This window comes from Mesorhizobium sp. M0659 (genome assembly GCF_040320605.1).
Taxonomy (GTDB): Bacteria; Pseudomonadota; Alphaproteobacteria; order Rhizobiales; family Rhizobiaceae; genus Mesorhizobium.
Genome location: NZ_JAMYPY010000010.1, coordinates 1 through 56,413, shown reverse-complemented (window position 1 = coordinate 56,413; position 56,413 = coordinate 1). Strand labels below are relative to the sequence as shown.

General features: G+C 64.0%; 51 protein-coding genes and 1 riboswitch (1 of these 52 cut by a window edge). Of the genes, 25 read left to right on the top strand and 26 right to left on the bottom strand.

Going from position 1 to position 56,413, the window contains the following annotated elements:
- Together NKI31_RS17575 and serA are read left to right on the top strand one after the other, a co-directional pair.
- Window positions 1-1,031: the 3' portion of a phosphoserine transaminase gene (locus NKI31_RS17575; RefSeq protein ID WP_352652202.1), read on the top strand. It extends 145 nt beyond the left edge of the window; only the last 1,031 of its 1,176 coding nucleotides appear in the window; the start codon falls outside the window, past its left edge; its stop codon occupies window positions 1,029-1,031.
- Between the two features lie 57 nt (window positions 1,032-1,088).
- Window positions 1,089-2,690 (top strand): phosphoglycerate dehydrogenase, encoded by a 1,602-nt coding sequence (gene serA / locus NKI31_RS17570; RefSeq protein ID WP_352652201.1) that lies wholly within the window; start codon window positions 1,089-1,091, stop codon window positions 2,688-2,690.
- Window positions 2,691-2,753: 63 nt separating this feature from the next.
- Here serA and NKI31_RS17565 read toward each other — a convergent pair whose 3' ends face one another.
- Window positions 2,754-3,218: a DUF2231 domain-containing protein gene (locus NKI31_RS17565; protein ID WP_352652271.1), complete on the bottom strand. Its 465-nt coding sequence runs from the start codon at window positions 3,216-3,218 to the stop codon at window positions 2,754-2,756.
- A gap of 105 nt (window positions 3,219-3,323) precedes the next feature.
- Window positions 3,324-4,229 (bottom strand): DMT family transporter, encoded by a 906-nt coding sequence (locus tag NKI31_RS17560; protein ID WP_352652200.1) that lies wholly within the window; start codon window positions 4,227-4,229, stop codon window positions 3,324-3,326.
- A 209-nt stretch (window positions 4,230-4,438) separates the two neighbouring features.
- Here NKI31_RS17560 and NKI31_RS17555 point away from each other — a divergent pair, with 209 nt between their 5' ends.
- A complete protein-coding gene (locus NKI31_RS17555) occupies window positions 4,439-5,737 on the top strand; it encodes an adenylosuccinate synthase (protein ID WP_352652199.1) in 1,299 nt (432 codons plus the stop codon).
- Between the two features lie 76 nt (window positions 5,738-5,813).
- Window positions 5,814-7,469 carry a hypothetical protein gene (locus NKI31_RS17550; RefSeq protein WP_352652198.1) on the top strand — a complete coding sequence of 552 codons (1,656 nt, stop codon included), beginning with the start codon at window positions 5,814-5,816 and terminating at the stop codon, window positions 7,467-7,469.
- Window positions 7,470-7,495: 26 nt separating this feature from the next.
- On the opposite strand, the gene NKI31_RS17545 is transcribed toward NKI31_RS17550, so the two are convergent.
- Genes NKI31_RS17545 through NKI31_RS17530 form a run of 4 tightly spaced genes read right to left on the bottom strand, consistent with a single transcriptional unit; the run spans window position 7,496 to window position 10,574 of the window.
- On the bottom strand, window positions 7,496-7,795 hold the full coding sequence (locus tag NKI31_RS17545; RefSeq protein ID WP_023673676.1) for a CcdB family protein: 300 nt from the start codon (window positions 7,793-7,795) through the stop codon (window positions 7,496-7,498).
- Entirely contained in the window at window positions 7,795-8,037 is a 243-nt protein-coding gene (locus tag NKI31_RS17540; protein ID WP_031215587.1) for a type II toxin-antitoxin system CcdA family antitoxin, read from the bottom strand. Before NKI31_RS17540 ends, NKI31_RS17545 begins: the two co-directional genes overlap by 1 nt.
- Before the next feature lie 55 nt (window positions 8,038-8,092).
- On the bottom strand, window positions 8,093-9,913 hold the full coding sequence (locus NKI31_RS17535) for an ABC-F family ATP-binding cassette domain-containing protein (protein ID WP_352652197.1): 1,821 nt from the start codon (window positions 9,911-9,913) through the stop codon (window positions 8,093-8,095).
- A 1-nt stretch (window position 9,914) separates the two neighbouring features.
- Complete coding sequence (locus tag NKI31_RS17530) at window positions 9,915-10,574, bottom strand: thiamine diphosphokinase (protein WP_352652196.1); 660 nt, start codon at window positions 10,572-10,574, stop codon at window positions 9,915-9,917.
- Between the two features lie 161 nt (window positions 10,575-10,735).
- Window positions 10,736-10,850, top strand: a riboswitch (TPP riboswitch).
- Between the two features lie 43 nt (window positions 10,851-10,893).
- Here NKI31_RS17530 and thiB point away from each other — a divergent pair.
- From thiB to NKI31_RS17510, 4 genes are all read left to right on the top strand, one after another.
- Window positions 10,894-11,901 carry a thiamine ABC transporter substrate binding subunit gene (thiB, locus tag NKI31_RS17525; protein WP_352652195.1) on the top strand — a complete coding sequence of 336 codons (1,008 nt, stop codon included), beginning with the start codon at window positions 10,894-10,896 and terminating at the stop codon, window positions 11,899-11,901.
- A 249-nt stretch (window positions 11,902-12,150) separates the two neighbouring features.
- Window positions 12,151-13,758: a thiamine/thiamine pyrophosphate ABC transporter permease gene (gene thiP / locus NKI31_RS17520; protein ID WP_352652194.1), complete on the top strand. Its 1,608-nt coding sequence runs from the start codon at window positions 12,151-12,153 to the stop codon at window positions 13,756-13,758.
- A complete protein-coding gene (gene thiQ / locus NKI31_RS17515) occupies window positions 13,755-14,519 on the top strand; it encodes a thiamine ABC transporter ATP-binding protein (protein ID WP_352652193.1) in 765 nt (254 codons plus the stop codon). The genes thiP and thiQ overlap by 4 nt, the downstream gene beginning before the upstream one ends.
- A 330-nt stretch (window positions 14,520-14,849) precedes the next feature.
- Window positions 14,850-16,256 (top strand): M48 family metalloprotease, encoded by a 1,407-nt coding sequence (locus NKI31_RS17510; protein ID WP_352652270.1) that lies wholly within the window; start codon window positions 14,850-14,852, stop codon window positions 16,254-16,256.
- A 96-nt stretch (window positions 16,257-16,352) separates the two neighbouring features.
- On the opposite strand, the gene NKI31_RS17505 is transcribed toward NKI31_RS17510, so the two are convergent.
- Window positions 16,353-17,210 (bottom strand): RNA polymerase factor sigma-32, encoded by an 858-nt coding sequence (locus NKI31_RS17505; RefSeq protein ID WP_023731851.1) that lies wholly within the window; start codon window positions 17,208-17,210, stop codon window positions 16,353-16,355.
- 397 nt (window positions 17,211-17,607) lie between these two features.
- Here NKI31_RS17505 and NKI31_RS17500 point away from each other — a divergent pair, with 397 nt between their 5' ends.
- From NKI31_RS17500 to NKI31_RS17490, 3 genes are all read left to right on the top strand, one after another.
- Window positions 17,608-18,381: an amino acid ABC transporter substrate-binding protein gene (locus NKI31_RS17500; protein WP_023702802.1), complete on the top strand. Its 774-nt coding sequence runs from the start codon at window positions 17,608-17,610 to the stop codon at window positions 18,379-18,381.
- Window positions 18,382-18,518: 137 nt separating this feature from the next.
- Window positions 18,519-19,199 carry an amino acid ABC transporter permease gene (locus NKI31_RS17495; RefSeq protein WP_352652191.1) on the top strand — a complete coding sequence of 227 codons (681 nt, stop codon included), beginning with the start codon at window positions 18,519-18,521 and terminating at the stop codon, window positions 19,197-19,199.
- Window positions 19,196-19,963: an amino acid ABC transporter ATP-binding protein gene (locus NKI31_RS17490; RefSeq protein WP_023820301.1), complete on the top strand. Its 768-nt coding sequence runs from the start codon at window positions 19,196-19,198 to the stop codon at window positions 19,961-19,963. The genes NKI31_RS17495 and NKI31_RS17490 overlap by 4 nt, the downstream gene beginning before the upstream one ends.
- Window positions 19,964-20,159: 196 nt before the next feature.
- On the opposite strand, the gene NKI31_RS17485 is transcribed toward NKI31_RS17490, so the two are convergent.
- From NKI31_RS17485 to NKI31_RS17460, 6 genes are all read right to left on the bottom strand, one after another.
- Window positions 20,160-20,741 (bottom strand): CarD family transcriptional regulator, encoded by a 582-nt coding sequence (locus tag NKI31_RS17485; protein WP_023673664.1) that lies wholly within the window; start codon window positions 20,739-20,741, stop codon window positions 20,160-20,162.
- A 426-nt stretch (window positions 20,742-21,167) separates the two neighbouring features.
- Window positions 21,168-21,506 carry a ferredoxin FdxA gene (gene fdxA / locus NKI31_RS17480; protein ID WP_013529180.1) on the bottom strand — a complete coding sequence of 113 codons (339 nt, stop codon included), beginning with the start codon at window positions 21,504-21,506 and terminating at the stop codon, window positions 21,168-21,170.
- Between the two features lie 253 nt (window positions 21,507-21,759).
- Complete coding sequence (locus tag NKI31_RS17475) at window positions 21,760-22,146, bottom strand: RNA-binding S4 domain-containing protein (RefSeq protein WP_023693611.1); 387 nt, start codon at window positions 22,144-22,146, stop codon at window positions 21,760-21,762.
- 17 nt (window positions 22,147-22,163) lie between these two features.
- Entirely contained in the window at window positions 22,164-25,727 is a 3,564-nt protein-coding gene (locus tag NKI31_RS17470) for a helicase-related protein (RefSeq protein ID WP_352652269.1), read from the bottom strand.
- 694 nt (window positions 25,728-26,421) lie between these two features.
- Window positions 26,422-27,147, bottom strand: coding sequence for an acetoacetyl-CoA reductase (gene phbB / locus NKI31_RS17465; RefSeq protein ID WP_023707257.1), 726 nt, complete (start codon window positions 27,145-27,147; stop codon window positions 26,422-26,424).
- Window positions 27,148-27,276: 129 nt separating this feature from the next.
- On the bottom strand, window positions 27,277-28,461 hold the full coding sequence (locus tag NKI31_RS17460; protein WP_352652190.1) for an acetyl-CoA C-acetyltransferase: 1,185 nt from the start codon (window positions 28,459-28,461) through the stop codon (window positions 27,277-27,279).
- A gap of 302 nt (window positions 28,462-28,763) precedes the next feature.
- Here NKI31_RS17460 and phaR point away from each other — a divergent pair, with 302 nt between their 5' ends.
- On the top strand, window positions 28,764-29,378 hold the full coding sequence (gene phaR / locus NKI31_RS17455) for a polyhydroxyalkanoate synthesis repressor PhaR (protein ID WP_023685813.1): 615 nt from the start codon (window positions 28,764-28,766) through the stop codon (window positions 29,376-29,378).
- Window positions 29,379-29,423: 45 nt separating this feature from the next.
- Here phaR and NKI31_RS17450 read toward each other — a convergent pair whose 3' ends face one another.
- Both NKI31_RS17450 and NKI31_RS17445 read right to left on the bottom strand, forming a co-directional pair.
- Window positions 29,424-29,918, bottom strand: a complete 495-nt coding sequence (locus tag NKI31_RS17450; protein WP_023731810.1) for a GNAT family N-acetyltransferase — start codon at window positions 29,916-29,918, stop codon at window positions 29,424-29,426.
- Between the two features lie 11 nt (window positions 29,919-29,929).
- Window positions 29,930-30,349 carry a rhodanese-like domain-containing protein gene (locus tag NKI31_RS17445; protein WP_023742754.1) on the bottom strand — a complete coding sequence of 140 codons (420 nt, stop codon included), beginning with the start codon at window positions 30,347-30,349 and terminating at the stop codon, window positions 29,930-29,932.
- An 89-nt stretch (window positions 30,350-30,438) separates the two neighbouring features.
- On the opposite strand from NKI31_RS17445, the gene ftrA reads away from it, so the two are divergent.
- Complete coding sequence (gene ftrA / locus NKI31_RS17440; protein WP_502899148.1) at window positions 30,439-31,431, top strand: transcriptional regulator FtrA; 993 nt, start codon at window positions 30,439-30,441, stop codon at window positions 31,429-31,431.
- Here ftrA and NKI31_RS17435 read toward each other — a convergent pair.
- Window positions 31,428-32,567 (bottom strand): citrate/2-methylcitrate synthase, encoded by a 1,140-nt coding sequence (locus NKI31_RS17435; protein WP_352652189.1) that lies wholly within the window; start codon window positions 32,565-32,567, stop codon window positions 31,428-31,430. The genes ftrA and NKI31_RS17435 overlap by 4 nt on opposite strands.
- 93 nt (window positions 32,568-32,660) lie before the next feature.
- On the opposite strand from NKI31_RS17435, the gene NKI31_RS17430 reads away from it, so the two are divergent.
- The 9 genes from NKI31_RS17430 (at window position 32,661) to NKI31_RS17390 (ending at window position 43,592) form a co-directional block, all read left to right on the top strand.
- Window positions 32,661-33,749 carry a citrate synthase/methylcitrate synthase gene (locus NKI31_RS17430; RefSeq protein WP_352652188.1) on the top strand — a complete coding sequence of 363 codons (1,089 nt, stop codon included), beginning with the start codon at window positions 32,661-32,663 and terminating at the stop codon, window positions 33,747-33,749.
- Window positions 33,750-34,121: 372 nt separating this feature from the next.
- Window positions 34,122-35,252 (top strand): patatin-like phospholipase family protein, encoded by a 1,131-nt coding sequence (locus NKI31_RS17425; RefSeq protein WP_352652187.1) that lies wholly within the window; start codon window positions 34,122-34,124, stop codon window positions 35,250-35,252.
- A 519-nt stretch (window positions 35,253-35,771) separates the two neighbouring features.
- The gene (locus NKI31_RS17420) at window positions 35,772-36,950 is read left to right on the top strand and encodes an efflux RND transporter periplasmic adaptor subunit (protein ID WP_352652186.1); all 1,179 of its coding nucleotides are present in this window, start codon (window positions 35,772-35,774) and stop codon (window positions 36,948-36,950) included.
- 81 nt (window positions 36,951-37,031) lie between these two features.
- Window positions 37,032-40,202, top strand: a complete 3,171-nt coding sequence (locus tag NKI31_RS17415; RefSeq protein ID WP_352652185.1) for an efflux RND transporter permease subunit — start codon at window positions 37,032-37,034, stop codon at window positions 40,200-40,202.
- 97 nt (window positions 40,203-40,299) lie between these two features.
- On the top strand, window positions 40,300-40,458 hold the full coding sequence (locus NKI31_RS17410; RefSeq protein WP_023685825.1) for a DUF3309 family protein: 159 nt from the start codon (window positions 40,300-40,302) through the stop codon (window positions 40,456-40,458).
- Between the two features lie 350 nt (window positions 40,459-40,808).
- On the top strand, window positions 40,809-41,225 hold the full coding sequence (locus NKI31_RS17405; protein WP_023731819.1) for a DOPA 4,5-dioxygenase family protein: 417 nt from the start codon (window positions 40,809-40,811) through the stop codon (window positions 41,223-41,225).
- A 530-nt stretch (window positions 41,226-41,755) separates the two neighbouring features.
- Entirely contained in the window at window positions 41,756-42,364 is a 609-nt protein-coding gene (locus tag NKI31_RS17400) for a hypothetical protein (RefSeq protein WP_023693627.1), read from the top strand.
- The gene (locus tag NKI31_RS17395; protein WP_023693628.1) at window positions 42,361-42,753 is read left to right on the top strand and encodes a phage holin family protein; all 393 of its coding nucleotides are present in this window, start codon (window positions 42,361-42,363) and stop codon (window positions 42,751-42,753) included. The genes NKI31_RS17400 and NKI31_RS17395 overlap by 4 nt, the downstream gene beginning before the upstream one ends.
- Complete coding sequence (locus NKI31_RS17390) at window positions 42,750-43,592, top strand: hypothetical protein (RefSeq protein ID WP_352652184.1); 843 nt, start codon at window positions 42,750-42,752, stop codon at window positions 43,590-43,592. The genes NKI31_RS17395 and NKI31_RS17390 overlap by 4 nt, the downstream gene beginning before the upstream one ends.
- 276 nt (window positions 43,593-43,868) lie before the next feature.
- On the opposite strand, the gene NKI31_RS17385 is transcribed toward NKI31_RS17390, so the two are convergent.
- From NKI31_RS17385 to NKI31_RS17365, 5 genes are all read right to left on the bottom strand, one after another.
- Window positions 43,869-44,114: a MoaD/ThiS family protein gene (locus NKI31_RS17385; protein ID WP_023684042.1), complete on the bottom strand. Its 246-nt coding sequence runs from the start codon at window positions 44,112-44,114 to the stop codon at window positions 43,869-43,871.
- A 24-nt stretch (window positions 44,115-44,138) separates the two neighbouring features.
- The gene (locus NKI31_RS17380; protein WP_352652181.1) at window positions 44,139-46,403 is read right to left on the bottom strand and encodes a xanthine dehydrogenase family protein molybdopterin-binding subunit; all 2,265 of its coding nucleotides are present in this window, start codon (window positions 46,401-46,403) and stop codon (window positions 44,139-44,141) included.
- Entirely contained in the window at window positions 46,400-46,882 is a 483-nt protein-coding gene (locus tag NKI31_RS17375; protein WP_023684040.1) for a (2Fe-2S)-binding protein, read from the bottom strand. Before NKI31_RS17375 ends, NKI31_RS17380 begins: the two co-directional genes overlap by 4 nt.
- A complete protein-coding gene (locus NKI31_RS17370; RefSeq protein ID WP_352652180.1) occupies window positions 46,882-47,742 on the bottom strand; it encodes an FAD binding domain-containing protein in 861 nt (286 codons plus the stop codon). The genes NKI31_RS17375 and NKI31_RS17370 overlap by 1 nt, the downstream gene beginning before the upstream one ends.
- A 178-nt stretch (window positions 47,743-47,920) precedes the next feature.
- Window positions 47,921-48,877 carry an SDR family oxidoreductase gene (locus NKI31_RS17365; RefSeq protein WP_352652179.1) on the bottom strand — a complete coding sequence of 319 codons (957 nt, stop codon included), beginning with the start codon at window positions 48,875-48,877 and terminating at the stop codon, window positions 47,921-47,923.
- Window positions 48,878-48,972: 95 nt separating this feature from the next.
- Here NKI31_RS17365 and NKI31_RS17360 point away from each other — a divergent pair, with 95 nt between their 5' ends.
- Window positions 48,973-49,881 (top strand): LysR family transcriptional regulator, encoded by a 909-nt coding sequence (locus NKI31_RS17360; protein WP_352652177.1) that lies wholly within the window; start codon window positions 48,973-48,975, stop codon window positions 49,879-49,881.
- On the opposite strand, the gene NKI31_RS17355 is transcribed toward NKI31_RS17360, so the two are convergent.
- From NKI31_RS17355 to NKI31_RS17345, 3 genes are all read right to left on the bottom strand, one after another.
- Complete coding sequence (locus NKI31_RS17355; protein WP_352652176.1) at window positions 49,845-51,020, bottom strand: MFS transporter; 1,176 nt, start codon at window positions 51,018-51,020, stop codon at window positions 49,845-49,847. The two genes, NKI31_RS17360 and NKI31_RS17355, sit on opposite strands and share 37 nt — an antisense overlap.
- Window positions 51,021-51,344: 324 nt before the next feature.
- On the bottom strand, window positions 51,345-51,653 hold the full coding sequence (locus NKI31_RS17350) for a DUF1244 domain-containing protein (RefSeq protein ID WP_352652175.1): 309 nt from the start codon (window positions 51,651-51,653) through the stop codon (window positions 51,345-51,347).
- 12 nt (window positions 51,654-51,665) lie between these two features.
- Window positions 51,666-52,463, bottom strand: a complete 798-nt coding sequence (locus NKI31_RS17345; RefSeq protein ID WP_352652174.1) for an N-formylglutamate amidohydrolase — start codon at window positions 52,461-52,463, stop codon at window positions 51,666-51,668.
- Between the two features lie 246 nt (window positions 52,464-52,709).
- Between NKI31_RS17345 and NKI31_RS17340 the strand changes: the two genes are divergently transcribed.
- Window positions 52,710-53,198, top strand: a complete 489-nt coding sequence (locus NKI31_RS17340) for a DUF1036 domain-containing protein (RefSeq protein WP_023673118.1) — start codon at window positions 52,710-52,712, stop codon at window positions 53,196-53,198.
- Window positions 53,195-54,640: a pyruvate kinase gene (gene pyk, locus NKI31_RS17335; protein WP_023673117.1), complete on the top strand. Its 1,446-nt coding sequence runs from the start codon at window positions 53,195-53,197 to the stop codon at window positions 54,638-54,640. The genes NKI31_RS17340 and pyk overlap by 4 nt, the downstream gene beginning before the upstream one ends.
- 8 nt (window positions 54,641-54,648) lie before the next feature.
- On the opposite strand, the gene NKI31_RS17330 is transcribed toward pyk, so the two are convergent.
- Together NKI31_RS17330 and NKI31_RS17325 are read right to left on the bottom strand one after the other, a co-directional pair.
- The gene (locus NKI31_RS17330) at window positions 54,649-55,113 is read right to left on the bottom strand and encodes a hypothetical protein (protein WP_023752877.1); all 465 of its coding nucleotides are present in this window, start codon (window positions 55,111-55,113) and stop codon (window positions 54,649-54,651) included.
- Between the two features lie 7 nt (window positions 55,114-55,120).
- On the bottom strand, window positions 55,121-56,188 hold the full coding sequence (locus NKI31_RS17325) for an alpha/beta fold hydrolase (RefSeq protein ID WP_352652173.1): 1,068 nt from the start codon (window positions 56,186-56,188) through the stop codon (window positions 55,121-55,123).
- Between the last annotated feature and the right edge of the window lie 225 nt (window positions 56,189-56,413).

The window sequence follows — 56,413 nt, the reverse complement described above, 5'->3', positions numbered from 1 at the left end:
AGCTCGAACAGGCGATCGAGCTGACGCGCGAGATTCTCCAGGTTCCGGCCGATTACCGCATCGGCATCGTGCCGGCGTCGGACACGGGTGCTGTCGAGATGGCGCTGTGGTCGCTGCTCGGTGAACGCGGTGTCGACATGGTGGCATGGGAAAGCTTTGGCTCCGGCTGGGTCACCGACGTGGTCAAGCAGCTGAAGCTCGCCGATATCAGAAAGGTCGAGGCAGGCTATGGCGAACTGCCGGATCTCACCAAGATCGATTTCGACCGCGATGTGGTCTTCACCTGGAACGGCACGACCTCAGGCGTGCGCGTGCCGAATGGCGATTTCATTCCAGCCGACCGCAAAGGCCTGACCATCTGCGACGCGACCTCGGCCGCATTCGCGCAGAGGCTCGATTTCCAGAAGCTCGATGTCGTCACCTTCTCCTGGCAGAAAGTGCTGGGCGGCGAGGGCGCACACGGCATGCTGATCCTGTCGCCGCGCGCCGTCGAGCGACTGGAAACCTACAAGCCGGCGTGGCCGCTGCCGAAAATCTTCCGCCTGACCTCGGGCGGCAAGCTGATTGAAGGCATCTTCAAAGGCGAGACCATCAACACACCGTCGATGCTGTGCGTCGAGGACTATCTCGATGCGCTTCAATGGGCAAAGTCGATCGGCGGTCTCGATGCGTTGATTGCCAGAGCCGATGCCAATGCCGCCATGCTCGATGGCTTTGTCGACAAGTCGTCCTGGCTCGGCCATCTCGCGGTCGATGCGGCGACACGGTCCAACACGTCCGTATGTCTGTCCTTCACCGACGCCGATGTCGCGGCGCTCGACGGCGACGGGCAGGCGGCCTTCGCCAAGGCGATCGTCTCTGTGCTCGACAAGGAAGGCGTCGCCTACGACATCGGCTCTTATCGTGACGCACCTTCCGGTCTGCGCATCTGGTGCGGCGCCACCGTCGAGACCTCCGATCTCGAAGCGCTGCTGCCCTGGCTCGACTGGGCCTTCGCCACGCAGAAGGCGTCGCTGAAGGCCGCAGCCTGAGATTTCGTGGCGGCCTGCGGTCGCCATTTCCCGACAATCCAATTCAAGGAGGCCGCCATGGCGCCCCGCGTTCTCGTCTCTGACAAACTCTCCACCACCGCCGTCCAGATATTCAAGGACCGCGGCATCGAGGTCGACTATTTGCCCGATCTCGGCAAGGACAAGGAAAAGCTGCTCGAAGTCATCGACCAGTATGATGGTCTTGCCATCCGCTCGGCGACCAAGGTCACGGAAAAACTGATCAACGCCGCGACAAGACTCAAGGTCGTCGGCCGCGCCGGCATCGGTGTCGACAATGTCGACATCCCCGCGGCGAGCCGCAAGGGCATCATCGTGATGAACACGCCTTTCGGCAATTCGATCACCACGGCCGAACATGCGGTGGCGATGATCTTTGCACTCGCCCGGCAGATCCCGGAGGCCAATGCCTCGACCCATGCCGGCAAATGGGAAAAGAACCGCTTCATGGGCGTCGAGATCACCGGCAAGACGCTGGGCGTCATCGGCTGCGGCAATATCGGCTCGATCGTTGCCACGCGCGGCGTCGGCCTGAAGATGCATGTCGTTGCCTTCGATCCGTTCCTGTCGGACAAGCGCGCCGAGGAACTCGGCGTCGACAAGGTCGAGCTGGACGAGCTTTTCGCCCGCGCCGATTTCATCACGCTGCACACGCCGCTGACTGACAAGACGCGCAACATCATCGACGCGGCGGCGATCGCCAAGATGAAGAACGGCGTGCGCATCATCAATTGCGCGCGTGGCGGGCTCATCGTCGAAGCCGACCTGGTCGCGGCGCTGAAGAGCGGCAAGGTGGCGGGCGCCGGCGTCGATGTGTTCGAGGTCGAACCGGCGGAAAACAACACGCTGTTCGGCATGGAAAATGTGGTGGCAACGCCGCATCTCGGCGCCTCGACAGCGGAAGCGCAGGAAAATGTTGCGCTGCAAGTAGCCGAGCAGATGGCCGACTATCTGATCAAGGGTGCGGTTTCGAATGCCATCAACATGCCCTCGATCACGGCCGAGGAAGCACCGCGGCTGAAGCCGTTCGTCAAGCTCGCCGAAGTGCTCGGCGCCTTTGTCGGCCAGGTCACCGAGGACCCGATCAACGAGGTCGAGATCCTGTTCGACGGTTCGACCGCGACGATGAACACGCGCGCCCTGATCAGTGCGACGCTCGCCGGGCTGATCCGACCTCAGGTCGCCGACGTCAATATGGTGTCGGCGCCGATCATGGTGAAGGAGCGCGGCATCATCGTCGCCGAGGTCAAGCGGGACAAGTCGGGGGTGTTCGACGGCTACATCAAGCTGACGGTCAAGACGGAGCACATGACACGCTCGATCGCTGGCACCTGCTTCTCCGACGGCAAGCCGCGCTTCATCCAGATCAAGGGCATCAATCTCGACGCCGAGGTCGGCCAGCACATGCTCTACACAACCAATGCCGATGCGCCCGGCATTATCGGCCTGCTCGGCACGGTGTGCGGTGAGAACGGCGTCAACATCGCCAACTTCCAGCTCGGCCGCAACCGGCCGGGCGGCGACGCCATCGCGCTGCTCTATCTCGATGCGCCGTTCCCGGAGAAAGTGCTGGAACAGGTCAAGGCGCACAAGTCCATCGACTCGGCCAAGCGGCTGCAGTTCGACGTCAACGCAATGTAGTTGACGGCGTGGCGGATGCGACGGTCCTCCCCCCATCATTGGGCGGCCGTCGCAGAGGCCGGTTCAGGGCAATTCGTCTGAGCCGTCGGAGACGCCCACGCGATGCCGATAGACCAGTTCCCAGCCCTTCCACCCTGTAAACAGCAGGATCAGAACCACGATCAGCGATAAGATAAAGCCGGTCGGGATCACAGCCGCCGCTCCACCGACATAACGCGAGTACCAGTTATAAAGCTCGATCAGCACGACGAGCACGTTGCCGCCGGCATGGAGCCATGCCGTCGTGAGATTGCGGATCTGAACATCGCCGAGAACGTCCGTCAGGCCGGTAAGAGCGGCCAAGGCGCCCATGATCAGGCCGGCGCCGAGAAGCCAAAGCGATCCGGTGACCCACCCGGGATCGGCTGTTTGCCAGAAAATCAGATCGCAAACGAAGGTGCCGACAAAGAAGGCGATCGGAAACGGAATCAGCATTGGATGAATGGGGTGACCGGCAATGCTTGCTGTGCTGCGAGGGTTATGGCTCATCTTGTTGCCTCCCACGCAAGCAAACTCCGCCAGAGGTAAAATGTTCCAGGTCGGCGCGCGGCAGCAGTTATCGCGACGGCGGCGCAGCGCGGCAGCAGCCAAATGTTATCCGCGGCGGTCCGGGGCCGCCATCTTGCGCCCGCTGTATTCGGCGAGCGAAATGCCGCCCAGCACCAGGGCGAGCGCCAGCGCCTGGTAGAGCTGGAATGTCTCGCCGACGATCAGCACTGACAGCAGCGTGCCGAAGATCGGCACCAGATTGATGAACAGCCCGGCACGGTTGGCGCCGATCAGTTCGTTGCCCCTGATGTAAGTGATCTGCGAAATGACCGAAGCGCCGATCGCGGTATAGACGATGACCAGCCAGCCGCTGATATCGGGGACGATAACCTTGCCGGCGGCGACCTCCCACAGGAAGAACGGCAGCGAGGTGATGAGGGCAGCGATCGCCAGGGACAACATCAGGCTCTGCCAGCGCATCACCGGCTTCAGCCGCAGCCCGACCGAATAACCGCTGTAGAGGACGACCGCGACCAGCATGATGGCGTCGCCGAAATTGAGTTCCAATGTGAGCAGCCGGCGCGGATCGCCGTGGCAGGCAGTCAAGATGACGCCGAAGATGGTCAGCACCACGCCCGCAATCTGAGCCCAGCTCACGCGCAGGCGGAAGAAGAAGAAATTGGCAATGATGATCAAGACCGGCATCGCCGCCTGTTCGATCGAGACATTGATCGCCGTCGTGTAGTTGAGCGCGGTGTAAAAAATGGTGTTGAACAGAGTGAAGCCGCTGGCGCCAAGTGCAGCCAGGACGAACCAGTGTTTGCGCACCACCGGCCAGTCCTCCCTGATCGTGCGCCAGCCGATCGGCAGCAGGATCGCGACGGCCAGCACCCAGCGCAGGAAGACCAGCGTCATCGGCGAGACGTGATCGACCGCCAGCTTGCCGGCGACGGAATTGCCGCCCCACAACAAGGTGGTCAGCAGCAGGAACAGGTAGGCGCGTCGATGCATTGCGGGATTCCGGCCGCTTGGGGAGTTGTGTTTGCCGGCCTATTGCCCCCGCCGACGCAAGTAAATGATGTCAAAGCCGAAAATTGTTGTGCCTCAGGGCATTTTCGGCGGCAAAGAAAGGTCGCGCTTGCGAGGTCTTGACGTTATAGAGGCCTGTCGTTTCGAACCATATCCAGGCCGCCAGGGCGGCATCTCAAGGGAAAAGAAACATGGCCAATGTGGTGGTCGTCGGCTCGCAATGGGGCGACGAAGGCAAGGGCAAGATCGTCGACTGGTTGTCGGAGCGCGCCGACGTGGTCGTGCGCTTCCAGGGCGGCCACAATGCCGGCCATACGCTGGTCGTCGACGGCAAGGTCTACAAACTGTCGCTGCTGCCGTCGGGCGTGGTGCGGCAAGGCAAGCTGTCGATCATCGGCAATGGCGTCGTCTTCGACCCGCACGCCTTTGTCGCGGAAGTGGCAAAACTCAAGGCGCAAGGCGTCGAGGTCACGCCGGACCGCCTGAAAATAGCCGAAAACACGGCGCTTATCCTGTCGCTGCACCGGGAGCTGGACGGATTCCGCGAGGACGCCGCCTCCAATTCCGGGACGAAAATTGGCACGACGCGTCGTGGCATCGGCCCAGCCTATGAAGACAAGGTGGGCCGGCGCGCGGTTCGGGTGATGGATCTGGCGGATTTGGAAACGCTGCCTCTCAAGGTCGACAGGCTGCTGACGCATCACAATGCGCTGCGTCACGGGCTTGGCCATGGCGAAGTCACGCATGAGGCGATCATGACCGAGCTGACCTCGGTCGCCGATGAGATCCTGCCCTATATGGACCGCGTCTGGAAAATCCTCGACGACAAGCGCCGCGCCGGCGAACGCATCCTGTTCGAGGGCGCGCAAGGCACGCTGCTCGACATCGACCACGGCACCTATCCGTTCGTCACCTCGTCCAACACCGTTGCCGGCCAGGCAGCCGCCGGCTCGGGGGTGGGCCCCGGCGCCATCGGCTATGTCCTGGGCATCACCAAGGCCTATACGACGCGTGTCGGCGAAGGCCCGTTCCCGACCGAGCAGAAGAACGAGATCGGCGAATTTCTCGGTACGCGTGGCCACGAATTCGGCGTCGTCACCGGGCGCAAACGCCGTTGCGGCTGGTTCGACGCCGTGCTGGTGCGCCAGGCCGTCGCCGTCAACGGTATCAAGGGCATCGCCCTGACCAAACTCGACGTGCTCGACGGGCTGGATGAGATCAAGGTCTGCACCGGCTACCGTCTCGACGGCGAAACGATCGACTATCTGCCGGCCAGCCAGGGCGCGCAGGCGCGTGTCGAGCCGGTCTACGAGACGCTCGAAGGCTGGAAAGGCACCACAGCCGGCGCGCGCAGCTGGAACGACCTTCCGGCGCAGGCCGTCAAATATGTCCGTTACATCGAGGAGCTGATCGGGGCACCCGTCGCGCTCCTTTCCACCAGCCCGGAACGGGACGACACGATACTTGTGACCGATCCGTTTCAAGACTAGTTTTCTGAAGCCTTTCCGGGCATCGCGGCCGATTTGCGGGGGCCGGCGCGGAAACAAAATACAGGTCGACTGAAGCATGGCAGATTTCGTTGCTATTCTGAAAAAGGCGCTCGACAAGCACGGCGACGAAACGCCCGAAAAGCGTACGCGGATCTATGAAAGCGTTCGTACCATGCTGGCGAAGAAGCTTGCGGAGTATTCGCCGCCGCTGGCCGCCGAAGCCATAAGCACGCAGAAGCGATCCCTGGAAGATGCCATCTCGAGCGTCGAGCGCGACTATGCCAGGGCGGTGCCGGCATCCGATCCGCTGGCGGAGCTGGAGCACATCTTCTCCTCCATAGACCGCAACAAGAACCAGTCCAGTCATGTAAAGCCTTCCGCCACGCCTGCGCCGGCCTGGCAGCCGGCGAAACCCGTGCAGCCGGCGCCGACCGCCAGGACAGAGCCGAGCTGGCAGAGGCCCGCGCCGACACCGCCGTCGCCTGCGCGTGCAGAAACCATCGACAAGCAAGCCGTGGAGCTGGACGCCGACGACGACAGCGCCGATGTGTTCGCCAATGACGAGCAGCCGGTCGCGGACACGTTCCAGCGCCTGCGCCCAGCCGAGCGCAGGCGCAGCTATGGCGGGTTGATCGCGGCTGTCGTCGCGCTTCTGGTGGTCGCCGGCGGCGGCTATGGCATCTGGCTGAACAAGGATGCCTTTGGCTCGATGCTGGGCCTCGGCGGCGACACCAAGACGGTCTCGACCGAACCGCTGGTAAAGCCGGCGCCGGCCAAGCCCGCGGCCGATGCACCGGCACCGGCCGCTGCCGGCGAGGGAACGAAGTTCACCCAGCGCCTGTCGCCCGAAGGCGGTGAAACCGACCCCGGTCCCGCGGCCGGTCAAAGCGGCATCGGCGAGGGCGAGTCCGTCGCCGCGCTGACCACACCGCCACCCCCGGCTCCAGCGCCACCTGCGGCTCCAGCGCCTGCGACCCCGCCGGCCGGCGACGCCGCAGCCACGGGCGCGCCCGCCGCGCCGGCGCCCGACGCTTCCGCCACGCCACCGGCAACGCCGCCCGCCGATGGCGCCGCTCCGCCGCCCAATGGGGCAGCACCGGCTGATGCCGCCGCCACGCCGCCCGCGACCGGCACGCCGCCCGCGGCGCCGGCGGCCGCCGCTTCCGAGCCCACCGTTGCGGTCGGCCAGAAGGCGATCTTCTACGAGGAACGCACCTCGACCGCGCAAGGATCGGCCGAACCCGGCAGCATCGTCTGGTCGCTGGTGCAGGAATCCCCCGGCGGCGACCTGCCGCCTGAGCCGGCGATCCGCGCCGAGGCGACCATTCCCGGCAAGGACATCCAGCTGCGCATGACCATCCGCCGCAATACCGACCAGACGCTGCCGGCCAGCCACATCATCGAGATGATCTTCCTGACGCCCGAGGGCTTTGACGGCGGTGGCGTCGACAACATCCTGCGCGTCGCCATGAAGAGTTCGGAACAGGATGCCGGCAGCCCGCTGATCGGCATTCCGGCCAAGATCGCCGACGGCTTCTTCCTGGTGGCGCTCAACGACACCAAGGCCGACGAGGACGCCAATATGACCTTGCTTCGAGGCCAGGACTGGATCGACGTGCCGGTGGTCTACAAGACCGGACGCCGGGCGCTGCTGACCATGGAAAAGGGCATTCCGGGCGAGAAGGTGTTCGACGAGGCGCTGAAGGCCTGGCAGGCCAAGACGGCAGGTTGACGGGCGGCAGTAGCGGCTGCCTTCGCTCAGAAGCCCTGGAACAGCATGTCGAGCGCGGCGACGATGTCGTCGTGATGTCTAGAAAGGTTTCCCTCTGGCATCCGCAATTCGGACGCGCTGAAGGCCGACACAAACTGTGTGACCATCACAAGATCTTTGCCGTTTATAGCGAAGGTCGGGTTCAGGCGGCGGCCAGGAAGCGGGGCAATCTCGGGCGGCATCAAAGGAACGACCACCCTCGTGCTCAGCCCTTCAAGCATATCTGACTGCACGTCGAGAAGATAACCGTCGCTCTCGGTACTCCGATAGAAATCGTAACGCGCCATCAGAACGGCCGGTGTTTAGCCAATGGCAGTCCGTTCTTTCGGACATATTCGTTGGAGCTTTCGATGGCTTCCCAGTTTTCTTCTTGCCATCGACGCGTTTTCTCCGCCGCAATCGCTTTCGCGATCCCTGCTTCGGCAGCGCGGGAGATGTTGATGCCCAACGCTTTGGCGTCCTTGATCAACTGAGAGTCAATGGACGTGTTGACAGAGGTCCGCTGAGTTTTTGGCGTCGATTGAAGCACGGAGATGCCTCCTTTCATGCGCACAATATACGCGCATAAAAGACCGCAGGCAATGCTACCCCTCCATCTCCTCACGCAGCATTTCCAGCTCCAGCCACTCTTCCTCGAGTGCGGCCAGCGTGGCGCGTTCCTTGTCGAGGGCGGCGATGGTCTTTTGGAACGAGGCCGGGTCGCGCTCGTAATAGGCGGGATCGGCAATGTTGTTTTCCAACCGCGAGATCGAGGCCATTACCGCCTCGATCTTCTTGGGCAAGGATTCCAGGGCGAATTTCTGCTTGAACGACAGTTTCTTCGACGGCCCTTTTGGCGCTGCCGGCTCGCTCTTGCCCGGCGCCGGCGCATCGCTGGTTTCGGCCTTGGCGCGCGCCTTGCGGTCGTCGAGCCGGGTGCCGCCGCGCTGCGCCAGCATGTCGGAATAGCCACCGGCATATTCGATCCAGCGGCCGCCTCCGTCCGGGGCGATGATGCTGGTGACGGTGCGGTCGAGGAAGTCGCGGTCGTGGCTGACCAGGATGACCGTGCCGGCAAAGCCGGCGACAAGTTCCTGCAACAGTTCCAGCGTCTCCATGTCGAGATCGTTGGTCGGCTCGTCGAGCACCAGAAGGTTGGCCGGCCGCGCCAGAACACGCGCCAGGAGCAGCCGCGCCCGTTCGCCGCCGGACAGCTCGCGCACCGGGGTGCGCGCCTGTTCCGGCTTGAACAGGAAATCCTTCATGTAGGACACGACATGGCGCTGCTCGCCATTGATGACGAGGTTTTCGCCGCGCCCGTCCGTGAGATACTGCGCCAGGGTCTCGGCCGGATCGACCGCCTCGCGCTTCTGGTCGAGCGTGGCGATTTCCAGATTGGTGCCGAGCCGCACCGAGCCGGCGTCGGGCTTCATCTCGCCGGTAAGCATCTTCAACAGCGTCGTCTTGCCGGCGCCGTTCGGCCCGACAAGGCCGACGCGATCGCCGCGCTGGATGCGGGTCGAGAAGCTTTTGACCACGGTGAGGTCGCCAAAGCTCTTTTCGATGTTCTTGGCCTCGATCACCAGCTTGCCGGATTCGGCGGCGTCGCTGGCCACCATGGTGGCCGAGCCCTCGGCGCCGCGATGGCCGCGAAAACGCTGGCGCATGGTCTGCAGTTCGCCCAGGCGGCGCATGTTGCGTTTGCGGCGAGCCGTCACGCCATAGCGCAGCCAATGCTCCTCGCGCACGATCTGGCGGCCGAGCTTGTGCTGTTCGCGCTCTTCCTCTTCCAGCACAAGGTCGCGCCATTCCTCGAAATGGCCAAAGCCCTTGTCGAGGCGGCGAGTCTGGCCACGGTCGAGCCAGACGGTGGCGCGCGAGACGCGTTCGAGGAAGCGACGGTCGTGCGAGATGACGATCAGCGCCGAAGATGTCCGGACAAGCTCTTCTTCCAGCCATTCGATGACCGACAAATCGAGATGGTTCGTCGGCTCGTCAAGCAGGAGAATATCGGGTTCGGGCGCCATGACGCGGGCAAGTGCTGCGCGGCGCGCCTCGCCGCCGGAGAGATCGTTGGGGTTCTCCGCGCCGGCGAGGCCGAGATGCTCCATCAGATATGTGGCGCGGTAGGGATCGTCGGCAGGCCCAAGCCCGGCCTCGACATAGGCACGCACATTGGCAAAGCCGTCCATGTCGGGCATTTGCGGGAGATAGCGCACCGTTGCCGAAGGCTGGCGGAAGACCTCGCCGTCTTGCGGCTCGATCAGACCGGCGGCAATCTTCAGGAGCGTCGACTTGCCGGAGCCGTTGCGGCCGACGAGCGCGATCTTGTCACCGGCGGACGCCGTCAGTTCGGCGCCATCGAGCAGCGGCGTGCCGCCAAAGGTCAGTCTTATGCCGTCGAGGTTGAGAAGGGGCGGGGCCATGTCAGCTTTCAGGCAAGGGGTAGGGGTGGGCGAGCAGCAGCGCGCGGCCATGGCCGAGCTCGATTTCGAGGCCGCCCCCGGTCTTGTTGGACTTGACCTCGTTCGAGATGGTCAGCGACGAGCCGAACACGACCTCGACATGGTCGAGCGGCCACTTCGCGCCGGACACGGTGAGGCCCGAAAGATCGGAAAAGCCGAGCACCGAAAACAGCGTTCCGTCGGCATAGTCGAAGCCGGCCTTGCCAGGCAGCAGAGGGGCGCCTTCCTGCGCTCCGCTGGTCAACAGCACTTTTGTGCCGGCCTCGGCCAGCCGCAGGCTGAGCGCCAGATGGAGGAAGGCGTGGTCGGCGCGCTTGCCGCCGAAAGCGCCGGCCAGCACCAGGCTGGTGGCGCCGCGTTCCAATGCCGCCGCGATCGCCAGTTCGCCATCGGTCTTGTCCTTTTCGGGAGGAAACACCTCCCGCGGCACGGCGGCGAGATCGGCAGGCAGGTCCGCCGGCACGGAATCGAAATCGCCGACCCACAGCTCCGGCATCAGGCCGAGCAGGCGGGCATGATCGATGCCGGCGTCTGCGGCGATGACGCGCGTGCCCGCGACCTGGCGGTCGAGCCGCGGCGTGCGGACGAGATCGCCGCCAAGCAGGATGGTGAATGTGCTCATATCCGCTGGCCCTTACCAGCCCCGCCGACGAAACGGAAGGCCGAGCGGCACCGTCACTCTTTGTTGGAGCATGATCTTTTTCCGGAAACGGATTCCACTTTCCGGATCATGCTCGGGCAAACTTCCACTTGCGTGGCACCTTGGCCGGGCCTATGTGTCGAAACGCTCTAACGGGGTGCCGGACGCGATCTTCGCGGACCGGCTGAGAGGCAGTCTCGCCAACCCGCTGAACCTGATCCGGTTTGTACCGGCGGAGGGATTAGACGCTTCGGACAGCCCGACGCCTCAATTCCTTTCAACACGAATGAAGGAGGCGCCGATGCGCATGTTTTTGTCCCGTCTTGTCCCAGCGCTGGGGCTTGCTGTTTCGCTACTGGCAAGCTCTGCGTCCGCGCAGGAAAAGCTCACGATCTATACCTATGAGAGTTTCACTGCCGACTGGGGTCCGGGCCCCCAGGTGAAGAAGGAATTCGAGGCCGAGTGCGGCTGCAGCGTCGACTTCGTCTCGGTGGCCGACGGCGTCGCGCTGCTCAACCGCGTCAAGCTCGAAGGTGCCTCGACCAAGGCCGATATCGTGCTTGGTCTCGACACCAACCTCACCGCGGAAGCCAAGGCTTCCGGCCTGTTTGTCCCACATGGCGCGGTGGCTGAAAACAACGTGCCGGGCGGCTGGAGCGACGACACTTTCGTGCCCTATGACTTTGGTTATTTCGCCGTCGTCTACGACACCGAAAAGCTGAAGAGCCCGCCGAAGAGCCTGAAGGAACTGGTCGAGGGCGATGCCGCCGACAAGATCGTCATCCAGGATCCGAGGACGTCGACGCCGGGCCTCGGCCTGCTGCTGTGGGTCAAGTCGGTCTATGGCGACAAGGCGCCGGAAGCCTGGGCCAAACTCAAGGGCAAAGTGCTGACGGTGACGCCGGGCTGGAGCGAGGCCTACGGCCTGTTCACCAAGGGCGAGGCGCCGATGGTGCTGTCCTATACGACGTCGCCGGCCTACCACATGGTGGCCGAGAACACCGGGCGCTACCAGGCGGCCTCGTTCGAGGAAGGCGAGTATCTGCAGGTCGAGGTCGCCGGCATCACCACCACGGGCGCGAAGAACCCGCTGGCGGCGAAGTTCCTGGCCTTCATGACCGGGCCGAAATTCCAGGATGTCATTCCGGAGACCAACTGGATGTTCCCGGCCGGGAAAACCGACAAGCCGCTCAATCCGGCTTTTGATAGGCTGGTCAAGCCGGCGAAGACCTTGCTGTTCAGCCCGGAAGAGGTCGCGGCAAATCGCAAGGCCTGGGTGGATGAATGGCTGGCGGTGATGAGCAATTAGGAATTCAGGATGGCGCTTGAACGCCCCCCTCTGGCCTGCCGGCCATCTCCCCCGCAAGGGGGGAGATCAAGCGCTCGGAAGCTTTCGCCAACCTCCAACGCTGCGAGGATGGGGCGGGGAGCGAAGCTGCTAATGTCCCCCCTTGCGGGGGAGATGGCCGGCAGGTCAGAGAGGGGTGGGCGGGAACTCGACTTCCGTGAAATATTTGCGTCAGCAGCGAACGTGCGCCGTAGGGTTGGATAGCGCGAAATGCGTGCGCACTATCCCTCTGACCCCCGTATCACGGCCGGCATTGTCGCGCTTGCGGCAATCGCGCTGCTGATCGGTGGCGCCTTCGCCGGCCTTATCCGCGAAGGCGCGCACGACCTTTCCGGCGCCGCGTCCGCCTTTGACCTCTATCTCCTGCGCGTTGTCCGCTTCACGCTCTGGCAGGCTGCGCTCTCGACTCTGCTTTCCGCCGTACCGGCGCTCTTCGTCGCCCGGTCGCTGTCGCGGCATCCGCGCTTCTTCGGACGCGGCTTCATCCTGCAGCTTTTCACTGTGCCCCTTGCCTTGCCGGCAATTGTCGGAGCGCTGGGGATACTGGCGCTCTATGGCCGCGCCGGTTATTTCGCCGCGATCGGTGGCCAGAGCTGGCCCGACATCTATGGGCTGCCAGGCATCCTCGTCGCCCACGTCTTCTTCAACCTGCCGCTGGCCACCCGGCTGTTCCTCGAAGCGCTGGGAACGGTGCCGGCCGATCAATGGCGGCTGGCGAGCCAGCTCGGCATGGGGGCGAGGCCAGCCTTCCGGCTGATCGAGTGGCCGGTGCTGCGCGCCGCGCTGCCGGGCGTCGCCGGGCTTGTCTTCATGCTTTGCATCACCTCCTTCACCATCGTGCTGATCCTCGGCGGCGGGCCGGCGGCGACGACGCTGGAAGTCGCCATCTATCAGGCGCTGCGTTTCGACTTCGATCCGGCGCGAGCGGTGACGCTGACGTTGCTGCAGATCGCGCTGACTTTTGCCGTCATGCTGGCGCTGACGCGGCTCGGCGCCAATGTGACCGGCGACGCCAATTTGCCTGTCGCGCCGCGCCGCTATCACTTGGCCGGCAAAGCAGAAACAGCGTTCAACGCCGTCCTGATCGTGCTCGCCTTGCTGTTCGTCGCCGGACCAATGGCGGCCACCGTCGCGTCCGGCCTCGGCGCCGATCTCGGCCGGCTGGCGGGCGAGAGTGCCGTGCGTCAGGCGACCCTGACCAGCGCCGGTCTCGCCCTCTCGGCGGCGCTACTTTCGGTGGCGCTGTCGCTGTCGCTGATCATGGCTCGGCGGGCACTGTCGCTGCGCCGCCGGTCCAGTGCCCGTTCATTGCTCGAACATGCCACCGACACCGGCGCCGGCTTCGTCCTCGTCGTGCCGCCCATTGTCATCGGCGCCGGCTGGTTTCTCCTGCTGCGCACGGTCAGCGATGTCTTTGCCATCGCGCCGGTCATGGTCGTCACCGTCAATGCGGTGATGGCGATGCCCTTTGCCATCCGCGCGATGCGCCCGGCCTATGATGCGGCGAGCGAGCGCCACGAAAAGCTGTGCGCGCAGCTCGGCATTGCGGGCTGGAACCGGCTGCTTCTGGTCGACTGGCCATCGCTCCGGCGGCCGCTGGCCACCGGCTTTGCCTTCGCCATGGCGCTGTCGCTCGGCGATCTCGGCGTCATCGCGCTGTTCGGCAGCGATTCGGTGCAGACCTTGCCCTATCTCCTGCTGGCGCGCATGGGCAGCTATCGCACGGCCGATGCTGCCGGGCTGGCTTTGCTGCTCGGGGCGGTCTGCCTTGCATTGGTGGTCGCGGCAGACTGGCTGGGACGGGGAGAGAGATCGTGACGTCCGCTGTGGAGAAAGGCACGACTGTCCGGCTGGACAAGGTCTCGTTCAGCTATGGCGAAACGTCATTCCTGTTCGATGTCGAATTCGATACATCGAAGATCACCGCCATCATGGGGGCAAGTGGTTCGGGCAAATCGACCTTGCTCAATCTGGTGGCTGGTTTCGAGACGCCAGAGTCCGGTCGTGTGCTGATCGGCGGCGCCGATGTCGGCGCCGAGCCGCCTTCGGTGCGGCCGGTGTCGATGGTATTCCAGGAAAACAATCTGTTTGCTCATCTCTCGGTGGAGAAGAATGTCGGGCTCGGCCGCTCGCCATCGCTCAACCTGACCGACGCCGATCGCGCCGCAATCGCCGAGGCGCTTGACCGCGTCGGCCTGGCCGGCAAGGAAATGCGCCTGCCGCGCGAACTCTCCGGCGGCGAAAGGCAGCGCGTGGCGCTCGCCCGCGTTCTGGTGCGCGACCGGCCAGTGCTGCTGCTCGACGAGCCGTTCGCTTCGCTCGGGCCAGCACTGCGCGACGACATGCTCGACCTGGTGGCCGGCGTTCATGCCGAGCGGGCGATGACGGTGCTGTTCGTCACGCATCAGCCGGAAGACGCTCGCCGTATCGGCGAGCAGATGGTTTTTCTGGACAATGGCAGGGTTGCCGCGACGGGACCTGCCGGCGATTTTTTCGACGGCACTGGCCCTGAAGCGTTTCGGCGCTATATCGGCCGAAGTTCGGGCGGATCACGCGATATTGCCCGGAAGCGGACATAATTTACGACCAAACCGGCTACAGGTGATGTGGCGCTTGCTTGCCATGGTCCAGTCGATGTGGCTAGGTCCGCTTAGTACTGGTCCGGCACGAGCCGTGATTTGCCCCTACAGCGCCGCACCCGGCCGGATGCGTAAACGCTGTAGGTTTTTTGATGTGTGCAGGATTGCCGACGAAAACCGATTTTTCGCTGGCGCGGACCCCGGTCCAAATCATGCGCCGAGAGCTGAAGGAACGCCGTGCTGCCGACCGGCACTGACACTTTGAAACGCAGACCGCTGGTGCGCTTCCTCGCGCTGGCCGGCCTTGCCGTGGCGCTGGCCAGCTGCCAGATGTTCACGCCTCCCGAAGTGCAGGAAGCCGGCTTCCAGCCTTCCGACAAGCCGATCACGGTCGACAATGTCGCCGCCAACAGCAAGCTTGCCGAACTGGCGAAGGCACAGCATCCGCGCATCCTTGCCACCTATGGCGGCGAATATTCCGATCCCAAGCTCGAGCGCATGGTGGCCAAGGTTGTCGGCAGCCTGACCGTGGTGTCGGCCAATCCGACCCAGACCTATCGCATCACCATCCTCAATTCGCCCAACGTCAACGCTTTCGCGCTGCCGGGCGGCTATCTCTACGTCACCCGCGGCCTGCTGGCGCTGGCCAATGATTCGGCCGAACTCGCCGCCGTCATCGCGCATGAGATGGGCCACGTCACCGCCAATCACGGCTTGCAGCGCCAGCAGCTCGAGGCCGAGGAAGGCCTGGCGACCAAGGTGGTCTCCGATGTGCTGGGCGACAGCCCGACCGCCAAGCAGGCGCTGATCCGTGGCAAGCTGAGGCTGGCGCAGTTCTCGCGCAACCAAGAGCTGGAGGCAGACGCCATCGGCATCAAGTCGATCGGCGAGGCCGGTTACGACCCCTATGCCGCCGGGCGTTTCCTGCAGTCGATGTCGGCCTATACCGATTTCCGCTCGATCAGCGGCGCCACCGACGCCAGCCTCGACTTCCTGGCTACGCACCCCAACACGCCGCAGCGAATTGATCTGGCGCAGCGTCACGCCCGCCAGTTCGGCGCGCCGGGCATCGGCACGCGCGACCGCGATTCCTTCCTGGCCGGGATAGACGGCCTGCTCTATGGCGACACGCCGGAAGAGGGCTATGTGCGCGGCCAGACCTTCCTGCATCCGGGCCTCGGCGTATCGTTCACGGTGCCCGACGGCTTCATCATCGACAATTCGGCAGCGGCGGTGACGGCGACCGGTCCCGGCGACATGGCGATCCGCTTCGACGGTGTGTCGATCGACAAGGATCGTGCGCTGACCGACTACATCAGAAGCGGCTGGGTGGCCGGTCTCGACGAGACCAGTGTGCGCCAGGAGACGATCGACGGCAACGAGGCGGCGACAGCGCACGCCGGCGCCGATGGCTGGCAGTTCGACATTGCAGTGATCCGCGCCGGCGGCCAGGTCTATCGCCTGCTGACGGCCGCCCCCTCGGCCAGCACGACACTCGATCCGGTGGCACGCTCGGTCAGCGGTTCGTTCCGCGTGCTCAGCCCCGCCGAGAAAGCGGCACTGAAGCCGCTGCATATCCGCGTCGTCACGGTACAGGCCGGGCAGACGATGGGCACACTTTCGGCGCAGATGGTCGGCGTCGACCGCAAGCTCGATCTGTTCCGCGTGCTCAACGCGATGTCGCCGGGCGCCTCGGTTTCGGCCGGCGACAAGGTCAAGATCGTCACGGACAGATAGCGCCGGTCTTCGTCAGAAACCCCAGCCTTCGTAGTGCTTTTTTCTGAGATAACTTTTCTGAGATAACTCGGGGCGGTACCCCTGTTCCTGGCAATCTCACGCTGCCATGAATTCGGGGTTCTGCTTGACCAGCGCGAGCTTGAGCTTTTCCATGGCGCGGGCCTCGATCTGGCGGACACGCTCCTTGGAAATACCGAGCGTCTCGCCGAGCGCCTCAAGCGTCGCACCTTCGTCGGTCAGCCGGCGCTCCTCGATGATCCTGAGTTCGCGGGCATTGAGCGCGCGGAGCGCCGTCTTCAGCCACATCAGGCGCCGTTCGACGTCGATGGTGTCGCCGGCGACCTCGTCAGGCAATGGATCGTCCGAAATCAGGAAGTCCATCCGCTCGGTGGTGCCGGCTTCGTCGGCGAGCGGTGCGTTGAGCGAAGAGTCAGGTGCTGAAAGCCTGGAATCCATCTTCGCGACATCGGCCTCGGAGACGCCTAGGGCTACCGAGACTTCGCGGTAGAGCGTGGCGTTGGAGATCGGCTCGGCGCCATTGGCAAGACGGGCGCGCAGGCGCCGCAGGTTGAAGAACAGCGCCTTTTGCGCCGAAGAGGTGCCGCCGCGAACGATCGACCAGTTGCGCAGGATATAGTCCTGCATCGAAGCGCGGATCCACCATGTCGCATAGGTCGAGAAGCGCACCTCGCGCTCCGGCTCGAAACGCGCGGCTGCTTCCAGCAGCCCGACATGGCCCTCCTGGACCAGATCTCCGAGCGGCAGGCCGTAATGTCGGAATTTCGAAGCCATGGAGATGACCAGCCGCATATGGGCGACGGTGATCTGATGCAGCGCCTGCTGATCCTGGTCCTCCTTCCAGCGCAAGGCGAGAACATGTTCCTCATCGCGCTCGAGGTAAGGGGCTTTCATTGCCGTGCGGACCATGGTCCGTCCTGCCGTGTCTTCGATCATGCCGCGCTCCTGCTCCCGGACATTTTCGGACGGCCTGGCGGCCGTTATCTCTGTTTGACGCAATTCCGAAGGAAACCGCTTTCCCACTTTCCTGGAATTGCTTCGGGCCTAGCGCAGCCAAGGGTTCTTGAAATGGAAACGCGGCGCCCTACAACAAGCCATGAACGTGCCATACCGGGGATTGGTTCCGCCGCCGAGGGCGGTTGTTTTGTGCGGTCCGACAGGGCGCATCGATACCGCAGATCGGGACTATTGGCACCGATCCGAGCTGCTTTGAGAATCTGATTTCTGGATCGCCGTTTTTTTGAAATCTGGTTCCTTATTTTGCTGCGCTGTATCTGTCAGTTTCCGGCTCTCACAAGCGCCGGACACCGGCCAAGGACGGGATCACATAGAAATGAAATGGCTCAATTCGCTCATCGTCGCCGGAACGCTTCAGGTTCTGGCTGTTACATCAGGCCATGCCGGCGCCAATCTCGACCAGATCAAGCAGGCCGGCACCCTCAAGGTCGGCACCGAAGGCACCTATGCGCCCTTCACCTATCATGATGCTTCCGGCGCGCTGGTCGGCTTCGACGTCGAGATCGCCAAGGCGATCGGCGACAAGCTCGGCGTCAAGGTCGAGTTCCTCGAAGGCAAATGGGACGGGCTGATCGCCGGCCTCGACGCCAACCGCTACGACGCCGTGATCAACGAGGTCGGCATCACCGACGCGCGCAAGGCCAAGTACGATTTCTCCGATCCTTACATCGCCTCCAAGGCCGTGCTGATCGTGCGCGGCGACAACACCGACATCAAGACCTTCGCCGACCTCAAGGGCAAGAAGTCGGCACAGTCGTTGACATCGAATTTCGGCAAGCTCGCCGAGACCAACGGCGCCGAACTTGTCGGCACCGACGGCTTCGACCAGTCGATCCAGCTGCTGCTCACCGGCCGCGCCGACGCCACCATCAATGACAGCCTGTCTTTCCTCGACTTCAAGAAGCACAAGCCGGACGCCAATGTGAAGATCGCCGCGCAGGAAGAGAACGCCGACTATTCCGGCGTCATCGTGCGCAAGGGTGATCCGGAGCTGGTCGCGGCGATCAACAAGGCGCTGGCCGACATCAAGGCCGACGGCACCTACAAGAAGATCGCCGATACCTATTTCGGCCAGGATGTCTCGCAGTAAAGACCATCTCCCGGCGGTTTGCCGGCAATGACAAATAGCGGCGGGCCGTCTTTGACGGCTCGCCGTTATTCGCATGATATGAGAAGCACACAATCGCACTGCCGTCACCGCGGCGGTCTGTGAGGGAGGAGCCGTTCGTGCCGCACTGGCTACACCTGATGCTGGACTCGTTGCCGACACTGCTGTGGGCGGCGTTGATCTTCACCGTACCGCTGACATTGCTATCGTTCGCACTCGGCCTGTTCGTCGGCCTGGTTGTCGCCCTGGTGCGGCTGTTCGGTCCCAAGCCTCTGTTTGCCGTGGTCCGCTTCTATGTCTGGATCTTTCGCGGCACGCCGCTTCTGGTGCAGCTGTTCCTGATCTTTTACGGCCTGCCTTCGGTCGGCATATTGCTGGATGCTTTTCCGGCGGCGCTGATTGGCTTCACCCTCAACATAGGCGCCTACAGTTCGGAAATTATCCGCGCCGTGATCGGCTCGGTGCCGAAGGGCCAGTGGGAGGCGGCCTATTCGATCGGCATGACCTGGAGCCAGGCGATGCGGCGCACCATCCTGCCGCAAGCCGGCCGCGTCGCCGTGCCGCCGCTGTCCAACACCTTCATCTCGCTGGTCAAGGATACGTCGCTCGCCGCCGCCATCACTGTGCCGGAGATGTTCCAGGCGGCGCAGCGCATCGTCGCCACCACCTATGAGCCGCTGATCCTCTATGTCGAGGCGGCGATCCTTTATCTGGCGATGAGCTCGGTGCTTTCGGCCTTGCAGACGCGGCTGGAGGAGCGGCTCAACCGTTATGGCGGCTTCCTGGAGGCGCGCTCATGATCGGCCTCACCGACATCGAAAAGCGCTTCGGCGACAATCTGGTGCTGAAGGGCGTGACGGTCACCATTGCCGAAGGCAACGTCACCGCGCTCGTCGGCCCCTCCGGCGGCGGCAAGAGCACACTGCTGCGCTGCATCAACCTGTTGGAGATCCCGACCTCGGGCATGGTGCGCATCGGCGACGAGACGCTGGAATTCCGTCCCGGCGTCAAGATCCCCAGCCGCGACATCCAGCGCCTGCGGCTGCAGACCGGCATGGTGTTCCAGAATTTCCAGCTGTTCCCGCATCGCACCGCGATCGAGAACGTCATGGAAGGCCTGGTGACGGTGCTGAAATGGCCGACGGCAAAGGCGCGCGAGCGGGCACTGGCGCTGCTCGAGAAGGTCGGCATGGCGCACAAGGCGGACGATTGGCCGGCAACGCTGTCGGGCGGCCAGCAGCAGCGTGTGGCGATCGCCCGCGCCTTGGCGCCGTCGCCGAAAGTGCTGCTTTGCGACGAGCCGACCTCGGCGCTCGATCCGGAACTGGCGCAGGAAGTGGTCGACGTGCTCGGAAAACTCGCCAGCGAAGGCACCACCATGGTGATGGCCACGCACGACCTTCGCCTTGCCTCCAAGATCGCGCAGGAGGTGGTGTTCCTCGATGCTGGCGTCGTCGTCGAGAAGGGGCCGTCCACCGTGGTGTTCAGCAATCCGGAGCGTGAACGGACGAAGCGTTTTATTGCGACGCTGAAGCAGGAGGCGGAGAAGGAAGCCGGCGGCTGAGCCTTCTACCTCCCCCTTGTGGGGAGGTCGGACGGAAGGTCCGGGTGCGGTCTGGGGTCGTCCCCATCCTCGCTGCTTCGCAGCGACCCTGCCTGGGCGAGCCACGGGTCCCGCCCGTCCTTGGAACCCCACAAGGGGGTAAAAACAAAAACCCGGCACAAGGCCGGGTTTTTCATGATTTCGACGGTGAAAGCGATCAGGCAGCTTCTTCCTGCTCGGCTTCCTCATTGTCGGCCTTGGCGCCGCGCTTCGGGCCCTTGTTGAGGTTGACCTCGATCAGGCGCACGGCTTCGGTTTCCGACATGCGGTTGACTGCCGCGATCTCGCGCGCCATGCGGTCGAGTGCCGCCTCATAGAGCTGACGCTCGGAATAGGACTGTTCCGGCTGGTTGTCGGCACGGTAGAGGTCGCGCACGACTTCCGAGATCGAGATCAGGTCGCCCGAATTGATCTTGGCATCATATTCCTGCGCACGGCGCGACCACATGGTGCGCTTGACGCGGGCGCGGCCCTGCACGACCTTCAGCGCGCGCTCGACATAATCCTCTTCCGACAGCTTGCGCATGCCGATGGAGGTCGCCTTGGCGACCGGAACCTTCAGGCGCATCTTGTCCTTCTGGAAGTCGATGACGAACAGTTCCAGCTTGTGGCCCGCAACTTCCTGCTCGTCGATCGAGACGATCTGGCCGACGCCGTGCGCCGGATAGACGATGTACTCGCCGGTCTTGAAACCGTGGCGTGCCGAGGTGGACTTCTTCTGCGGGGTGATCGTTGCCATTACGCCCTGAACTCCTTGTTGTGGCACCGGCGGCCTGCCGGTCCGAACGCATGCGACCGGGGACACCGATCGTTAGCCGCACAACAGATGAACCCATCGGAAAAAGCCGGGACCGGCAAACCGCATACATAGCGACTGCCTGGCCCAGATCGCTCTGGTCCGATTGGGGATTTCACCTTTCAGTGATTTGGGGCGCTTGCGCCATAAATCGACGTTGTGTCACCGGCATGTTTCAACTGGTGTAGCACAAAAAGTCGGAAGAATCAAGGTTTTGCTGCAAACGCGAAGGTCGAGCGCCATCGCCGCCTGTCAAGGCAGTTAATGTATGATGCGTGTTACGCAGCGTTATGACGATCCAATAGGCCGCACTTTTTTGCTTTGCGCATCACCCTTTCCGAAATCGATTCCGATTCCAGCGTCATGTGCTCAGTCGCCTTCGCCGGGCTCGGCGGAGAAATATTTCTCGAACTTGCCGGCCTCGCCGTCGAAGCTCTTGGCATCTGCCGGAGGCTCCTTCTTGGCGGTGATGTTGGGCCATTTCTCGGCGTATTCGGTGTTGACCTGCAGCCATTTGTCGAGGCCCGGCTCGGTGTCGGGCTTGATTGCATCGGCCGGGCATTCCGGTTCGCAGACGCCGCAGTCGATGCACTCGTCGGGATGTATGACAAGCATGTTCTCGCCCTCGTAAAAGCAGTCGACCGGACAGACCTCGATGCAGTCCATGTACTTGCATTTGATGCAGTTGTCGGTCACGACATAGGTCATTGGTCGGCTCCGGGACGTCCCGTTCTTGCTAGAGCGACGTGCGTCCACTTGGACGCATAAAGTACGCTCTGACACTTTGAATCTGCGCATCGTGCCTTCCGAAAAATCGATTTCAGATTTTCGGGCCGATGCGGCGGCTTTTTTGGTGAGGTAACGCCTTTGCCTGCCGCTTGCAAGGGCAGCCATTGCCGGCGGGGCCCGCGTGTCCGGAATGAAATTCCAGACCGCCGGCATGGCGCAGACGGCCAAGGCTTCAGTCTTCGCCGAACAGCCGGTCGGTTTGCCTGCGCTCTTTCTTGGTCGGCCGGCCGCTGCCGGCGTCGCGCAGCGCCGGAATGGCATCGGCAACAGCCTCGCCTTTTGGGGCCGGCGGCGGGGACATGTCCTCGTAGAGCGTGCGCGCTTCCTCGGCCGGACCGCGCCGCACGCCGGTGCCAAGCACCTTCCAAACGAAGATGCGGCGCTCGTGCGTAATGGTCAAAACGTCGCCAGGCTTGACCAGATCGGAGGCCTGCGCTGCTTTGTCGCTGTTGATGCGGACGCGTCCGGCGACAACCAGCTTGGCCGCCAGCGAGCGCGATTTTATCGCGCGCGAAAAGAACAGCCACTTGTCGATGCGCTGACGACCTTCAGCAACCATCGCAGCGAACCTGGGGCTTATTTCTTCAGCTGGTCGCGCAAGGCGGCGAGCTTGGCGAAGGGCGAGTCCGGATCGAAGCGCACCGGCCGTTCTTCGCGTGGCTTGGCCTGGAAGGCCGGCTTGGCGCCTTGCGGTCCGCCTTTGCCTTCCGGCCTGCCGCCCTTCCAGTCAGGCCGGCCCTCGCGCGGACGCTCGCCTTGCGGCTTGCCGTCGCGGCGCTGTTCGCCCTCGGCCTGCGGCTTGGGCTTGAACTTCGAACGGTCGAAGCGTGGCTTGGCGGCACCGTCGCGCTGGTCGCGCCGGCCTTGGTAGGCCGGCCGCTCGCCCGTTGCGGGCTGTCCGCCGGCAGCGTCGGCCGGCGCGTCGGCGCGGGCAGCCTGGCCGTTACGCGGGCGATTGTCCCGGCCTTGCCGATGGCGCGGGCGCTGCTCGAAACGGCCCTGCCGCCACAACAAGATGGGCTTTGGCGCTTCGGCCTCGGGGACAGGCTCAGCGCTTCCACCCTCCCCCTCGTGGGGAGGGTCGGCGCGCAGCGCCGGGGTGGGGGCAGCGCCGGCGTCGGCGGTTGCGCCTGAAGCGTCTTCTGTGTCTGCACCTGCTTCGTCAACGCTGTCACCCCCACCCGCGTCGCTTCGCGCCGCGACCTCCCCCATCGAGGGGGAGGTAAGGGCGTCGGCGTTTTCGGCGACGGTGGCGTCGGCGCTTTCGGGGACGGTGTCGTCAGCTTCTGCAACAGCCGGAGCTTCTTCCGCGATTTCTATGGGAGCTTCGACCTGTTCTTCCGCGACGGGCTCTGCCGTTGCTTCCGCGATGGCTGGAGCTTCGGCGGTGGCTTCAACGGCCGCAGTTGGCTCCGAACCCTCGGGAGGCGCGCCCGGCTGAGCGTCCGCAGCAACAGCCTCCGCTGCGGCTTCGGCGACGGGCTGCTCAGCCGCAGGCTCAGCGGCGGCAACCGCATCCGGCTCCGATCCAACGGCCGGCGCTTCAGCGACAGCTTCTCTTGCAGCGGCTTCCGCCGCCTTGGCCTGTTCGGCTTTTGCAGCCGCGTCCGCAGCCAGTTTTGCCGCAGCCGCTTCCCGCGCGGCATTGTCCTGCGCTTCGAGCCGCGCCTTCACCTCTGCCGGTGGTTTCGGCTCGGCGCGATAGCCGAGGCCCTTCAGAATCTCTTCCATGTCGTCGGCGGTGGCGCCGAGGATCGACATCATCGGCGGCGTCACCATGAAGGACTGGCCGTCATAGGCGCCGTCCGGGCGCTGTCCCAGACCGGGCTTCCAGTTGGTCGCAGGCCGGATCAGGTCGGCCAGCCGTTCCAGAATGTCGATGCGCACGGCGCGGCGGCCGAGATTGCGGTATCCGGCAAGCTTGTAGAAGCTCTTGTCGAAAGCAGGATCGATGACCACCGAGGTGCGGCCGGAAGCCAGGGCGTGCACCACGTCGCCAAAGCCCAGCTTGTCCTTGCCGTCGTTCTTCAGCGCCCACAACAGCGTAATCAGTCCGGCGGGCGCCGGCTTGATCAGCGCCGGCACGAAGACGTGGTAGGCGCCGAAGCGCACACCGAGCCGGCGCAAGGCGGCGCGACCCTCCTGGTCGAGCGACTTCATTTCCTCGGCGATGTCGCGGCGGTTGATGAGGCCGAAATGCTCGACGAGCTGGAAGGCGATGCCACGGCCGATGCCGGCGATCTGCTCGGCATTCTTCAAGTCGACCAGCGGCTTCAGCAGCGACTCGATCTGGAAATTGACGAAACGCTCGGCGCGCGCGGCGACCTTGTCTCGGGCGGGGCCGGTCAACTGCTCGTCGGCCAAAAGCACCAGGCGCGGCTTCAGCGCGTCCTCGCCGGCAACCAGCGTGCCGATCGGCGCGCCGATCCAGCGCAGCGTGCCGTCGGAGCCGAGCGCAAGGTCGCCATTGGCGCAGGCGCCGAAGCGTTCGGCACGCGCCTCGAACTCGGCGGCCAGCGCTTTTTGCGCTGCCGTACGCACGGCCTTGGCGTCTTCGCCGCCGGCGCTCTGGTCGGCGGTGAAGCGGAACCCTTGCAACTCGCCGACATGATGGCCTTCGACAAGGACGGTTCCGGTAGGACTGATTTCGGCTTCAGGCATTGTATTTTCTCTAAGGCGCCGCATGAGGACGGAAGTCCTGCGGTCTACAAACCGTTTCGTCAACCGCTCATGCAGCGCATCCGACAATCTGTCTTCGATTTCGCGCGTCTTTTCCCGCCAGTGTGCCTGATCGGCCAGCCAGCCCGGCCGGTTGGACACGAATGTCCAGGTGCGGATCTGCGCAATGCGGTGCGACAGCGTGTCGATGTCCCCCTCGGTCGTATCGGCGCGGCGCACCTGCTCGGCCATGTAGTTCTCGTCGACATGGCCGTGTTTGGCGAGGTCGGTGTAGATAGAAGCGATCAGGTCGGAGTGCTGGGCCGGCGCGATCTTGCGGTAGTCCGGCAACGCGCAGGCTTCCCACAGCAGCGCGACGCGCTTGGCATTGGTAGCCAGCGCGCGGATGTCCTCGTCGCGGGAGAGATGTTCGAGCGCCTGGGCATCGACCGCCGGCAGCGCCCGCGTCAGGCCTTCGACCGGCGCGTTGGTTTCGATCGAGCGCTTCAGCGCGTCGAGGCTGGCGAAGTCGAAATGCGCGGTGCGCCATTGCAGCACCTTCACCGGATCGAACTCGTGCCCCTCGATGCGCTTGACCAGTTCCTCGTCCAGCGGATCGACCTGGCCGGTGACGCCGAAGGTGCCGTCGCGCAGATGGCGGCCGGCGCGGCCGGCGATCTGGCCGAGCTCGGCCGCCGTGAGATTGCGGTACTGATAGCCGTCGAATTTGCGGTTCTGGGCGAAGGCGACATGATCGAGATCAAGGTTGAGCCCCATGCCGATGGCGTCGGTGGCGACGAGATAGTCGACGTCGCCTGCCTGGAACATTGCCACCTGGGCATTGCGGGTGCGGGGCGACAGCGCGCCGAGCACGACCGCCGCTCCTCCTTGCTGGCGGCGGATCAGCTCAGCGATGGCATAGACCTCGTCGGCGGAGAAAGCGACGATCGCCGTACGCCGCGGCAGGCGGGTCAATTTCTTCGAGCCGGCATAGGCCAGGTGCGACAGGCGAGGGCGCGTCACCACCGAGACGCCTCTCAGCAGCTTTTGCAGGATGCCATGCATGGTGGCCGCGCCGAGCAGCAGCGTTTCCTGGCGGCCGCGCAGGTGCAGGATACGGTCGGTGAAGATGTGGCCGCGCTCGAGGTCGCCGGCGAGTTGCACCTCGTCGATGGCGACGAAGGCAACGTCGGTCTCGCGCGGCATGGCTTCGACGGTGCAGACCGAATATTTCGCGCCGGGCGGCTGGATTTTTTCCTCGCCGGTGATGAGCGCCACCTTGTGGGCGCCGACCTTTTCGCAGACGCGGGCATAGACCTCGCGCGCCAGAAGGCGGAGCGGCAGCCCGATAATGCCGCTCTCATGCGCCACCATGCGCTCGATGGCGAGATGGGTCTTGCCGGTGTTGGTCGGACCCAGCACGGCAGTCACGTCGCGGCCCGACAGGATCAGCGGCTCGGTGTGTTTCGGCTGGATGTTCATCGGCCTGGAGATGAGGCTTTCTGCATCGTGTTGTCGGGAGCGCGCCTCGCGTGGCGCGTATGACAGGCGACACATAGGGATTTCAGGCGCGAAGCGAAAGCGGAATGTTCCGGCCGGCAGTCCCACGGTCCGTCGTTGAGGTCTCAATTAACAGTTGGAACGAGTCTGGAACGAATCGGAGACGAATCAGTGACTCCGGCAGATTCAGCTTTTGTTCACGGCTACATGTGGATTTTGCGAGCCTGAGTCTCACCATATGCTGAATCGCGGAAACTGGCCCGATTCCTGCAAGGCGACCATTGGCGTTAACCTTTGCCGCCGGGCATCGTCGTGATCCGATACGCCTCGGCCAACATTATGAAATTGCTGAATTTTCTTAATCGGCCTTAACCATTTTCCGGTGGTATTCGGCCTTGGTCGTTAACGTTCCGCTCAAAGCCGGAACGAATGGGTGACGAATCAGCGATGGCGGGATTTTCCTGGTTTGTTCACCCCAACATCTTGTGTTATCCACAGCTTGTCCACCGAGAATTCACAGCTTGCGAACCGGGTTTTGCACAGGGCGCCTAAAAATCGTTAATCTTTGCGTGCCGGAACGGGTCAATGTCTCGCGCGCAGCCCGGGGAACATCGCCGGCCGGCGATGAAAAACGGGCCTTAAGGCGGCCCGTCCTACCGGGCGAAATTGCTGTCGTTCAGACGAAGTACTGGCCGCCATTGGCGGTGATGGTCGAGCCGGTGATGAAACCGGCGTCCTCAGAGGCGAGGAAGACGACGCAACGCGCGATCTCTTCCGGTTCGCCGAGGCGGCCGACCGGGATCTGCGGAATGATGCGTTCATTCAGCACCTTCTCGTCGATCGCCTTGACCATCTCGGTGGCGATGTAGCCGGGGCAGATGACATTGACTGTGATGCCCGCGCGCGCGCCCTCCTGCGCCAGCGCCTTCGAGAAGCCGATGTCGCCGGCCTTTGCGGCGGAATAGTTGACCTGGCCGGCCTGGCCTTTCTGGCCGTTGATGGAGGAGATGGTGATGACGCGGCCGAATTTGCGGTCGCGCATGCCGCCCCACAGCGGATGCGTCATGTTGAAGACCCCAGACAGATTGGTGTCGATGACTTCCTTCCACTGCTCGCGCGTCAGCTTGTGGAACATGGCGTCGCGGGTAATGCCGGCATTGTTGACCAGCACCGAGACCGGGCCGAGATCGGCCTCGACCTGTTTGATTCCGGCGGCACAGGCGTCGTAGTCGGCGACCGACCATTTGTAGGCCTTGATGCCGGTTTGTGCGCTGAACTTCCCCGCTGCCTCGTCATTGCCGGCATAGTTGGCGGCAACGGTGTAACCGGCATTCTTCAGGCCGATCGATATGGCGGCGCCGATGCCGCGCGATCCACCGGTGACGAGCGCTACTTTGGTCATTGAAAGTTCTTCCTCCCTTTGGTCGGAAGAAGGGAATAGGGAGTAGGGAATAGCGAGTAGGGATCGATATCCCGCCGCGCTGCTCCTTCTTCCCTATTCACTACTCCCTATTCACTACTCACTTCTTGTTCACAGCGCTTCCACGCACAGAGCGACGCCCATGCCGCCGCCGATGCACAGCGTGGCAAGGCCCTTCTTGGCGCGGCGGCGGCGCATCTCGAAAACCAGCGTGTTGAAGACGCGGGCGCCCGACGCGCCGATCGGATGGCCGATGGCGATGGCGCCGCCATTGACGTTGACGATCGACGTATCCCAGCCCATGCCCTTGTTGACGGCGCAGGCCTGCGCAGCGAAGGCTTCATTGGCCTCGACAAGGTCGAGGTCCTTGACCGACCAGCCGGCCTTCTCGAGCGCCCGCTTCGAGGCGGGAATAGGTCCGGTGCCCATGATCGCCGGATCGACGCCGGCCGTCGCCCATGAGGCGATGCGCACCAGCGGGGTGATGCCGCGCCTTGTGGCTTCAGCCTCGCTCATCAGCAGCGCGCCGGCGGCGCCGTCATTGATGCCCGACGCGTTGGCGGCGGTCACGGTGCCGTCCTTGTCGAAAGCCGGCTTCAGCTTGGACATGGCGTCGATGGTGGCGCCGTGGCGGATGTACTCGTCCTGGTCGACGACAGTGTCGCCCTTCCTGCCCTTGATCGTGAAGGCGACGATCTCGTCCTTGAACTTGCCGGCCTTCTGCGCGGCCTCGGCCTTGTTTTGCGAGGCCAGCGCAAACTGGTCCTGGTCGTCGCGGGTGATCTGGAACTGGCGGGCGACGTTCTCGGCGGTGTTGCCCATGTGGTAGCCGTTGAAGGCGTCCCACAACCCGTCCTTGATCATGGTGTCGATCATCTTGTAGTCGCCCATCTTGACGCCGGCGCGCAGGTGCTCGGCGTGCGGCGACAGCGACATCGATTCCTGGCCGCCGGCGATGATCACAGTGGCGTCGCCGGCGGCGATCTGCTGCATGCCGAGCGCGATGGCGCGCAGGCCAGAGCCGCAAACCTGGTTGAGCCCCCAGGCGGTGGTCTCCTGGGGCAGGCCGGCATTGATCGACGCCTGGCGGGCGGGGTTCTGGCCCTGCGCGGCGGTCAGCACCTGGCCGAGAATGACCTCGTCGACTTCACCCGGCTCGACGCCGGCGCGCGCCAAAAGCTCCCTGATGACGACGGCGCCAAGTTCATGCGCCGGGGTGGCGGCGAAGGCGCCGTTGAAAGAGCCGACAGCCGTGCGTGCGGCGCTGGCAACGACGATTGAATTGGAAGCGGACATTTTTCTCTCCAGACTTCGAGGTGTCGTGTTCTTGGGGGCTTGTTGGGACTTTTCTTGCCCGTTCCACACCCCAAGTCAAACCGGAAATGGGCATGCCGGCCAAGCGCCGCAAGCAGGGCGTGAGCGGCCGGCGGGATCGCCCAACCTTTGCTGCGCAGCATAATTGGCCGGCCATGCAGCAATAAATGATGCCGCACTGCACAAAGCGCTTGGAATTATAGAGCTTTTGCGCATATCCTTAAAAATGGCGCAATCGTTACCGGCGGCTTACTCAGGCGCGCCGGTGTCCCGGGAGGATGCTGATGGCCGCGAAAGACGACCCTATCATTATCAAGAAATATGCCAATCGCCGGCTCTACAACACCGGCACCAGCACCTATGTGACGCTCGAGGATCTGGCCGAGATGGTCAAGAAGGGCGAGGAGTTCACCGTCCAGGACGCCAAGACCGGTGACGACATTACCCATCCGGTGCTGACGCAGATCATCTTCGAACTGGAGAACAAGGATGGGCAGAACATGCTGCCGATCCCGTTCCTGCGCCAGCTGATCGCTTTCTATGGCGACCAGATGCAGCAGATCGTGCCGAGCTTCCTCGAACAGTCGATGATGGCCTTCTCCAAGGAACAGGAGCGGTTCCGCGAGCAGATGAAGGGCGCGATCGGCAAGTCGCCGCTGGATGTGATGAAGATCGCCACTCCGATCAAGGCGCTGGAAGAGCAGACACGCCGCAACATGGAAATGTTCCAGAACGCGATGCGCCTGTTCACGCCGTTCCCGACCGCCGCCACAAATGCTGCGGCCGCGGCTGCACCCGAGCCGGCCCGCAAGGACGTCCCGGAAAAGAGCGGCGACGACCTTCAGGAACTGAAGCAACAGATCGCCGCCATGCAGCGCAAGCTCGACACCATGTCGTAAGCGACCGCCGCATGGTCGACCGCCCTCAGTTGGTTGAGGCGGCCGTCACGGGTCGATTTTCAGCTGCCACGGTTCCCAGATATCGTCGGGCTGGCCGTCGAGCGAGCGGTAGAAGGCTTTGGCCGGCGAGTTGGATTTCAGCACCGTCCATTTGATGGCGGAGGCACCAATGCTCAAAGCGTGTTGGCGAAGCTGTTCAACAAGCGCATGGCCGACCCCCATGCCGCGCGTCGCTTCAGTGACGTAGAGTTCCTTCAGCCAGACAACCGGCTTCAGGTCGTAGGTCCAGGGGATGAGGTAGTGGACGGCGATGCCGACGATCACGCCCTCTCGCTCCGCCACCAACACGCCGAACCGGGGCGATGGCCCCAGCCCGTGCTCGATGAGGTTCGCTTCGGTGACGCGAAGCTTGTCGTCATAACCCTCGAAGACGGCTAGCGCCCGTATGAGGGCGAGCACCGCACCGACATCCTGGCGCACGAATGGACGAATTCTAACCATCGCCTTCTGCATGCTTGCCCAGTCTTCAAGGCCGACCATATCGCGTGGCCTCACGCGTGCAAGACACCGGGCTCCTTGCCTGAAGCGAAAGGAAGGTCCTCGTCCTGCCAACCGGTTATGCCGCCGATCATGATCTTCACGGGACGACCGAGGCTGGCCAGCTTGAAGGCCGCCTGATCCGCGCCATTGCAATGCGGTCCCGCGCAATAGACGACGAACAGCGTCCTTTCGGGCCATTGCACCATCCGCCCGGCCGATATTTCGCGGTGGGGCAGATGCAGCGCGCCCGGCACATGGCGGCGTCCATAGGCTTCCGGCGAACCGACCACATGCAGGAGAACAAAGTCCGGCTCTCCGGCACGCAGTGCGGCGGCGACGTCGGAACAGTCGGTCTCGACGGAAAGCCGGAGCAGAAAATGGTCGCGGGCGATATCCGGCGATGCCGCCGGAATGTCTGTCACGTGGCTCATCCTCGTATCTCCATTGCTGATGCGACGGAGAGATAAGACAGGAAGCAGGGCGATTGCAGCTGGCAGCTTTGCCATATATCGTCAAGATCATGCCATCCTCTGCGAATCCGCGCCCTGCCAACCCTCTTGTCGTTGCCGTTGCCTATGACGGGCTGTGCACGTTCGAGTTTGGCGTGGCGGTTGAGATCTTCGCCTTGCCCCGGCCGGAAATGGGTGAGGATTGGTACCGTTTTGCAGTTGCCGGTATTGATACCGGTGAAATGCGCGCGCTGGGCGGCGTGCGTATTGTTGCCGACGGCGGGATCGATCTGATCGGCCAGGCCGGCACGGTGATCGTACCGGGATGGCGCGGAACGGAGGCTCCGGTGCCGCCGGCGCTGATCGAGGCGCTTCGAAAGGCACACGAGCGCGGCGCTCGCATTCTTTCGATCTGTTCGGGCGTGTTCGTGCTTGCCGCCGCCGGCCTGCTTGCGGGCAAAAGAGCGACCACGCATTGGCGCTACAGCGAGAAGCTGACGGAGATGTACCCCGACATCACCGTGATTCCGGACGTTTTGTACATCGATGAGGGCAATGTGCTGACATCGGCAGGCAGTGCCGCGGGCATCGACCTCTGCCTGCATCTGGTTCGGCGCGACTTCGGCACCAAGGCTGCAAACATGGTGGCGCGCCGTCTGGTCGTGCCGCCGCATCGCGACGGCGGCCAGGCGCAGTATGTCGAGAGTTCCGTTCCCGAGCCACATGAGCGCAGCCGGCTTGGACCGTTGATCGACAGGATGCGCGCCGATATTGCCGCCGACTATCCCGTCGCCATCTTGGCCGAGCTTGCCGGTATGAGCGAGCGGACGTTCCTGCGCCGGTTCGCGGCCGCAACCGGCGTCACGCCGGCGCGCTGGCTGCTGTCGGAACGGCTTTCGCGGGCGCGCACGCTGCTGGAAGACACCGCCATGCCGATCGAACGGATTGCCGAGACTGCCGGCTTTGGCGCGGCAGGCACGCTGCGGCATCATTTTCGTCAGCAGTTCGCCACGACGCCCGTCGCGTACCGTGCGCGGTTCGGGAACACGGCCAGGTCGGCTTAAGTCACGCGTCCCTCATAGCGGCCACGCGGCCTGATGATGCTGCCGCTAATGATCTGTTCGACCATATGCGCGGCCCAGCCGACACTGCGTCCGAGCGCAAACAGCTGGAACGGTGCATCGCGCGGCAAGCCAAGGCCGCGCGTTAGTGCGGCCAGGGCGAAGTCGATGTTGGGCTGGGCACCGACCGCCGCCATGGCGGCTTTTTGCAGCTGTTGCAGCGTCTCGTCGACAGGGATGACTTCCAGAAGTGCGGTGGCACGGGGATCGCCGTCGGGATAGAGCGGATGGCCGAACGCCGGCAAGGGCCGATCATGGCCGAGCCAGCGCCGGATCGCCGCATCCGCGCCGTGGGCTGCTGCATCTTCAGCCAGTTGCATCACCGCTTCGCCGGCGCCACCGTGGCGCGGGCCGGACAGCGTTGCCAGGCCGGCCAGCAGGCATGCGGCAGGCGAGGCGCCTGTGGACGCTGCGACGCGGGCGGCGAAGGTCGATGCGTTGAGTTCATGATCGGCGAGCAGGACGAGGGCGCAGCGGATCGCTTCCGCGCCGGCATCATCCACCGACCAGCCCTGCGCCAGGCGCTTATGGACGGGCGCTGTGCCGGCTTCAGCGCCCAGCGACTGCGCCAGCGCTCCGACTGTGCGCGCGGCCTCGGTGCACAGCGAGGCGGCGCTGCGTCCTAGCGAAGGCCGCCCGTGGCCTGCAAGCATGGCAAGCTGCGCAAAGGCCGAGGCGCGGCCGACTGGATGAGGCGCTTCAGGTGACGGAGCTTTGAACGTCACCGGTTCGGCCGAGGCCCACAGCAGAGCGGCGGTTTCCTCCAGCGTCGCCGATTTGGAGAGCGCAACGGCGTCTTGCCCTCGGTAGATGAGGCTCCCGTGCAGAACGGTCGAAATTGCTGTTGCAATCGAGGGTTCGCCCCAGGCGATCGCACTCTCGGCGATGGCCGAGGGACTGCGGCCGCGCGCCCGGCGGGTCGCCAGTGCGGCGATGTCGTCGGCGCGGTACTGGCTGCGGCGCGGGTCGCTCTCATCCGGCCGCATGCCGATGCGGCCGCGGCTGACATAGGCGTAAAGCGTCTGCGGCCGGACCTTGAGCCTTTCCAGCGCCTCTTCCCGCGACAGCCATTCGGACATTTTTAGCTCACATATTGATTATATTGATCAAGATTGATCGAGGCGCAGCCTAACCCTTATCTCCCATGCAGAAAAGCTGCAAGGAGATGAGATATGGCGAACGGGCTCGATGATGTGGTGGCGGCGGAGACCGTGCTCTCCGATGTCGATGGCCTTGGCGGCCGCCTGACGATCCGCGGTCATTCGCTGCCGGAATTGGCGGGACGCTGGCGCTATGCGCAAGTCGTTCGCCTGTTGCTCGACGGCTTCTTCGACGGCCTTCCCGGCGATGCCGAACTGGCAGCGAGGCTGGGCAAGGCTCGCGTCGCGGTGTTCGAGCGGCTTGCGCCCTCGCTGCCGCTGCTCGCACCGCTTGAGATCTATGGCGCCATGCGCGCCGGCATGGCGCTGCTGCCGGATGGCGAGACGCTGACGGACGCCTTGCGGCTGATCGCGGCGCCCGCCGTGCTGACGCCGGCTCTGCTGCGGCTGGCGCGTGGCGAGCAGCCGATCGCACCTGACGCGAAGGCCGATCATGCCGCCGACATGCTGAGGATGCTCGAGGGATCCGTCCCGTCGCCGGCGCTGGCAAGGGCACTCGACACCTATCTGGTCACCGTCTGCGATCACGGCCTCAACGCCTCGACCTTTGCCACCCGCGTCGTCGCATCGACGCTGGCAGGGCTGACATCGTCGGTGCTGGCCGGGCTCGGCGCGCTCAAGGGGCCGCTGCACGGCGGCGCGCCCGGCCCGGTGATCGAGATGCTCGATGCAATCCAGGCGCATGGCGACGCGGCCGGTTGGCTGCGCGAGAAGGTCGCGCATGGCGAGCGCATCATGGGTTTCGGCCATCGTATCTACCGCGTGCGCGATCCGCGCGCCGATGTACTGAAAGCCGTCGTGCGGCAGCTCGGCAGCGAGGGCAAAGCCGGCCGCCGCCTGGCCTTCGCCGAACAGGTCGAGCACACGGCGCTCGAAGTGCTGCGGATCGCCAAGCCGCAGCGCTCGTTGCAGACCAATGTCGAGTTCTACACAGCGCTTGTGCTTGAGGCGGCGGGCTTTCCGCCACAGGCGTTCAGCAATGTCTTTGCTGCCGGACGTGTCGCCGGCTGGATCGCGCATGCGCGCGAACAGCAGACGACAGGGCGGCTGATCCGTCCACAGTCGCGCTATGTCGGGCCGGTGCCGAAGCTTGTCGCTTGAGTTTTTTGCGAAGATGACCCCACCCTAGCTTGCCGAGGCGAGCCACGGGTCTCGCCCGTCCTTCGGACCCCCACAAGGGGGAGGGAAGCTGCCGCGCGCCGCCGAAACGTCGGTGGTTTGCTGAGATCAGCGTCTACCAAGTCTCCCTCCCCCTTGTGGGGAGGGATCAAGGGTGGGGGTATTCGTAGGGCGAAGACCTGGGCGTGGAGGACCATTCCCCATGACCAAAATTTCATGTGATCACGCGACCGTGTTCGTGTTCTTGCCTTGGTCATCCCTTATATGCTGCACTGCAATATAAGTCCGCTGCCGTCGAACCCGCCGATTTCCGGGCGGAATGAGTCAGCAGCGACCAAACCGAACAGGAACGCCATGACCAAAAACGGCAAGGCGGAGGAAACGAAGAAGATCAACATCGCGCTGCAGGGCGGCGGCTCGCACGGGGCTTTCTCCTGGGGTGTACTCGACCGGCTGCTGGAGGATGGCAGGCTCGACATTTCAGCCGTGTCCGGCACCAGCGCCGGCGCGATGAATGCGGTGGCGCTGGCCGATGGTTTTGTGCGCGGCGGCGTCGAGGGTGCACGGCAAAAGCTCGACGACTTCTGGCGCGCGGTGGCGGCCAAGGGCCGCTTCAGCCCGGTGCAGCGCATGCCGTGGGACGTCGCCTGGGGCAACTGGTCGATCGAGAACACGCCCGGCTATTTCTTCTTCGACACCATGTCGCGGGTGTTTTCGCCCTATGTCGCCAATCCGCTGGGCTTGAACCCGCTGCGCGACGTGGTCGAGCAGGAGATCGATTTCAAAAATGTTCACGCCTGCAAGTCGATGGAGCTGTTCATTTCGGCGACCAATGTCGAGACCGGCCAGCTGCGCGTCTTTTCCGATGGCGAGATCGACCTCGACACGGTGATGGCCTCGGCCTGCCTGCCGCAATTGTTCCGCGCCGTCGAAATCAAGGGCGTGCCCTATTGGGATGGCGGCTATGGCGGCAATCCGGCGCTGTTTCCGTTCTTCAAGACGGCGGCGACGGAGGATGTGCTTTTGGTGCAGATCAATCCGGTGGTGCGCGAGGGCACGCCGAAAAGCGCCAACGAGATCCAGAACCGCATCGACGAGATCACCTTCAATGCCGGGCTGCTGAACGAATTCCGCTCGATCGCCTTCGTCAAGGAGCTGATCGCCGCCGGCCGGCTGCCGCCTGGCGAATACCGCGACATCCGCATGCACCGCATCGATGCCGACGAGGCGTTCAAGGATCTGTCGGCGTCGTCCAAGGTCAATGCGGAATGGGCCTTCCTGAGCTATCTCAGAGACCTTGGCCGTATAGCGGCCAGCGACTGGCTGGAGGAGAATTACGACGCCGTCGGCAAGCGGCCGACGCTCGATCTTTCCGGCGAACTCGATGACGGCTTCAAACCGGTGCGCGGGCCGGCACCGGGACGGCGGGTGAAGGAATTCCTCGCCGCCCGCAAGAAGCCGGAGGCGGAACGCCGGCGGGCCTGAGTCCGCCCGGATCGATCAAGACGATCAGCGAAGTGTTCGGCAAATCGGAGTAGCGCCGACGACTTTCCGTCCCGGAACAACCGTTGCGTGTGACGGTATACAAAATCATACTGACGCCTGCTGCCATTCACTGAGTGGCTACGCAGGTCGCGCCCACATTTGAGCGTCAAAAACTAGTGCGGGCACAGGGGGGTATCAGTGCTCAAAACGCCTTGAAAACAAAGCGCCTCCAACATCCGTATGGTTCCGAGACTGTCGTTCCGCCGCCTGACGGGGCGCCGATAAAACCGTTTTCGTTGGCCACACTACATCGCCTGGCACAATGTTCCTGCAACTTTTCGACTGTATTGCGATGCAACTTTGATGTAGAAGCGCGGCTTCGCCGTTCACGGCAAATTGAACACGGCCTGGCGCGCACCCATATCGGCGACGCGCCCGAGTTGGAAGACACGGTAGCTGTTAGACGACGGACACCCTGTTGGATAACGACTTGGCCGAACCCCGCAGTGGAAAAAAATGATGCCGAAGATCAGGTTTCACAAGCTTGCCGCTATTGTCGTGCTCATCGGCTTCGCCGCCTGGATGGGAACAGGCGCGTTCTCGTCCGTCGGCAGCGCCGCTGTCGAAGGTGCTGGCAAGGCAGGCGATCAGGCCAAGCCGGGCGATCAGGCCAAGGCACCGGATGCAACCAAGACCGCCGAGGCCGAACCGAAGGCGCCGCTGCGCACCGTCGCGGTGGTGACGCCGCCGCGCAAGACCTATGCCCGCGCCATCCGCATTTCCGGGCTGACCGAGGCCGACAAGCGCGCCGTGCTGGCGACGCGCGTCGCCGGCGTCATCGAAAAGCTGCCGGTCAAGCAGGGCGATCACGTCAAGACCGGCGACCTGGTGCTGATGCTGGCGGCCGAAGAAAAGATCTCGATGGTCGACAGTGCCAGGCAGCTCGTCGCGCAGCGCCAGGCTGAACTCGACGCATCGCTGCGGCTCATGAAGACCGGCAATCTGCCCAAGCTGCAGCTCGACACGGCGCGTTCGAATCTGACCGCTGCGCAGTCGCAGCTGGAAACGGCGCAGGCCGAACTCGAGCGCAATCTGGTCAAGGCGCCCTTCGACGGCGTCATCGACCGGGTGCCGGTGGAGCTCGGCAGTTCCATCATGCAGGGCGGCGAGGTGGCAACCATCCTCAAGCTCGATCCGGTGATTGCGCGCGGCGAAGTCAGCGAACGCGACCTCGGCTATCTCAAGCTCGGCGACAAGGCTGCTGTGCGGCTGGTCAGCGGCCAGACCGTCGAAGGCACCGTGCGCTACATCAGCCGCGACGCCTCGTCGGCCACCCGAACCTTCCGCGTCGAGATCGCCGTCCCCAATGCCGACGGCTCGGTGCCGGCCGGCATGACGGCAGAGATTGCGCTCAGCGCGCAGCCGACCGACGCCGTCATGTTGCCGCGCTCCGTGGTGACGCTGGGCGACAAGGGCGATCTTGGCATCCGTGCCGTCGACAAGGACAACAAGGTGGTGTTCTTCCCGATCGACCTCGTTGACGACTCGCCGAAGGGCCTGGTGCTTGGCGGCATTCCAGCCGATGCCCGCGTCATCGTCGCCGGCCAGGAACTCGTCAAGGAAGGCGACGTAGTCAAGCCGGTCGAGGCCGACCAGGCGACCATCCAGAAGCTGTTGGGCGAAGCGACAACGCAGTAGCGCCGGAACGGCCCCGGCCGGGGACAGCCGGGGCGGGGACAACCGGCCGCAATGCGGCTCCTGAAATCTTGAGAACAGGCCATGGATATCGTCAAACTCGCGATCAACAATGCCCGGCTGACCATTGCGGTGCTGGTGTTCCTGCTGCTGGCGGGCTGGGTCGCCTATCAGTCGACGCCGAAGGAAGCGGAACCCGACGTTCCTACCCCTTATGTTTATATAAATGTTGCCTATCAAGGCATCGCGCCCGAAGACGCTGAAAGACTTCTGCTTAGGCCTCTGGAGGCAAAGCTTAAGAGTCTCAAGGGGTTAAAGGAGATGAAATCATCCGCCTATCAGGGCGGTGCCTTTGTCTTCCTTGAGTTTCTGCCGTCTATAAAAGTCGACACCGCGGTGACTGATACACGCTCGAAGGTTCAGGACGCGAAGGCTGACCTTCCCCAAGCGGCAGAAGAACCGGTTGTTACCGAGGTCAACATTTCCGAGTTTCCCGTCCTGGTCGTCACGCTGTCCGGCGATGTGCCCGAGCGTGTGCTTACGGCGGCGGCGCGCGAACTGCGCGACCGCATCGAGGAAGTCCCGGGCGTTCTTGAGGGCACCATACAAGGCGCGCGCGACGATCTCGTCGAGGTCGTCATCGACCCGATGAAGCTGTCCTCCTACGGCCTGCAGCTCGACCAGTTGATCGGCGCGGTCGGCGCTTCCAACAGCCTGGTCGCCGCCGGCAATATCGAGGGTTCGGAAGGCAAATACGCGGTCAAGGTGCCGTCGCTGATCGAGACACCCGAGGATGTCGCGTCCTTGCCGGTGGTCGCCGGCCCCAATGCCGTCGTGCAGGCGAAGGACATCGCCACGGTGCGTTCGACCTTCGCCGACGCCGAGACCATCACTCGCCTCAACGGCAAGCCGGCCATCGCCATCGAAGTCAAGAAGCGCATCGGCGCCAACCTGATCGACACGCTGGCCAAGGTGCGGGAAGTGTCCGACGCCTACGTCAAGACGATGCCGGAAGGCATGAACATCACCTACACGCAGGACAAGTCTGTCTTCGTCAACCAGCTGCTGGGCGACCTGCAGAACCACGTGATGATCGCCGTCATCCTGGTGTTCATCGTCATCCTCTATGCGCTGTCGGGCCGCGCCTCGCTGCTGATCGGGCTTGCCATTCCGTCATCCTTCCTGATCGGCATCCTGCTGCTTGCGATGATGGGCTACACGATCAACATGATCGTGCTGTTCAGCCTTATCCTGGCGGTCGGCATGCTGGTCGACGACGCCATCATCGTCACCGAATTTGCCGAACGGCGCATGGGCGAAGGCATGCCGAAGGCGGAAGCCTTCACGCTGGCCGCCAAGCGCATGGCCGGTCCGGTCATCGCCGCGACCATGACCCGCATCGCGGCGTTTTCGCCGCTGCTGTTCTGGCCCGGCATCATCGGCGACTTCATGAAATACATGCCGATCACGCTGATCGTCACGCTGTCGGCCTCGATGCTTTATGCGCTGGTGTTCGCGCCGACGCTGGGCGCGCTTTTCGCCAAGGCGCCGGAGCATCACGAGGAACACAATCGCGACGGCTGGTACATGGCGCTGGTCAAGCAGGCGGTGCGCTTCCCCATCACCGTGCTGGTGCTCACCGCCGTCTTGCTGACCGGTGTCGGCTTCGCCTATTCGAAATATGGCGCCGGCGTCGAGTTCTTCCCCAGCGTCGAGCCCGATTACGGCCTGCTCTATGTGCATGCCCGCGGCAATCTCTCGCTGGCCGAAATGGATACGGCAACCAGGATCGCCGAAAACCGGCTGCTCGGCTGGCCCGGCGTGAAATCGGTTTACACCCGCGTCGGCAAGACGCAGGGCGGCGGCCAGGATGTGCCGGAGGACGTCGTCGGCGTCATCCAGTATGAGTTCATCGACTGGCGCGAGCGCAAATCGGCCAACCACATCCTGGACGAGCTGCGCACCGTCATGGCCGGCATTCCCGGCGTCGATGTCGAGGTGCGCGTGCCGGAGGCCGGTCCTCCGACGGGCAAGGCGGTCCAGCTCCGGCTTTCGGCCATCGATCCCAAAGGGCTCGACGACCAGGCCCGCGCGGTTGCGGCGGTCATTGCCAAGGTGCCCGACGTCATCGACGTGTCCGACGGCCTGCCGCCGCCCGGCGTCGACTGGGCGCTCGAGGTCGACCGCGCCAAGGCGGCGCAGTACGGCATCAGCCCGACCGCCGTCGGCACCGTGGTGCAATTGGTGACCAATGGCCTGAAGCTGTCCGAGTACCGGCCCGCCGGCGCCGACGATGCCGTCGATATCCGCCTGCGCCTGCCCGAAGACCGGCGCACGCTGTCGACGCTCGACGAGCTCCGGGTGCAGACCGCGCAAGGCTCGGTGCCGATCTCCAACTTCGTCGTGCGCAAGCCGGAGCCGACGGTCGGCATCCTCAACCGCATCGACGGCGCCCGCACCGTGGTCGTCCAGGCCAACGTCGCCGCCGGTAACCAGGTTGCGGCGGTGCAGGCGGAGGTGACCAAGGCGGTAACCGACATGAAGCTCGACAACGGCATACGCTGGAAGCTCGCCGGCTCCAACGAGGACAGCGCCGAAGCCAGCGCCTTCCTCGGCAAGGCCTTCGGCGCGGCGATCTTCCTGATCTTCCTGGTGCTGCTGATGCAGTTCAACAAGTTCACCAGCGTGCTTCTGGTGCTGTCCTGCGTGGTCATGGCGACGATCGGCGTGTTCCTGGGGCTGCTGCTGACCGGCGAAGCCTTCGGCATCGTCATGTCGGGCATCGGCGTCATCGCGCTGGCCGGCGTGGTGGTGAACAACAACATCGTGCTCATCGACACCTATGACCGGCTGCGCGAAGAGGGCTGGGACAAGATGGAGGCGGTGCTGCAGACCTGCCGCGAACGTGCCCGCCCGGTCGTGCTGACGGCGGTCTCGGCCATCCTCGGCGTGCTGCCGATCGCCTTTGGCCTCGGCCTTGAAATCTTCCATCACGAGACGACGATCAACGCGCCGTCGACGCAATGGTGGATTTCGCTGTCCTCGGCCATCGTCTTCGGCCTGTCGTTCGCCACGCTGCTGACGCTGGTGGTGACGCCGTCGATGCTGATGATCTTCACGCGCAGCAAGAACAGCCGCTTCTATGCCTTCTTCCGCCGGCTGTTCGGCCGCGACAAGAAGCCCGATGCGCCCGTGGGGCCGAGACCGGGTCCACTCGACGAACCGGCAATCGCCTTCCCGAAAGCCGCGGAATAGGCCAGCTTTCCTCAGTCAGACAAAAGGCCGTCCGGAACAACCGGGCGGCCTTTTGCATTGTCCCCTCATATCCGACCAGCAAGGCGAGGGACTCTTAATGACCGTCAGCACCATCCTCATCATTGTCTTGATCCTGATCCTGATCGGCGCCGTACCGGCGTGGCCGCATTCGCGCTCCTGGGGTTATGGGCCGTCGGGGATCGCCGGCGCTGTGCTGGTGGTGCTGCTGATCCTGGTGCTTATGGGCAGGGTTTGATCGGAGCCTGAGATATCGGAGATTAGCGTTTCCTCGCCCCACGAAGTGCAGGCAATAGGCATACGGCGGTGCCAGCCCCCACTCCGGCCGCTGCGCGGCCACCTCTCCCACATGTCCATGGGGGAGAGGAAATGCCAAGCTTTTCAAGGCAGCGATCTTGGCGATTAGCATTTCCTCTCCCCCACGAATGTGGGGGTAGAGGTGGCTGGGCGAAGCCGAGACGGAGTGGGGGAGCTCCATATGCGATTGGCCCGAAATCGAGATGACGAGCACACGCTGTGCCCCCCTTGGCCACCCCGCCCGCTTGCGTATACGCTGCCCGCACCACAATCACCGAGGGAGCCATCAAGGTGAACACCGCCAGCCCGCCCAGGCCGCTCGCCGAGATCGCCAGCTATCACGCCCACATCTACTATGACGGGCAAGCCGAACGGCAGCAGGCCGAATGGCTGCGCCTGCGCATCGGCGAACGCTTCCGCGTGCGCCTGGGCAACTGGCGCGACGAGCCGGTCGGCCCGCACGAACAGGCCATGTACCAGGTCTCCTTCGCCACCGAGATCTTCGCCACGCTGGTCCCCTGGCTGATGCTTAACCATGGCGGCCTGAGCATCCTCATCCACCCCAACACCACCAACCCCAAGCGCGACCATCTGGTCGATCCGATCTGGATCGGGCGGCCGCTGGGGGTTCATGGCGAGGTGCTGGGTGAAGAGGATGAAGCGGAAGAGGCGCTGGAGGTGAACACGGAGCCGACGCTGGGGGCTTAGGGAGGCGTTCTGCAAAATAGAGACTTGGCCTTGGAGACGCGTTCGCCAGTAGCCTGGCTCAGGCATGCATGACAGGCCGCTTTGCGCCTCAAGCCGTATCCTATGCCTTCATCATTGCTTCGTCGAAGGTGCCGAACCAGCGCGGGGCCGTTGGAGCGATGGACCGTCGATGGATGGCAAGGGAGAGTTCTCCTTGGTCGCCGGTACGCCGAGGCGGGGTCGCCGAATAGGCAAAGATTGCAATAGAGGAGGCAGCCGGCACTCGTTCCCGCAGGGTCGGGCGCACCCGTTCGGACGGAGCAACTGGCGCTCCGCACGAGGGACAGGGCAACTCACTGGTGACTGGGTGCGTGCCTGACGAACCTCTTCGTTTCGGCTGAGATAAATGCTCTCACTTACGGAACATCGCAGGTTCGTCGAAGTTGGAAAGCTACGGAGGACGTGCACATGAACAGTGTAATCTATCTTATCGGCCTTATCGTCGTCGTGCTCGCGGTCCTCTCCTTCCTCGGTTTTCACTAGGTGGCCTCATGCAGCATGAGAAGGATCAGGGCGGACAGCCCACCGATTTCGACAAGGCGAAAAGCGACGTCTCCGAAAGACTTCGCCAGGAAAATGAGCGTGCCAGCGAGTTGCTTCACGACGCGCGGGACGAGGTGACCCGTAAGGCTGGCGACTATGCATCTGAAGCCACGCAGGTCATCTCCGACAAGGCGGAGGAGGCGCAGCGCGACATCGGATCGAGCTTGGCGGCGTTGGGTGGTGCACTGCGAGCGGCCAGCGATCACCTTGCCAGCAACGATGAAAGGAACGCATCGAAGTTCGCTTTGGATGCTGCCAGTGGCCTTGAGCGGCTTTCATCGTCCTTGAAACAGAAGCCCTTTAGCCAAGTCCTTGATGACGTGCAGTCCTTCGGCCGGCAAAATCCCGGTGTCCTGCTTGCGGGATCGGTGTTGGCCGGATTGGCTCTCGGGCGGTTCATCAAGGCTTCTCCGCCGGCAAGGCCCGATTCTGAGGCCGCTCCGGGAGGCCTCAAATCACACACCGATCAGCCACAGGGTTGGTCCGCTGATCGTCCACAAGATTTTGGCGTGGTCGGCGATGATGGGGCCACGCAGATCGCGGAGCAGGACAGATGAATAACCAGGACAATCCCAGCCTTGCCGGGCTAGTCACCGATTTGGCCCAGAATGTCACCACTCTGGTGCAAACCGAGGCGAGGCTGTTTCGGGCCGAGCTCTCTGAAAAGCTTACCAAAGCCGGAGCAGGTGCCGCGGAAGTGCTGGGCGGCGCGATTTGCCTGCTCGCCGCGCTCTTGGTGTTGCTGCAGGCGCTCATTATCGCACTGACGCGGGCAGGGCTTGGCGCGGGGTGGTCTTCCCTGCTGGTCGGTGTGGTCGTGGCGGTCCTCGGCGTCATCCTGCTGCGGACCGGGACGGCCAGCATGGCGCCTTCGGAACTTACCCCCGACCGGACCCAGGGACAGCTGAAGCGCGACGCGAGCGCGATTAAGGAACAGGTGAGATGAAAGAGAAATCCGCAGCCGAACTTGAACGCGAGGCCGAGGCGGCTCGCGCCCGGGTGATGGAGACCGCCGAATCCATTCGAGGCAAGATGACGCCGGGACAATTGCTGGATGAGTTCACCGGGCTGTTCTCGGGAGGGGAGAGCGCGGCCATGCTCAGCAATCTCAGAACGCAGGTCCGAGACAATCCTTTGCCGGTCACCATGGTGGGCGCAGGTCTGGCCTGGCTGATGTTCGGCAGCGGTGCCTCAAACACCGCCCACCGTTCGGCTGGCTATCCATTGCCTTCAGCGCCGGGACGACATGATGTAGCAGGGGAGCGCGGCGGTTTGGGCGGCACGCTCTCCGACGCCGCGGAATCGCTCTCCTCGAGCGCTACCAGCGTCGGCGACACCATATCGAGCACCGCAAGAGCCGCTGCGGCGGGTCTGACGGGAAGCGCTGTCAATGCAAGCTCGACGACTGGGGACATGGCGGCGAAAGCCAGCCGCTCCGCGCAAGATCTGTTGGAGGACCAACCCTTGGCCGTAGCGGCCGTCGGTCTCGCCATCGGCGCCGCTATAGGTGCAATGCTGCCCCATACCGCAACGGAGGACGAGCAACTAGGCGCCTATGGCGACAAGCTTCGCGATTCCGCCGAAACTTTGCTCAATAGGGGCCTCGATGAGGCCAAGCAGGTCGCCGCCGAAGCCTATGAGACCATTAAGCAGGAAGCTGGCCGGCAAGATATGGAAGCAGACACGATAGCCGATCAGCTCGGCGAGATCGTGAAGTCCACAGCAGACAAGACCGAGCATGCCGTGCGCGAACGAATTTCCGATACGTCTCAGCGCCAAACCTAGCTTGATGATCCTGGATCAACGATAGCCGGCCTCTCCAGAAAGGGGCCGGTGTTGTCCGTCAAACGGTGACCCGCTCGAGTCACTTCAGAGCCGTGTGCGGACTGATGTCCCTTGCCGATAGTAATCCAGCGGATCAGGTTCTCTGGATTGTTGGCCAACCCGCCGCCGATAAGACGCGGTCAGCAAAACTGGCATCTAGGCGAGGACCGACATTGCACTTGAAGTTCGCAGACCGAGGATGCCGGTCCGCTCTGGGACGTAGGGCGACACCCCACTTCACCCCCCAGCCAGCCGCGGCAGCAGAAAAATCTCCGCCCCCGGCGGCAGTTCCTTCGACCACGTATCGCGATAGATCGTCCCGTCGATCGCCACCGCGATGCCCTTCTCGATCCAGGGCTCGATGCCGGGATACTGTTCAGCCAGTTTCCTGAACAGCTCCCTGATGTCCTTGGCCTCGACCTCGACCTTGCTCTGGCCGCCGGCGAGCTGGCCCAGCGCGCCCCAGAGCGTCACTTCGACCATTAGGGCAAGAACCTCATTTTTGCCCTAGCCTCCCCGTTCCGCCTCGATCGCGGCGAGGACCCTTGGCGGCGACATCGGGATGTGGGTCATGCGTACGCCGGCGGCGTTGGAGACCGCGTTGGCGATCGCCGCCAGCGGCGGCACGATCGAGGTTTCGCCGACGCCGCGCACGCCATAGGGGTGGTTGGGGTTGGGGATCTCGAGGATCTGCGTGTCGATCATCGGCAGGTCCGAGCAGACCGGGATGCGATAGTCGAGGAAGCCGGCATTCTGGAGGCGCCCGTCCTTGCCGTAGATATACTCCTCGTTGAGCGCCCAGCCGATGCCTTGCGCGGCGCCGCCCTGGTACTGGCCCTCGACATAGGTGGGGTGCACCGCCTTGCCGGCATCCTGGATCACCGTGTAGCGGATCACCCTGGTCGAGCCGGTATCGGGGTCGACCTCGATGTCGCATATATGGGTGGCGAAGGAGACGCCGGCGCCGTCGGCGACGAGCTCGCTGTGGCCGGCGATCGGCCCGCCGGTCTTGCCGGAAGCGGCGGCGATCTCCTTCAGCGACAGGGCTGCAAGGTTGCCGTATTTCTCGCCCTTGGCGATGGCGTGGCCGTTTTCCCAGACCACGTCGTCGACGGGGATGTCCCACGTCTGGGCGGCGCGCTCACGCAGGATCTTGATCGCGTTGCGGGCGGCCGAGATGGTCGCCATCGAGGACGAGAAGGTGCCGCGGCTGCCGTCGGTCATGTCGTTGTAGCCAAGCGAGGACGTGTCGGCGACCACCGCCTTGAGCTGGGCATAGTCGATGCCGAGCTCCTCCGCCGCCACCAGCGACAGCGACGCGCGCGAACCGCCGACATCCACCGTGCCGACGGCCAGCGACACCGAGCCGTCCATGCCGATGTTCAGGTCCACGCAGGTCTGGCCGCCGAAGTTGAACCAGAAGCCGCAGGCCATGCCGCGCCCCTGGTTCTTGCCCAGCGGCGCCTTCATGTGCGGATGGTGCTTGGCCGCCTCCAGCGTCGGGCCGATGCCGATCGGGCCGTAGACCGGGCCGTAGGAAGAGCGGGTGCCTTCCTGCGCGGCGTTCTTGATGCGGAACTCGACCGGATCCATGCCAAGCTCCTTGGCCAGTTCGTCGACGGCGCTTTCCACCGCGAACGCAGCCATGGGTGCCGAGGGTGCGCGATAGGCCGCAGTCTTCGGCCGGTTGACCAGCACTTCGAAGCCGACCGTCTGGACGTTATCCAGCTTGTAGCAGGCGAACGCCGTCATGGCGCCGATCTCGGCCCAGGTCCCGGCATAGGGGCCGCTGGTGTAGCGCAGCGTCGCTTCGGCGGCAGTGATGGTGCCATCCTTGCGGGCGCCGATCTTGACGTCGATCGAGGTCGCGCTGGTCGGACCCGAGGCGCGGAACACCTCGTCGCGGGTCATCACCAGCTTCACCGGCCGGCCTGCCTTGCGCGACAAAGCGAGCGCCACCGGCTCGGCCCAGACATGGGTCTTGCCGCCGAAGCCGCCGCCGATTTCAGACGAGGTGACGCGCAGCTTCGAGGCTTCCAGCCCGAGCAATTGCGCACAATGCTGGCGGTAGACGAAATGGCCCTGCGTGCAGACCCAGAGGTCGGCGGTGCCGTCGGACGAGACGCTCGCCACGCAGGCATGCGGCTCGATATAGCCCTGGTGCGTCTGCTCGGTCTTGAAGGAGCGCTCGACGATGACATCGGCGTGGCCAAAGCCCTGATGGACATCGCCATGGCCAAACTGGCTGCGCTTGGTGACGTTGGACGGCTTTGCCGGCTTTTCGTCGAGACCCTCGGTGAAGATCGTGTCGTTGATCAACGGCGCGCTGTGCTTCATCGCCTCGTCGACATCGGTGACATGCGGCAACAGCTCGTATTCGACCTCGATGAGCTTCAGCGCCTGCCTGGCCGTGCGGGCATCGACTGCGGCGACCGCGGCCACGGCGTGGCCGTCATAGAGCGCCTTGCCGCGCGCCATGCAATTATCGAGGACGTCGTACATGGCGGCATCGCCATCGGTGAGATCGGGCAGGTCGGCGGCGGTGATCACCGCTTTCACGCCGGCCAGCTTTTCCGCTTTCGAAGTGTCGATCTTGAGGATCCTGGCATGCGCATGCGGGCTGCGCAGGATGCGCCCGACCAACTGTCCCGCCATGTTGAAGTCGGCGCCGTAACGGGCGCGTCCCGTCACCTTGTCGACGCCGTCGGGACGGATGGGCCGCGTGCCGACGGAGGAGAATTTGCGGCCCGAAAAGCGTGGATCGAAGTTCATGCGTGCGCTCCCTTCATCACATTGGCCGCATCCTGGACCGCGCGCACGATCTTGTCGTAGCCGGTGCAGCGGCAGAGGTTGCCGGCGAGGCCGAAGCGGATTTCTTCCTCGGTAGGATCGGGGTTCTTGGCCAGAAGATCCTTGGCCGCGATGAGGAAGCCCGGCGTGCAGATGCCGCATTGCAGGGCCGCATGCTCGAGGAATTTCTGCTGCAGCGGATGCAACTGATCGCCATGCGCCATGCCCTCCACGGTCTCAATATGCCGGCCTTCGGCTTCAGCGCCAAGCACCAGGCACGAGCAGACCAACCGGTTGTCGAGGATGATCGAGCAGGCGCCGCAGTCGCCGGTGCCGCAGCCTTCCTTGGCGCCGGTCAGGCCGAGCCGATCGCGCAGGACGTCGAGCAACGTCTCGTCGGGCTGGCAAAGGTATTCGACGTGATCGCCGTTGATTGTCGTTGAAACTGCTACACCGGCCATCATTTGCCTCCTGCACGTGCGTAGGCGGTCGTCGCGGCCCGTCCGGCCAGCACGCCCGCAACTTTTCGTCTGAATTCGATTGTGCCGCGCTTGTCGTCGATGGGGCGGCAGGCCCCAGCGCAGATCTTGGCGAGCCGCTCAAGTGGCGCCTCGTCCAGCTTCCTGCCGATGAGAGCCTCGGCTGCTTCTTCCACCAGAAGCACGGTCGGCGCCGCGGCGCCCAGCGCGACGCGGGCGGCTGTTATGACGCCATGCTCGTCGAGCGTCAGGTTCACGCCGGCGCTGACCACCGCGATGTCCATCTCGGTGCGCGGGATGAATCTGAGGTAGGCGTCGCCCGAACGCGGCGCGCGCTTGTCGAGCAGGATCGCCTCGACGATCTCACCCTTGGTGAGCGAGGTCTTGCCAGGCCCGATCGGCACAGCCTCGACCGGAATGGTGCGCTTGCCCGACGGACCGGCAACCACGGCCTTTGCGGCGGCGGCCACCAAGGCCGGGACGCTGTCGGCGGCCGGCGATGCGTTGCACAGATTGCCAACGATGGTGCAGCGGCCCTGGACCTGTTTCGAGCCGATCAGCTTCGACGCTTCGACGACACCGGGCCAGGCCTTCTTCAGAACCGAGCTCTCGCCCAGGACGGCGCAGGGGACGGTGGCGCCGATGCTGAAGCCGTCGGCCGTCTCCCTGATCTCGCTCAAGCCCTCGATCGCCTTGATGTCGACGATCAGGTCGGGATCGACAAACCCGCCCTTCATCCGAACGAGGAGGTCACTGCCTCCAGCGAGAATGGCTGATGTGCCGGAAGCGTCGGCCAGCAGGCCAACGGCGTCTTCGATTGAAAGCGGACGTATGTAACGCATCGTCTCCCCTTGGTGATGGTGATCTCGCCGACCGTTATAAACAGTCTCCTCATAATGACCATCCGGTTGCTGATTTCCAGCGATTGGGCCAGCACCGCGAGAGAGATTTTTGTCTAAAGTCTTTGTTTTGATGCATGTCGTTGTCCCAGAACCGCGCACACTTCTGGGCGACATGCATTTAAGCGGCGTCTTTTGCACGGTCGAGGCTGATGCCGATGTCCTTCAAGGCCTCGGCCACGGCCTCGTCCAGCGGGGTGTGCGGGACTTCGCCGATGATGCCTTCCAGCCGGTCGGACACGAGCCGGTGCGGTTCGAAGCGCAGATAGGACATCGAGACGATCTCGCGCCACATCGCCACGAACGGGCTGCCGGCGCGCAGCACCCACCAAGGCATGAAGGTCAGTTTCAGCGGACGTCCCAACGCTTTCTCGGCCGCGGCCTTTATGTCCATGTCGGTGACGGCGTGGCCGGGGAAGTTGAGCGCCTCAAAGAAGCCGAGCTTGCCCTGATTACGCGCCAGGCCGACGAAGCCGATGCCGAAGTCCGGCAAATAGGCCCATTCGTGCACGAGGTTGGCAGGGCCAGGCGCGGTGTAGACGCCCTTGCTCATCTTGGCGGCGACGACGAGGTCGAACCATGATCCGCTGCCGGTGCCGCCGAAGAAATCGCCGGCGCGCAGGATGATGGTGCGGACGCGGCCGGCATCGGCCTCGCGGCGAAACAGCGCTTCCATGGCGCAGCGGATGCGGCCCTTCTCGGTCGTTGGGCGGAACGGCGTGTGTTCGGTGACCACCTCAGGCATCGGCGAGCCGTAATTGTAGACAGTGCCGGGGAAAAGATGCAGCGCGCCATTGGCATGGCAGGCGGCCATGACGTTCTCCGCCATCGGCAGACACTTGCCCCAGTCGGTGTAGATCGGGTTGAGGCCGTTGAAGACGATGTCGACGCCTTGCGTGGCGCGGATCAGCGCCTCGCGGTCGAGCGCATCGCCGGCGACGGCGGTGGCGCCCTTGAGTTCGGCTGGGACCTTGCCGCTGCGGGTGACGGCGCGGACGTCGAAACCGGCGTCGATGAAGGCCTTGCCAACCACGCGGCCGAGCCGGCCATTGGCGCCTAGAATTGCGATCTTGGTCATTTTTCTTCTCCGTGTCTGTGTTTGCACGGTGAATATGATGCGTTCATACGCGAATGAAAATTGACTATGGATGCAGATTTGTTATTCATAAATGAATGGAAGATATCGACTGGAACCTGATCAAGAGTTTCGTCACCGTGGCGGAGACCGGCAGTCTGTCGGCCGCGGCGCGCAAACTGTTGGCCAGCCAGCCGACGCTTGGGCGTCACATCGGTGAGCTCGAACAGGCGCTCGGCGTCACGCTGTTCCGGCGCGGGCGGCGCGGCTATGCTCTGACGGAAGCAGGCGCCACGCTGTTCGAACGCGGCAAGGCGGTGAGCGAGCAGGCGAGCGCGTTCTCACTACTGGCATTGGGCTCGGTCGAGGCGATCGAAGGCACGGTGCGCATTGCCGCCAGCGAGGTGGTGGCGGCCTATGTGCTGCCGAAGATGACGGCGCGGCTCGGCATCGAGGAGCCCGGCATCGAGGTCGAGATCGTCGCCTCGAACCAGGTCGAGAACCTGCTGCGAAGGGATGCCGACATCGCCATCCGCATGGTCAAGCCGGCGCAGAACGAGCTGACGGCGCGCAAGGTCTGCGATATCAAGCTCTGCTGCTGCGCGGCGAAATCCTATCTCGGCAGGCACGGCCGCCCGCTCAAGCCCGCCGATCTTCTCGACCATCCGCTGATCGGCTTCGACCGCAGCGACGAGATGATCCGGGGCTTTACCCAGGCCGGCATCCCCGTCACCCGAAGCAGCTTCCGCTTCAGGGCCGACAACCAGATCGTGCTGTGGGAAGCGCTGCGGGCGGGAAACGGCGTCGGTCTTGGCCAGGAGCCGCTGACGGACAGCGACCCGTCGCTGGAGAAACTGCTGCCCGGCCTGCCACTGCCCAGCCTGCCGGTGTGGCTGGCCACGCATCGCGACGTGCGCACCAGCGTGCGCATCCGCCGCGTCGCGGATTTCCTCTATGAGGAGCTGAAGCGCTATTCGGCGGGGGCGGCCGCGAATTCGGCGCGGTGAGCGAGCCCGGCCATCGAGAGCACGACGGTCAGCAGCGCCGACATGGCGACGAAAATCGGGCCGAAGCTCGAACGCTCGGCAACGAAGCCGATCGCCGACGGCGCCACCAATATACCGGAATAGCCCATGGTGGTGACGACGCTCATGCCGGTGCCCGACGACATGCCTTCCTGGTTGCCGCCGGCCGAGAAGATGATCGGCACCATATTGGCGATGCCGAAGCCGCAGAGAGCAAAAGCCGCGATGGCGATCCAGGGCGAAGGCGACAGGCCGGCGACCAGCATGCCGGCGGCGGCGACCACCGCCGAGCCGCGCAGCGTCGCCACCGCGCCGAAGCGGTTGCGCACGCCGTCGCCGAAAAAGCGCATGACAGCCATGACGCCGGAGAAGGCGGCGTAGGCAAGGCCGGCGATGGCGAGGTCGGCGCCGAGCTCCTGCCGGAGATAAAGCGCTGCCCAGTCGAGCACGGCGCCCTCGGAAATCATCGTCAGCAGCGCCATCAGCCCGACAAGATAGACCAGCGGGTTGGCCGGCAGCGTAAATCTGTGATGCTCGGCGGCCTGCGGCTTGTCCTCTGCGATGAGGTAGCCGACCGCCACGGCTATGACGGCAAAAGCAATGACCGTGACTACAGCCGCATGGGCGAGGTGGCCGTAAGTCTGGATGGCGTAACCGCCCAGACCGCCACCGGCGAAACCGCCGAAGCTCCAGAAGCCGTGCGAGGACGACATGATGGCGCGGGACAGCCGGCGCTCGACCACCACCGCATTGGCGTTCATCGCGACATCCATGCCGCCGATCGAGCCGCCGAAGATGATCATGGCGATCGCCGCCAGCGGGACGTTGGGCGCCAGCGCCACGATCAGCAGGCCGAGGCTGCCGCACAGGCCGAACCAGCGCAACACGGTGCGCGAGCCATGCCTGGAGATCAGATGGCCGCACCAGCTCATGGCCGCGACCGCGCCGACGCCGAACAGAAGGATCAGCAGGCCGAGGGTGAATTTCGAGATGTCGAGCCGGGTCAGGAACACCGGAATCTGCGGCGCCCAGCTGCCGGTCAGGAAGCCGTTGGCGAGGAAGATCGCTGCTACGGCCCATCGCCCGCGAATGGCGCTCTGCATGGTGTTTTGCGCGTTCATGGCGTGAATCCGGTCAAAGAATGGCTTTGCGCGGCAAATTAGATCGATTCAATTTCTCGTCAAGCGCTGGGCTGCGAAAAGCTTGTGGGCCACATCTAAGGGGAAACCGTTAGGCAGCGTTCCTTCGCGCCCCCCTCTGTCCTGCCGGACATCTCCCCCACAAGTGGGGAGATTGGCGGCTTCGGCGCCTCGCTTATTCTTGCACCGCTGGCGATTGGCTAGAGCCTGCGTGACGGCCAATCTCCCCCCAAGTGGGGGAGATGTCCGGCAGGACAGAGGGGGGCGCTGTCCCGCCGACGTCAATCCTGTGAACCGCGCGCTACTTCAGTGATCCCTCGGCCGTCTTGCCTCGAACTCCGCTTTCTTGGCGTCCGAAGCCTCGGTCTGGTTCAGCGCCTGCCATTGCGCATAGGGCATGCCGTAGACGATTTCGCGCGACTGGTCCTTGCCGAGATCGACGCCCTCAGCCTCGGCCGCTTCGCGGTACCAGTTCGACAGGCAGTTGCGGCAGAAGCCGGCGAGGTTCATCAGGTCGATGTTTTGCACATCGCTGCGCTCGCGCAGATGCTCGACCAGCCGGCGGAAGGCCGCAGCCTCGAAATCGCGTTTCTGGCCGTCGCTGAGTTCGGTCATTTTCTTGGGTCCTCACAGCGGCCCGGTGCGCGAGCCGAACATCTTCACCTGATGTATATCGGGACGGCGGTCGATGGCGTCAACGATCGGCGCCAGCCGTTGCGCCCAGGCCAGCGCCCCCTTGCGGTCTGATATCAGGTCCTGGCGGATCTCGATCAGCGCATGGGCAAAGCCGTTGACGATGGCGTGCTTGAACATGGTGTCGCCGCGCAACGCGCCGTCATAGGGTTCATTGTCGCCGACGACCAGGTTTTTATCCTGCGCCAGCATGTCGATCAGCGGCCGCGCCACGCGGTCGTCGAGGTCCCACAATATGCCGACATGCCAAGGGCGGATGAAGCCCTGCATGACAGGGGTGAAGGAGTGTACGGAGAAGATGAACGGCGCTTTGCCTGAGGCGTGCGCCACCGACGCGATCATGGCGCCGACCGCGTCCTGATAAGGCCGGTAGAAGCCGTCGAGCCGCCTTTCGCGTTCGGCCGGTGCCATGGGATAGTTTCCCGGCACGACGGTGCCGTCATAGAGCTGGCGGATCAGCGTCGGGTCGTCCTCGCCGCGATTGGGATCGATCAGCAGCCGCGAAAAATTGGCGATCACCGCCGGCACGTCGAGCGCTGCGGCCAGTTCGCGCGTCACCGTCTCGACACCGATGTCGTAGGCGATATGGCGATCGAGTTCCGCCGCCGGCAGGCCGAGACGGCCATACTCCTCCGGCAGGTCGCGGCGGGCATGGTCGGCGACAAGCACGATGCCTCGCTTGCGGTCGCCTTCGACGATATCGAAAGGCGCGAAAACTGTGGATCGGGTCATTGGCTGGAAAGGTCTGTTCGCTGGCTTCCGGGGAGGGTGGTATCGTCATTCCCACGAAGAGGACTGTTGCGCAATGCCGTTGTTTGGCCACGGTTTCTGCGAAAATCCTGTGACGCGCGGCAGATCGCGTGTCGGGGGCCTTTCTAAATCGATTGGAATTGGACAGAACGGCGCGTTGACATGCGCCCGGACTTTTCCGAAAAGGGGCGTTGAGAGATGCAGATGACGTTATTGAGGGGTTTCGGGATGGGTTCCGCCGGCAGGCCGCGTGCGCGCACCGCCTTTGCCGTGCCGCTCCTGACCCTGACGCTAGGGCTCACCGCGCTGGTCGCGGCTTCGCCCGCCCGCGCCGATTTCCGCGTCTGCAACGCCACGCAGAACCTGGTCGGCGTCGGCATCGGCTACCGCGCCAAGGCAGGCTGGATCACCGAGGGGTGGTGGCACATCGAAGGATCGAGCTGCAAGACGCTGATCGAAGGTCCGCTGTCATCGAGGTTTTACTATCTTTATGCAGAAGACGCCGAGCGCGGCGGGCGCTGGGATGGCCCGATCAACATGTGCGTGGCTGAAAAAGAGTTCAAGATCGCAGGCGTTACCGATTGCGTCGCCCGGGGCTTCCAGCGCGCCGGATTCCAGGAATATGACACGGGCGAGCAGGCAAGCTGGATGGTCCAGCTGACCGATGAGTCCACAACGGGAGGCGCTCCAGCCGCCCCGGGAACAAACAGTCAATGAGACGTAGCCGCAAGGTCAAGATCCTCGCCACCATCGGTCCTGCCTCCTCGTCCGAGGAGATGCTGCAGAAGCTGTTCGAAGCCGGCGCCGATGTCTTCCGCATCAATATGAGCCACACCGATCACGAGTTGATGCGCACGCTGGTCGGCCGCATCCGCGCGGTCGAGGAGAAAGTTGGCCGTCCGATCGGCATCCTGGCCGATTTGCAGGGACCGAAGCTGCGCGTCGGCAAGTTCGCCAACGGCAAGGAGGTTCTGACGCCGGGCCAGACCTTCACCCTCGACAACAATCCAGAGCCCGGCACGTCGACCCGGGTCTACCTGCCGCATCCCGAAATCCTGAGCTCGGTCGAGGCCGGCCACCGTCTGTTGATCGATGACGGCAAGCTGGAGCTCAGGGCGGTGAAGAGCGACGGCAAGTCTATCACCTGCACCGTCGTCGCCGGCACCACCATTTCCGACAAGAAGGGCGTCAGCCTGCCCGACACCGACCTGCCGGTCGGTGCGCTGACCGAAAAGGACCGCAAGGACCTCGATGCGGTGCTGGCGGAAAGCGTCGACTGGGTGGCGCTGTCCTTCGTGCAGCGGCCGGAGGATTTGGCGGAAGCCCGCAAGATCGCGCGCGGCCGGGCACTGATCATGGCCAAGATTGAAAAGCCGCAGGCCGTCGCCCGGCTGGCCGAAATCATCGAACTCTCCGACGCGCTGATGGTCGCCCGCGGCGATCTCGGTGTGGAAATGCCGCTGGAAGCGGTGCCCGGCATCCAGAAGCAGATCACGCGCGCCGCGCGCCGCGCCGGCAAGCCGGTGGTGGTCGCCACGCAGATGCTGGAATCGATGATCACCGCGCCGGTGCCGACCCGCGCCGAGGTGTCCGACGTGTCGATCGCCGTGTTCGAGGGCGCCGACGCCATCATGCTTTCAGCCGAATCCGCTGCCGGCGCCTATCCGGTCGAGGCGGTGGCGATGATGAACCGCATCGCCACCAAGGTCGAAACCGACCCGACCTATGCCGGGATCATCAACGCGCAGCGCTCGGAACCGGAAGCAACCGGCGCCGACGCCATTTCGCTCGCCGCCCGCGAGATTGCCGAGACGCTGAAACTGTCGGCGATCATCACCTATACGGCGTCGGGCACCACCGGCCTGCGCGCCGCGCGCGAGCGGCCGCAAGTGCCGATCATCGCGCTGTCGCCGATCCTCAACACGGCGCGGCGGCTGTCGCTCTTGTGGGGCACGCATTGCGTCGTCTCGCCCGACGCCAGCGACCTCGACGACATGGTCGACCGCGCCTGCCGCATCGCTTTCGAAGAGGGGTTCGGTCAGCCGGGCGACCGCGTCATCATCACGGCGGGCGTGCCGCTGAGGACGCCGGGTTCGACCAACATGCTGCGCATCGCCTATGTCGGATCGGACGTGCAGGCCACCCGCAACATAGGCTGACAGAGGCTTCAACTCATCACAGTTCGCAGCGCTCTTGCCGCACCTTCGGCGTGATCGATACGCTGAAGGAAGCGGTGTGCGCGAGGGATTGGGTAATAGAGATACTGATCCGGGCCGCGCATCTTTCGCCGGTTGAGGTCGGCGGTGTCGAGCAGGTCGAAATCGACCCTTTCCAGCGTGCAGTGCCAGCCTGCGCTATGCGAAGCCCATCCCCTTCCGTGGTGCTGCAGAAGCCGCTCTCGGCTGGAATAGCCGTGATAGTCGAAGGCGATCACGCCGTTCGTCATGTAGATATGGTTGCCGTAGAAATCCTCGCCCGGAATGATCCGTTCGCCGTAGAATCCGTCCAGGGGAGGATGGCTGAGGAAGGTGCCCGCAAGGATGTGGCAGGCGCCGTAGCCGAAGAAGATGCTATCCGGTAGCGCCCAGAACGCTTCGGGGTTTTTCTTGATTCCGTGCTTCAGGACATACATGCGGCCGTCACGTCGGGGCGAGTTGCGCGTCGGGCACCGTAATGTCGGGGCACTGTGCATCGTTGTACGCATCGCCGGCGATGCGTGCTTCCACGGTTTTTGCCATTGCCTGCAGGTCGACGACCTTGCCGGCGACTTTCTCGATCGCGCCGACGACGAGGTCGGAGGCGATCCAATCCGGCTTGTGGCCGAGATTGTGGACCCAGATCAGTTCGGCGCCGGGGATGTCCCTGACCAGGCCGACCGAATGGATCGAGGCATAGACCACCTTGTCGCGGTCGCCCGAGATGACGATGGTCGGCGCTGTGATGTCGCGGTAATGCGGCGCGGCCTTCAGCGTATAGTCGTAGAGGCCGGCGACATCGATGGCGTTGGCGCGGAAAGCGCCGGGACGCAGCACCAGCGGAATCGAGGCAGTGCCGACATAGCCTTCCGGCACCTTGTTGGGAGAAAACACGCAGGCCGTGGCGTCGTCCATCTGCAGCGTGCCTGCCGGATAGGCCAATGTCTCCGAGAACAGCCAGCCGATGATGGGGGTGGCGGTCAGCTTGTAGTACCAGGCGGTCGCGCCGCCCGGCCAGGGGTGGCTGACCGGCGACAGAAAGACCAGCCCGAGCGTCTTCTCCGGGTGTTCGCGGCCAAAGGCGGCGGTGATCACGCCGCCAAACGAATGGCCGACGATGATCGCATTGTGGATGCCGAGACGGTCCATCAGGCTGGCGATGGTGTCGGCCTGCGCCGACGGGCTCTCATTGTTGCCGGGGCCGCGTGCCGACCAGCCGAAGCCCGGCCGGTCGAGGAAAACCATCTCGGCGCGGCCTTCGAGCAAAGGCCTGATCGGCAGCATCTGATCCCTAAGATTGGCGCTGGCGCCGTGGATGAAGACGATGGCCGGCAGCTCTGCATTTTGCGGAGCCGGCACGTGGACATAGTGGATGCGGGTGCCGTCGATGTCGGCAAATTCGCCGGCCGGCGGGTTGCGCCACTCGATCAGCCACGCGCCGGCCCGGGTGACACCGGCCAGGGCAAAGACGAGCGCGAGGAGCAAAGCACAGGCGGCGTAAATGAGGTTCATGCGCGGAGATACGGGGGTGGAGGGGGATAAGTTCTAGGGAGTAGGGAGTAGGGAGTAGGGAGTAGGGAGTAGGGAGTAGGGAGTAGGGAGTAGGGAGTAGGGAGTAGGTAGTAGGGAGTAGGTAGTAGGTAGTAGGGAGTAGGGAGTAGGGAGTAGGGAGGTGGCGTCTCGACCAATCTCTCTACTGACTACTGACTACTGACTAATCCCTAATTCCTACTGCCT

Coding starts and splice junctions, on each gene's coding strand:
- serA (WP_352652201.1), top strand. CDS start 1,089: ATGGCGCCCCGCGTTCTCGTCTCTGACAAACTCTCCACCACCGCCGTC.
- NKI31_RS17565 (WP_352652271.1), bottom strand. CDS start 3,218: ATGAGCCATAACCCTCGCAGCACAGCAAGCATTGCCGGTCACCCCATT.
- NKI31_RS17560 (WP_352652200.1), bottom strand. CDS start 4,229: ATGCATCGACGCGCCTACCTGTTCCTGCTGCTGACCACCTTGTTGTGG.
- NKI31_RS17555 (WP_352652199.1), top strand. CDS start 4,439: ATGGCCAATGTGGTGGTCGTCGGCTCGCAATGGGGCGACGAAGGCAAG.
- NKI31_RS17550 (WP_352652198.1), top strand. CDS start 5,814: ATGGCAGATTTCGTTGCTATTCTGAAAAAGGCGCTCGACAAGCACGGC.
- NKI31_RS17545 (WP_023673676.1), bottom strand. CDS start 7,795: ATGGCGCGTTACGATTTCTATCGGAGTACCGAGAGCGACGGTTATCTT.
- NKI31_RS17535 (WP_352652197.1), bottom strand. CDS start 9,913: ATGGCCCCGCCCCTTCTCAACCTCGACGGCATAAGACTGACCTTTGGC.
- NKI31_RS17530 (WP_352652196.1), bottom strand. CDS start 10,574: ATGAGCACATTCACCATCCTGCTTGGCGGCGATCTCGTCCGCACGCCG.
- thiB (WP_352652195.1), top strand. CDS start 10,894: ATGCGCATGTTTTTGTCCCGTCTTGTCCCAGCGCTGGGGCTTGCTGTT.
- thiP (WP_352652194.1), top strand. CDS start 12,151: ATGCGTGCGCACTATCCCTCTGACCCCCGTATCACGGCCGGCATTGTC.
- NKI31_RS17510 (WP_352652270.1), top strand. CDS start 14,850: ATGTTCACGCCTCCCGAAGTGCAGGAAGCCGGCTTCCAGCCTTCCGAC.
- NKI31_RS17505 (WP_023731851.1), bottom strand. CDS start 17,210: ATGATCGAAGACACGGCAGGACGGACCATGGTCCGCACGGCAATGAAA.
- NKI31_RS17500 (WP_023702802.1), top strand. CDS start 17,608: ATGAAATGGCTCAATTCGCTCATCGTCGCCGGAACGCTTCAGGTTCTG.
- NKI31_RS17490 (WP_023820301.1), top strand. CDS start 19,196: ATGATCGGCCTCACCGACATCGAAAAGCGCTTCGGCGACAATCTGGTG.
- NKI31_RS17485 (WP_023673664.1), bottom strand. CDS start 20,741: ATGGCAACGATCACCCCGCAGAAGAAGTCCACCTCGGCACGCCACGGT.
- fdxA (WP_013529180.1), bottom strand. CDS start 21,506: ATGACCTATGTCGTGACCGACAACTGCATCAAATGCAAGTACATGGAC.
- NKI31_RS17475 (WP_023693611.1), bottom strand. CDS start 22,146: ATGGTTGCTGAAGGTCGTCAGCGCATCGACAAGTGGCTGTTCTTTTCG.
- NKI31_RS17470 (WP_352652269.1), bottom strand. CDS start 25,727: ATGAACATCCAGCCGAAACACACCGAGCCGCTGATCCTGTCGGGCCGC.
- phbB (WP_023707257.1), bottom strand. CDS start 27,147: ATGACCAAAGTAGCGCTCGTCACCGGTGGATCGCGCGGCATCGGCGCC.
- NKI31_RS17460 (WP_352652190.1), bottom strand. CDS start 28,461: ATGTCCGCTTCCAATTCAATCGTCGTTGCCAGCGCCGCACGCACGGCT.
- phaR (WP_023685813.1), top strand. CDS start 28,764: ATGGCCGCGAAAGACGACCCTATCATTATCAAGAAATATGCCAATCGC.
- NKI31_RS17450 (WP_023731810.1), bottom strand. CDS start 29,918: ATGGTCGGCCTTGAAGACTGGGCAAGCATGCAGAAGGCGATGGTTAGA.
- NKI31_RS17445 (WP_023742754.1), bottom strand. CDS start 30,349: ATGAGCCACGTGACAGACATTCCGGCGGCATCGCCGGATATCGCCCGC.
- ftrA (WP_502899148.1), top strand. CDS start 30,439: ATGCCATCCTCTGCGAATCCGCGCCCTGCCAACCCTCTTGTCGTTGCC.
- NKI31_RS17435 (WP_352652189.1), bottom strand. CDS start 32,567: ATGTCCGAATGGCTGTCGCGGGAAGAGGCGCTGGAAAGGCTCAAGGTC.
- NKI31_RS17430 (WP_352652188.1), top strand. CDS start 32,661: ATGGCGAACGGGCTCGATGATGTGGTGGCGGCGGAGACCGTGCTCTCC.
- NKI31_RS17425 (WP_352652187.1), top strand. CDS start 34,122: ATGACCAAAAACGGCAAGGCGGAGGAAACGAAGAAGATCAACATCGCG.
- NKI31_RS17420 (WP_352652186.1), top strand. CDS start 35,772: ATGCCGAAGATCAGGTTTCACAAGCTTGCCGCTATTGTCGTGCTCATC.
- NKI31_RS17415 (WP_352652185.1), top strand. CDS start 37,032: ATGGATATCGTCAAACTCGCGATCAACAATGCCCGGCTGACCATTGCG.
- NKI31_RS17410 (WP_023685825.1), top strand. CDS start 40,300: ATGACCGTCAGCACCATCCTCATCATTGTCTTGATCCTGATCCTGATC.
- NKI31_RS17400 (WP_023693627.1), top strand. CDS start 41,756: ATGCAGCATGAGAAGGATCAGGGCGGACAGCCCACCGATTTCGACAAG.
- NKI31_RS17395 (WP_023693628.1), top strand. CDS start 42,361: ATGAATAACCAGGACAATCCCAGCCTTGCCGGGCTAGTCACCGATTTG.
- NKI31_RS17390 (WP_352652184.1), top strand. CDS start 42,750: ATGAAAGAGAAATCCGCAGCCGAACTTGAACGCGAGGCCGAGGCGGCT.
- NKI31_RS17385 (WP_023684042.1), bottom strand. CDS start 44,114: ATGGTCGAAGTGACGCTCTGGGGCGCGCTGGGCCAGCTCGCCGGCGGC.
- NKI31_RS17380 (WP_352652181.1), bottom strand. CDS start 46,403: ATGAACTTCGATCCACGCTTTTCGGGCCGCAAATTCTCCTCCGTCGGC.
- NKI31_RS17375 (WP_023684040.1), bottom strand. CDS start 46,882: ATGGCCGGTGTAGCAGTTTCAACGACAATCAACGGCGATCACGTCGAA.
- NKI31_RS17370 (WP_352652180.1), bottom strand. CDS start 47,742: ATGCGTTACATACGTCCGCTTTCAATCGAAGACGCCGTTGGCCTGCTG.
- NKI31_RS17365 (WP_352652179.1), bottom strand. CDS start 48,877: ATGACCAAGATCGCAATTCTAGGCGCCAATGGCCGGCTCGGCCGCGTG.
- NKI31_RS17360 (WP_352652177.1), top strand. CDS start 48,973: ATGGAAGATATCGACTGGAACCTGATCAAGAGTTTCGTCACCGTGGCG.
- NKI31_RS17355 (WP_352652176.1), bottom strand. CDS start 51,020: ATGAACGCGCAAAACACCATGCAGAGCGCCATTCGCGGGCGATGGGCC.
- NKI31_RS17350 (WP_352652175.1), bottom strand. CDS start 51,653: ATGACCGAACTCAGCGACGGCCAGAAACGCGATTTCGAGGCTGCGGCC.
- NKI31_RS17345 (WP_352652174.1), bottom strand. CDS start 52,463: ATGACCCGATCCACAGTTTTCGCGCCTTTCGATATCGTCGAAGGCGAC.
- NKI31_RS17340 (WP_023673118.1), top strand. CDS start 52,710: ATGGGTTCCGCCGGCAGGCCGCGTGCGCGCACCGCCTTTGCCGTGCCG.
- pyk (WP_023673117.1), top strand. CDS start 53,195: ATGAGACGTAGCCGCAAGGTCAAGATCCTCGCCACCATCGGTCCTGCC.
- NKI31_RS17330 (WP_023752877.1), bottom strand. CDS start 55,113: ATGTATGTCCTGAAGCACGGAATCAAGAAAAACCCCGAAGCGTTCTGG.
- NKI31_RS17325 (WP_352652173.1), bottom strand. CDS start 56,188: ATGAACCTCATTTACGCCGCCTGTGCTTTGCTCCTCGCGCTCGTCTTT.